Genomic DNA, 57,671 nt, shown 5'->3' on the forward strand with positions numbered 1-57,671 from the left:
ATGGCTGCACCACTATTTGATGGTGACAGTGAAATTAAAATCGCTGGCGAGCTAGTTTCTAAGCCTTACATTGATATTACACTAGGTGTGATGAAGCAGTTTGGTGTGGTAGTAGAGCATGACAATTATCAAGTGTTTTATGTGAAGGGTCAGCAGGGCTATATCTCACCAAGCAGTATTATGGTTGAAGGGGATGCTTCTTCTGCTTCTTACTTTGTGGCAGCAGCAGCAATCGCTGGAGGCGAAATTGAAATAAATGGAGTTGGTAAAGCAAGTGTGCAAGGTGATATCGGGTTTGCACAAGTAATGGAACAAGTGGGTGCCCAAATTGATTGGTTCGATGAAAAACTGATTGTGAGAAAGGGTGAATTACAGGGTGTTGATATCGACGCCAATGCTATTCCTGATGCAGCGATGACGTTAGCTACCGTAGCCTTATTTGCTAAAGGTAAAACAGCGATCCGCAATATTTATAATTGGCGTGTGAAAGAAACGGATCGTCTATACGCTATGGCGACAGAGCTTCGTAAAGTTGGCGCAGAAGTTGTTGAAGGTGAAGACTTTATTGAGATCACACCGCCAACAGAGTTCAAACACGCTGAGATAGACACTTATAACGATCATCGAATTGCAATGTGCTTCTCTATGGTTGCTGTTGGTGGTCAATCAGTTACGATTAATGATCCTGGTTGCACAGCGAAAACTTTTCCTACTTATTTTGATGTGCTCACCTCAATCTCGCAGCACTAGTCACATTTAAGAGCGTGTTTTTCACACGCTCTCATACCTAATTAAGATACAAATTCAACAATAGAACAAAAAGTTACATGTTGATAAGGATCTATTCATTAAACTTGCGTATAATGGGTGCCGATTTATATAAGGTGTGCATTTCAGGAGGTTTTAATGCAGGCTGCAATGCCCGTAATCACCGTAGACGGCCCGAGCGGATCTGGCAAAGGGACTGTTTGTCGTTTGTTGGCTGAGAAATTAAATTGGGATGTTCTAGACAGCGGAGCAATATATCGCGTGCTGTCTATTGCAGTGTTACATCATCAAATCGCATTGGACAATGAAGAAGCGTTGGTCCCGTTAGCAGCGAACCTTGATGTACAATTTATGATTGATAGTACGTCTAAAAAATCTAAAATCGTGCTGGAAGGCGAAGATGTAACGAATACAATCCGCAATGAAGAAGTGGGGGCAACCGCTTCAAAAATAGCTATGCTTCCACGCGTTAGAGAAGCACTTTTACGCAGACAGCGTGCATTTAGAACTGAGAATGGCCTAATTGCGGATGGCCGTGACATGGGTACAGTTGTTTTCCCATCAGCAGAACTAAAAATTTATCTCACTGCAAGTGCTGAAGAACGTGCTAAGAGACGCTTTAATGAGTTGAAGGATAAGGGGCTTGATGTTACACTTGAGGGCCTTTTAGAAGATATCAAAGCACGTGATGACCGTGATATGAATAGGAAAGTGGCGCCACTAGTGCCTGCTGACGATGCTATTCATATAGATACCACGACTTTAGATGCCGACCAAGTATATCAGCAAGTGCTTAAACTTGTAGATGAAGCAGTATTGTCAGGCAAACTTCCGAAAGTTAGCTAATTTATCATAGCACTGGCAAGGCCGCTGGTGTTTTTTTAACTACCCCATGCAGCATGGTCGCTTATTGGTACATTTATATATGAGACGTATTTAGTATGTCAGAAAATTTTGCGCAGTTATTTGAAGAAAGCCTAAAGGGTTTTGAAGCAGAGCAAGGCTCTATCGTTAAAGGTACAGTTATTTCAATCGAGAACAACATCGTTCTTGTTGACGCTGGCCTTAAGTCTGAAAGTGCAATCCCTGCAGAGCAATTCAAAAATGCTGCTGGTGAACTAGAAGTTGCTGTTGGCGACGAAGTAGACGTAGCACTAGACGCAATCGAAGACGGTTTCGGTGAAACTATCCTTTCTCGTGAGAAAGCGAAGCGTCACGAAGCTTGGATCCGTCTTGAGAAAGCATGTGAAGACCAAGAGACTGTTATCGGTATTATCAACGGTAAAGTTAAAGGTGGTTTCACTGTTGAAGTTGATTCAATCCGTGCTTTCCTACCTGGTTCACTTGTTGATGTTCGTCCTGTACGTGACACTGCTCACCTTGAAGGTAAAGAGCTTGAGTTCAAAGTAATCAAGCTTGACCAGAAGCGTAACAACGTTGTTGTTTCTCGTCGTGCAGTTATCGAATCTGAGAACTCACAAGAGCGTGAAGAGCTTCTTGCTAACCTTGTTGAAGGTCAAGAAGTTAAAGGTATCGTTAAAAACCTTACTGACTACGGTGCATTCGTAGATCTAGGTGGTGTTGACGGTCTACTTCACATCACTGACATGGCTTGGAAGCGCGTTAAGCACCCAAGTGAAATCGTAAATGTTGGTGACGAAATCGCTGTTAAAGTACTTAAGTTCGACAAAGAGAAGACTCGTGTTTCTCTAGGTCTTAAGCAACTTGGCGAAGATCCTTGGGCAGCAATCGCTGGTCGTTACCCAGAAGGTGCTAAGCTTACTGGTCGCGTAACTAACCTAACTGACTACGGTTGTTTCGTTGAGATCGAAGAAGGCGTTGAAGGTCTAGTACACGTTTCTGAAATGGACTGGACTAACAAGAACATCCACCCTTCAAAAGTTGTTTCACTAGGTGACACTGTTGAAGTTATGGTTCTTGAAATCGACGAAGAGCGTCGTCGTATTTCTCTAGGTCTTAAGCAGTGTAAAGCTAACCCTTGGCAGGAATTTGCTCGTCTACAGAACAAAGGCGACCAAGTTACTGGTAAGATCAAGTCAATCACTGATTTCGGTATCTTCATCGGTCTTGACGGCGGCATCGACGGTCTTGTACACCTTTCAGACATCTCTTGGAACACTCCAGGCGAAGAAGCTGTACGCGAGTACAAGAAAGGCGACGAGATCACTGCAATCGTTCTTCAGGTTGACCCAGAGCGTGAGCGTATCTCACTAGGCGTTAAGCAAATCGAAGCTGATCCTTTCAATAACTACCTAGACGCAAACAAAAAAGGTGCTATTGTTAAAGGTAAAGTGACTGAAGTTGACGCGAAAGGCGCAACTGTAGAGCTTGCTGAAGGTGTTGAAGGTTACATCCGTGTAGCTGACATCGCTCAAGAGCGCGTTGAAGATGCAACTTCTGTTGTTTCTGAAGGTGACGAAGTAGAAGCTAAATTTGTAGGTGTTGACCGTAAGAACCGTGCGATCAGCCTATCTGTTAAAGCTATCTTCGAAGCTGAAGAGAAAGAAGCTCTAGAGAAGCTTAAGAAAGAAGAGCCAGCGTTCGAAAACGCAATGGCAGCTGCTTTCAAAAATGCTCAAAAAGACTAATTCTTAAGTCTAATCAAGAAGGGCACTTTAGCCCTTCTTTTTTTATTTAAAGGAAACGTTATGACAAAGTCTGAATTAATAGAAAAACTTGCTGAACAGCATGCACATGTTCCTGTAAAAGACGTAGAAAATGCAGTAAAAGAAGTTTTAGAACAAATGGCGGGTTCACTATCTGGCTCTGATAGAATCGAAATCCGTGGCTTTGGCAGTTTCTCTCTGCACTATCGCTCTCCTAGAACTGGTCGCAACCCTAAAACAGGCGAAACAGTAGAGTTAGATGGCAAATATGTACCACATTTCAAGCCTGGAAAAGAATTAAGAGATCGCGTTAACGCTAGTCTCGAAGGGTAATTGGAGATACCTAACTTGGTTCGAGTTGTTAAAAAGGGACTACTTTTGGTGTTGCTTTTAGTGGCGTTTGTAGTAGGCACACAGAATCCGAATGTTGTTGAAGTAAACTTTATCGTTGCAAGTGCCGAAATGCCGTTAGCGACACTGATAAGCTTATGTCTGTTCTCAGGTATAATCTTAGGTGTTTTGTTTAACTTAAGTTCACTCGTAAGGTTAAAACAAAAGAATCGTCAATTACATAAAACGAATAATTTATTGTTGAATAAAGATCAAAGCCAGCCATGATCGAGCTTTTGTTCTTGCTGCTTCCTGTTGCCGCTGCTTATGGCTATGTAATGGGAAAGAACAGTGCTAAGAATTTGGCACATGAGCAAAATAGAAAAATCACATCCGAATATAGTAAAGGCCTGAAATTCTTACTTGATAGAGAAGAAGATCAGGGTCTTGAACACCTAATACAGCTGCTAGAAGTGTCAGCTGACTCTGTAGAGCACTATTTGACGCTCGCTACCTTATTTAGAAAGCGCGGTGAACTTGATAGGGCAATCAAAATTCACGAGTTACTTATAGAGCAGCCTAATTTAGATATAGAATTAGTGAAATCCTGTCGGCTGGAATTAGCAAAAGATTATATAATGGCAGGATTATTAGATGGGGCTGAATCCAATTTAGTCGTTTTAGTAAAAGCGGGTTTCGAAGATGCTTTAGAGCCCATGATCCAGCTTTATTCGCAAACGAGAGACTGGCAAAAAGGTGTCAATATGTACGAAGCATATTCTGACCTATTTTCCGATAAGGCCAGTTGTGCAGCAATTGCGAACTTTTATTGTGAAGTTGCTATTGAATCAAAGGATATCAAATTTTTTGAACAAGCGACAAAGCTCAACCATCAAGCTATCAGACCTTTATATGAGTTAGGTCTTGATGCTCACGGTCGCCAAGATAATGTAAAAGCAATTTACTATTGGCGCAAACTGACCTCCGAATTTCCTCAAATCGCACCTCTTATTATAAATGACCTCCAATCCTGTTATGAGAGCTTGAATATCTCAGAAGAGTTTTATGGCTTGATAGGTGAATTACTCCCAAATGCTGGCGTAACAATAAAAATAAAGCATTGTCAGGGGCTGGTAGAGTCTGGGAAAGTAACAGAAGCGATTGTATTTTTAACTGACAGCTTAAAAAGGGAGCCGTCAATAAGAGGGTTCAGTTATTTACTGCAACTTTTGAGTGCCAAAAATGTAAGAATTCAAGATGTATTAGAAGAGATAGATAACCTCGTTACATCTTACATATCCACTAAGCCTGATTATCAGTGCAACAAATGTGGCTTTACCAGCCATAAACTATACTGGCTATGCCCATCGTGTAAAACGTGGGAGTCGGTTGTGCCTAGTCGTGGCTTAGATGGTTATTAATATTGTATGTGATTCTTTTAAAAGAAAATTAAGGTAATTATGTCAAATATTGAACAAAAAAAAGTGCTAATTGCATTAGATTATGACAACGAGAGTGCGGCTTTAGCATTTGTGTCTCAGCTTTCACCAGATGAGTGTCGTTTAAAAGTCGGTAAAGAGATGTTTACTTACTTTGGCCCTCAGTTTGTTAAAAAGCTAGTAGATCTAGGATTTGACGTATTCCTTGACCTGAAATTTCATGATATTCCAAATACGGTTGCAAAAGCAGTCACTGCTGCTGCGGAGTTAGGCGTATGGATGGTCAATGTGCACGCCAGTGGTGGCACAGAAATGATGTCAAAAGCCAAAGAAGCGTTAAGTAAATATGGTGATAAAGCGCCGTTGCTTATTGCTGTTACTGTTTTGACAAGTATGGACCAAGCTCAGCTTAGTAAGTTGGGCATTGATAAAACACCACAGGAGCAGGTGCTTTACTTGGCAAAACTGGCTAAAGAGTCTGGTTTAGATGGCGTAGTGTGCTCAGCGCAAGAAGCTGAGACATTAAAAGCACAGCTTGGTAGCGAATTTAAGCTTATTACTCCGGGGATCAGACCTGCTGGTAGTGATGCAGGTGACCAAAAGCGTATCATGACCCCAGCTAAAGCTATCGAAGCTGGCAGTGACTATTTAGTGATTGGCAGGCCGATCACGAAAGCTGAAGATCCTGCAAAAGCTCTGAGAGATATAAACGCCAGTATTTCTTAATTGAATACTCGTCAGGTCTGTCTTGGACCTGACGAGTCTCTATTTCCCGTCATCAATGCTCACCGCTATACTCGTCAAATATTTTATAAATCTAGATTGATGTTTGATGCGTACAAATGTGCTTAATAACCATTTGTAAGGCAGGGTTAAACAAGCGATATGAGTAAAGCTCTATACTGGTTTACCGACGATTTGAGGCTTCAAGATAATCTGGCACTCAATTCCACACTTTATGCATCTAGCAGTATCATGTTTATTTATGTTATGGATGAGTCTCTATTTTCGGCAACAAATTTTGATCATGTACATCTAGGTGAAAAGCGGCTTAAATTTATTCAACAGTCGTTGATTGATTTGTCTGATCAACTACAGCAACTTGGTTACGAGTTATATGTGCTCAAGGGGCACAGTAGAGAAGTCATAAATCATGTGATTACCCAAATGGGGATTGAAGTTGTCGGGAGTCATCTAGGCTGTGGCTATGATGAGCGGACGGCCTTCGAGCATATAAAATCAGACAATGGAAAGGTTCGATTTATACATCAGCACAATAACCTGTTGTTCGGTCCACAGCAGCTTGAAGACAAAGATTTAAGTGGCTCCTTTTCAAAATTTAGAAAAAAAGCAGACAAACTCTTGGTCTCTTCGTGCGTTGAAGATACATTCTCAGAGACTTTACCATTGCCATTCGTTATGGATAGTACTGTGACAGATAAATATATGTTCAAAGTAGATGGGTCAACGGCTAGTAATGAGAATCTGATTCAAGGTGGTGAGAAAGCGGCACTCGATTATTTAGAAGAATACTTTTCTACTCAAAGCGCATCGTCATACAAAATGACACGCAATGCATTAGATGGAAAGTATAACTCTACGCAATTTAGCCCTTATTTGTCCGTTGGTAACATCTCACCAAGACAGATCATTAATAGGCTCGATATGTATGAGCAGCAGCACGGTGCAAATGACTCTACTTATTGGATCCGCTTTGAATTGATGTGGAGGGATTTTTTTCATCATAAAGCAATTAAAAAAGGGAGCAGTTTATTTAAGTTTGCAGGAGAAAAAGGAGCTCGTCCCTTGACAACTTATTACCCGCAGAGATTCAAACGTTGGTGCAATGGCACGACTCAGTTCCCACTTGTCAATGCATGTATGAGGGAATTGAACGAAACAGGGTTTATGTCGAATCGTGGCAGACAGATTGTTGCAAGTTGCTTGGTCAATGAACTCCAAGTTGATTGGCGCTATGGTGCAGCATATTTTCAACAACAGTTGATCGATTATGATGTCGCCTCGAATTGGGGAAATTGGCAATATATCGCTGGTGTCGGTGATGACCCAAGGGGAGGAAGACATTTCAATATTGAAAAGCAGGCGCAGATGTATGACCCGGATGGCACATTTCAAGAAAAGTGGTCTAGTCGTTCCTGCTTATTCAGTGAAGACGTTGATATGGTCGATTGGCCTGTAATGAGTGCAAAGCATGGCCATTAGCGTTGTCTGGTTAAAAAGGGATTTGCGTCTACAAGACCATGCAGCACTGTATAAGACGGCAAAGACAAATAAGCAAGTGCTTTTATTGTATTGCTTTGAACCGATCATGATAAAAGATGAACACACTTCTCGTCGCCACCTTAGATTTATATCCCAATCCCTAGAGGATATTTCAAAGCGAATTGATTCTGACAGTCTCTATTGTGCCTATGGGAGTATCATTGATGTGCTTGAGCAGATCAACCAAGAGGTTGGCATAGATGCATTGTACTCCCATCAAGAAATAGGGCTTGGCTTCACTTTTGAAAGAGATAAGCTTGTCGCAGCGTGGTGCAAAAATCTTGGTATAAAATGGGAAGAGTTCCCACAAGGCGCTGTGATCAGAGGACTCAAAGCAAGAACTAACTGGGATAAAAGCTGGCAGACCGTGATGCGTGAAGACACACGCAATATTGATTGCGCCGAGGTTCAGTGGTTTTCAATTGGCGCACACTTTTCCATGCACGTAGATATTAAGCGGTTTCAGTATGAAGCTGAGGCTGTGCATTTTCAGCAAGGTGGTGAGACGCTGGCTTGGCAGGTTATTGAGTCATTTTTTAATGAGAGGGGAAAAGAGTATGCGTTTTCTTTATCAAGCCCAGAAAAATCTCAGCAACATTGCTCACGGTTATCTGCACATCTCGCTTGGGGAAACGTCAGTTTGCGCCAGGTATATCAAACAGTTTTGGCCAATTGGAAAAAACCACATTGGCGGCGTTCACTTGTTGCTTTTACGTCAAGGTTGCATTGGCATTGTCACTTTATGCAAAAGTTTGAAAGTGAATGTGATATGGAGTTCAGGTGCGTCAACCGTGCTTATGAGGGGATGCCAAGGGTAAAGGGAAATGAAGGCGCTGTTCGTCTAAAAGCATGGCAAGAAGGGAACACGGGTGTGCCCATGGTTGATGCGTGTATGCGCAGTTTGATTAAAACTGGGTATCTGAACTTTAGAATGCGCGCTATGTTGGTGAGTTTTTTATGTCACCACTTGGAGCTTGACTGGCGTGAAGGGGTTACCCACCTTGCTAAATTGTTCTTAGATTTTGAACCTGGGATCCACTACAGTCAGTTTCAGATGCAAGCAGGGGTAACAGGGATAAATACGATCCGTATTTATAATCCGGTTAAGCAAGGAGAAGATAAAGATCCTGAAGGTGTATTTGTGAAAAAGTGGGTACCTGAATTAGAAAATATACCAGCACCCCTTGTGCATGCACCATGGGATTTAACAGACATGGAGCAAATGATGTATGGCATTGAACTTGGTGTCGATTATCCAAATCCTATCGTTGATTTAAAAGAAAGCTACACTCACGCTCAAGCACTTATGTGGCATTGGAAAAAGCGAGAGGATGTTGCCATTGAAGCCAAACGTGTTTTGGCAATACATGTAAGGTAAGCGCAGTGCATAAAAAAGTAAATCTACCCAGCAAAGTATGTGCTACATGCAAGCGCCCATTCACTTGGCGAAAAAAGTGGGAAAGGGATTGGGCTAATGTCAAATATTGTTCTAAGCGCTGTGCTTCAAACCGTCACAAAGAGAGTCAATAAAATATGTCTCAAACCTATCAAACACTTCGCTTAATTCTGGGTGATCAGCTTAATGCAGGCCATAGTTGGTACAGTACCAAAGATGAAGGCATCTTGTACGTGATTGCTGAACTGAATCAAGAAACCAGTTATGTAAAGCACCATGTTCAAAAAGTATGTGCATTTTTTGCTGCGATGAAAGCATTTGCAGTTGCACTGCAAAAAGCGGGGCATAAAGTGAGTCATTTAACGCTGGATGATACCCACCAATTTGCAACATTGCCTGAACTACTCAATAGCTTGATAGCAAAATATGACATAGCAAAATTTGAATATCAATTACCAGATGAGTATCGGCTTCGAGAGCAACTTAGTGCTTTTTGTGCACAAATAGACATCGAGAGCGGTGCCTATGAATCTGAACATTTTTATTTATCAGATAGCGAGCTTTCCAGTTATTTTAGTGCCGGTAAGAAGCATAGATTAGAAGCGTTTTATCGAAAGATGCGAGTGAGATTTAATATTTTGATGGATGGCTCGACTCCCTTTGGTGGAGAGTGGAACTTTGACAGCAATAACAGAAACAAACTCAAACAAAAAGATCTTTCGGAGATACCTGAACCGCTGGTTTTTGCAAATGATGTAAGTGATATATGGGAAAGGTTGCAAAGGCATCAGGTAAGCACTTTTGGCACATATGAAGCCAACAGCCTCTGGCCGATAACCAGAGCGCAAGCCAAAGAGTTATTGTGTTCGTTTTGCGAGACTCAGTTACCCAAGTTTGGTTTTTTTCAAGACGCGATGACTTGTAAAGCAGATGATATGTATACAAAAAAACAATGGAGTTTGTATCATTCAAGACTGTCTTTTGCACTCAATAGTAAAATTATCAGCCCTCAGTTTGTGGTAGATACGGTTGTTGCCTATTTTATGCAGCATCAGCAGGAAATAGATATTGCGCAAGTAGAGGGCTTTGTCAGGCAAATAATTGGTTGGAGAGAGTTTGTTCGTGGGATCTACTGGGTAAACATGCCGCAATACGCTGAACTCAATGAGTTAGATGCAAAACGAGATTTACCTGACTGGTTTTGGAATGGCAAGACGCATATGAATTGTCAAAAGCATGCAGTAAAGCAATCTCTTGATTATGCATATGCTCATCATATTCAGCGTTTAATGGTAACAGGGAACTTTTGCCTGATTGCTGGTATTGACCCAAGGCAGGTGGATGATTGGTATTTAGGTGTTTATATCGACGCCATTGAATGGGTTGAAATGCCAAACACTCGAGGTATGAGTCAATTTGCAGATGGTGGCATAGTTGGCTCAAAAGCCTATGCCGCCAGCGGGAACTACGTGAACAAAATGAGTGATTACTGCTCAGACTGCCAATATGACATCAAGTCCGTTGCTGGTCACAATGCATGCCCATTAAACTCTCTATACTGGCATTTTATGGACACGCATGAAGGCAAGTTTTCTTCTAACCCTCGTAATCGAATGGTGTATGCCAATTGGCGTAAAAAAGCCCCTGAGCAAAGGGCGTTAATCATGGAGCAAGCGGCATACTACCTTGATAACCTTAATAAACTGTAATTATTGGTGTTCAAAGTAAATGCGATAAGTACTGGACCAAATAGGGTAGTCAACATCAGTGGTGTAGCAAATAAAATCATCAGCAGCTATACCACTGACAGTGAGTAGATACCTAAGCTTAGTTTTTTGTTCTTCCAAAAGTTGACTGTGAGCAAAGTCATTTTCAAGAGGTGTTATTTTGAGTTCAGGAAACTCCGGAAAACGCTCAGTCCATAGGTCACTTGCCTTTAATTTGCCTTCTTCAACTTTTTGATTACTGTGATAGCAACCGATATTGACGGTACTACATTTGTCTATTCGCTTTTCAAGTAAAACAAGCATAGTGAGTTTTTTTACTGGGTTTTTAATCGATAGGCTGGTTGAGCTGCATGGACTGTTTCGATCCAAGGGGTTGACGACTTCATCTGGGTTATTAAACACAAAAGTGACATCGCTATTTTGGCTTGGCAAAGGGTCGAACACCAATCCAGAATTACTGGGTGAATAGGTACTAAATGCATTTAAAAAACCAGGACTTGAAAGTTCTTTTGAAACACCCAGTGTGAACTCATTGGGCTTGAGGGCACTACTTGCTGTGATTTCGACTGGGCCACTGAAATGCTCAGGGTGAGGGTGAGTATAAAACTGCACGAATGGCACTGCGCCCACAAGTCTGTTTATACCTGACTTACTGATAAGTGCGACTTCTTGTAAATAGCTTGGATCGTTCTGATTTTCACGCAAAATATAGATGCAAAAAACCTCTTCAACACTGAATTTTAATAAAGCTTTAGCTGCGTGATAGAGCTGGGCTTTATGCTCTGATCCTTCTGTTAGTACTTCACTATTTTTAGGTTCTTGTAACAAGCGTTTGAGGTCTGCATGGCTCTTAGCGTTGCTTTCTATACACTGAGAAAATAGGTCTACGACTTGATTAACTTGGCTCATCAATACTGAGGGAAGTAGGGGAGAGAGCTTTTCAGAGAGAAGCTGCAAAGCTTGTGTTCCGGGTAGTTCAACCAAAACTTGTAAGCCATTATTAGCCTTGCAAGCCGCAAAAAAACGTTGGCTGTTCGAACGGTTATAATCTAAATACTTTGCGAAACCGCCAATTGTGTGTGCATGCTCAGGCAAAGTATGACTGACAGCTAAAAATGTTTTTTGGATCCGCTCACCTAAGCGGGTTAATTCTGTTCGGTTATGCTGATTAAGTCCCATGCTCTCTTTTGAGGTAATTTTTGCTATCAGATTACATGGGACTTAGTCGCTTTAAAAGTAAAATTTACATTTTACTATCAGTTTGTTAATTGCAAGGTTGGATCCGTGTCCAAGGTCCCCAGTCATCAGAGTTTGCTGGGTTTTCACCTTGTACCCACCAATTTGCTTCATAAATGACATTGTCATGAGCAACGCGATCACCTTTAAAGTACACTTTCTCAGCCGACCAGCTAGGTAATCCATTACAGCCGCCAGAAACCTCTCCTACAGAAACAACTTTACTTGATGTTGCTGATTGTCCTTGGCTATTTTGTGCTGTAAGCGTAATAGTGTATTGCCCTTTTACTGCATAGGTGTGCGTTGGAGAGGTTGCTGAGCTTGTTTTACCATCACCAAAATTCCAAGCGTAGGTCACGGCACCTGTACTTTGGTTTTGCAATGAAACTGTTAAATTGTTTTTAGTAACGGTAAAGCTTGCAACTGGCACTGGATCAGATGAGCCGTCGCAATCACTGCCTTTACGCCAAACATTGCTGTATAAATCTGGTTGCGCACCTTGAGACCACCAAATTGCCTCATATACAACACCATTGAATGTCACTTTGTCGCCAGGTGAATAACTTTTCGTTGCTAACCAGTTTTCTCCACAGCTAGGCGGGGTTCCGACACGGACTACCTGAGAAGTACTATTGGTTTGCCCTTTTGTGTCAGTGACAGTTAACGTGACATTATATTCTCCATTCGAGTTATAATCATGACTTGGGTTTTCGGCGCTTGAGGAGGCGTTACCTTGACCAAAGTTCCAATCAAATTGGGTAATACCTTTGTCATCAGTTGAAGTACTGGTGAAGTTAACCATTGTACCATTGACGCTATATCTAAAATCAGCGACGGGTGGTTTGTCATTCGGAATATCAATAATGCCCGTTTTTTGCTTGATCCAATCTAAATAGCTGGTGGTACGAGTAAAGGCAGTTGCGCCCTGACAGGCAATTCCCCAACTCACAGTACCTATACTATAAAAATCATTTCCAACACGCACAGCATAGGGACCGCCGCTATCGCCATTACATGCTGAACGACCACCTTCACCTCCGCCACATATGACAGAGCCAGGAATAGAAAAATTAAGTAAAGAGCTACAACTGTTGTTGCTAATGACTGGCAGATCAGCTTCACGCAAAACATCGCTAGGTCTGCCTCGGTTTGAGGTTAAACCCCAACCAGATACTGTGACATAAGCGCCAACATTTGCATATTGTGACTCAATTGCTGCGGTTGGTAGCTTAGCGGGTGTGTATTGGTTTGGAGCAGGTGAGGCGAGCTTTAATAATGCAATATCATAACCTGAACGGATCCCATTAGCACCACGCCACCTTTCATGATTTATAATCTGAGATACTCTGATTGTTTGTCCGTCACCACGGCTAATAGAGTGGGCACCAACCCGCACTGTTAAACTTGATGTAGACGCGCTGTCTAAGCAGTGAGCAGCTGTTAATACCCAGTCGGGGCTGATCAGGGTTCCGCCACAGCCTTGGCGACCATTCATCAATAAAGCTACTTGATACGGTCTTGAATGTGCTGGAGTTTCAATCCCTCCAACGACATTCGGTTGAACATCAGTCGGTGGTGTAGCATATGCATTTGCTGCGGCGACTGTGAGTGCAGATAGTAATAAATTAACCTTTTTCATGATGTATCTTTTCCTTCATATGCTCGAAATTGAGCTTTTATATGAATAATCTGAGATACACCTCGCTTTCAAGTGGTGTGTGAAAAATAAACAGTGGTAAGACCACGATTTTTTTAGCAATAAACTTTAACTTAAGTAACACTAACAGTTATTTGGGTGTAACAATAATCTTACAATGGAGCTGCTTGGAAAAGTTAAATAAAAAAGCGAGCGTGTGTGCTCGCTTTAGACCCAGGGGAAGGAAGGGTTAGAAATTGTATCTAGCTGACAGCTTCCAGTTTCTTGGTTCGCCCCAGCTTACGCGCCCTTGGCTAGTTGAAATTGCATCGTAGTATTCTTTATCAAATAAATTATCAATGTTTAAAGATACGCTGATGTTGTCAGTCACATCATAACGTGCCATTAAATTGAATAACGCGATGGATCCATGTGTACGAACTTCGTCAACCTCAGTAGGAGAAAGCTCTTCCCATCTATTTAAGCCATAATCCAGATTCCCTGAAGGGCGAGTACTGTCTACCCAGTAGCTGTCTTTCCAGTTTACGCCTAAACCAATTGTTAAGTTTTCAATTAAATCAGTTGGTTGGTATGTAGTATAAATATTTATTAGTTGCTCTGGGACTTCGCTGTTAAGCTGTGAACCGTGTTCATCTTCCGACCTTGCATACGAATAACCAGCATATACATTAAAACCTGGATGGACTTCACCACTAAGTTCAAATTCAATACCACTGGTTTGTGTTTCATCGATCAGCATAGTAACAGTGTTACCATTTGGCGTTTGCTGCTGAGCATAAGCCGGATCAGCTTTGGCAACGTTATTTCTGTTACTTTCGAATACGGCAACTGAGAAGTTTAGTAGGCCAATTTCAGCCTTTAAACCTGCTTCTATACTTTCACCTACAATTGGTGCTTGCAAGTTGTCATCTTTATCGTAAGCATTCTGAGGTTCAAATGCATCTGTATAACTTGCATATAAGCTAAATTCATCATTAATATCGTAGATCAGGCCTGCGTAAGGTGTGACTTCATTACGCACTTCGTAACTGCCTTTTTCGTTATAGGCAAATAACTTAGTTTTACGGTTAGTTCTGTGCTCAACAACTTCCCAATTAGTTTGTCTAAAACCAATGATAGATTTTAAATTATCAGTCAGCGATAAACGAGTAGCGACGTAGAAACCACTACTATCATGATCAGTTGTACTATTCGCCGTGTTTAAATTTTCGTATGAATAGCGCTGGATATCACCCGTCCAAGTGTAATAATTGATATTATCAATTGATATTTCACGTTGACCATCTTTTTTGTTGTATCCGACACGTTCTCTATCAAACATATTAAAGCCAACGATTAAATCATGCTCTTGGCCTAAGAACTCAAAGCCGCCTTGTAAGTTGATGTCAAATGTTTTTTGAGTGTCTTTAGAGTGACTAATTACATGATTGTAACCATGTCCAACTTCGGGGTTAACTGAGCCATCTTTAGCATAAAAGTCATTTGTCCATACGAAGAACAGATTACCGCCTTCCATTTCGATGGTGTTATAAGTTGCAATCGTATTTAATTGCCAGCCATTGTCAAAACCGTGGTTTAAGCTTGCAAATACGGTGTTTTCTTCAAGAGGCCATGAGCTGTAGTTTGCTGCTAGCCCCGTTGAGCCCCTTTCTAGATTCATTAATGAACCGTCGATGAAGTAATAGGGTGTTGCATGTGAGTTCATAGCCCCTAAAGACTCAGTATCTGCAAATTCATATCCGATACGGAATAAAGTTGATTCTGTGACATCGGCCTCAGCTGTCATATAAACAGACGTTTTCTCTTGGCTGTATCTGTCGATGAATGAATCTCTATCATAATGTGCAGCCGCAACGCGTCCACGGATACTGCCGTCACTGCTTAAAGGCGTGGAAACATCTAGTTCAACGCGGTTATTGTTCCAGCGTCCGGTTGTAACACCCACATGACCATCAAGTTCTTTACTAATAGCACGTTTACGAACAAGGTTAACTGTGGCTGTAGGTGACCCAACACCAGTCATTAAGCCATTTGCACCACGTAAAATTTCAACACGCTCATATGCAATAGCATCACCATTAACGTCAGAGCGACGACCGCCGGGGAATTGCTGAACGCCGTCAACTTGAACTAAGTTGATTCTTTCACCACGAGCGACGAAAAATGGTCTATCGTGGCTTCGAGAAGTACTCGCATATACACCTGTGGTGTGCTGCAAGATGTCTTTAATGTTAACTGACTTCCAATCTTCTAATTGTTGTTGTGTGATCACTGAAACCGACTGCGGTGTTTCTTTCAGTGACAAAATCATTTTAGTTGCTGATTTTGTCGCGGCATCAGAATAATTACCAGCGGTTGAAGCCGTTACGTAAATACGCTCAATTTCGTTCGCTGTTTGAGCGCCGTCAGGAGCCGATTCTGCGAATACTTGTGTGCCTGTTAGAGCGGCTGTTAATGCAAGAGTGACAGGTGCTAAACGAAGTGTTTTAGAAGATTGAAAAGTAGAGTTGTCCATAAAATCCTATCCAAAGAACAAATATATGTCATGAACCAATTTGATATAAACGTTATAGAGTCAAAGGTAATGGCGTTATTTCGTCTGTACCAAATATGGTGTTAAATGATAACGGTTTGCATTATCGTTACAATTATTTTTAAGTCAAGCTGAATCGGATGTTATGGCATGATTATTTGTCATATATTAAGTTTTTAATATAACGAGAGATTTTGATATAAATTTTGCCACTTCATTTATGTCTTAAATAAATGCCGTTTTGATTATAAAAGCCGGCAAGAAAAAATTTGGTTGTTAGAATAAGGTGGTATTGATAATAAAGTCTCATAAAAGTAGTAAAATAATTCATCATCCCTTGGTTGTTTTTTAATCTGTGTTTGTTAGTCTAGTAAGTCTTAGTATGGATGTACCTAGTTTGTTACCTGTGAATAAATATAAGAAGATAGGTTATGGGAGATTTATTTCTAAAGAGGCGAGAGAATTGGTTGGTATGGATAACTTGGGGAGCAGTGGGGTGCCTTATTTGCCACTATTTACTAAGTTATGTCAGTAATGCTTGGTTTTCACTTACTTCGCCGGCTTTTTTACTTATGGTTTTGACCGCTTGGATGAACTTTAATAAACGCTTTGATTTTTTTGCGGCTTTGAAAATATTCATGGTGGTGGCGTCTATTTCTGTTATTCCACTGTTAGCGAAAAAAGTAAGTAGCTGGGAAAAAGTGATTCATATTGCTGTTGATTCTGGTGCTTTATTTTTATGTATTGTATTAGTCAGTGTTATTTGCGCGCTGTTGGCAAGGCGGCCAAAACAATATTACTGATAAAAGATTTGAAAACTATTGCACTAATTTCAAAAAACACTTTACATATTTATGAATAGCCTTTAATATGCGCGCCAACAACGGAGAGATGGCTGAGTGGTTGAAAGCACCGGTCTTGAAAACCGGCATACGTTAATAGCGTATCTAGGGTTCAAATCCCTATCTCTCCGCCACCTCATTCCCAAAACCGCCTAACGGCGGTTTTTTTCGTTAGGAGAGTTCAATGGCTCAAGATGTTGTTAAACATTGTTCATTATGGATTGTCTTTAGCTTCTTTTATTTAAGTGGCCTACAAATGGCTGTAATTATGTCAATTGATGGTCAACCTCAACCGACCATTTGGAAAACCTTATTCTATACCTTCTTGTATAATGCGCTTATAGGGCACCTTATAACTAAATATGAAAAGCTATGGCCATTTTTAGCTTCAATCGTTATATCTATATTTGGCGTTGTTGGTTTTGGTGTCTATTTTGACGATAAATTAGCTGGCTATAGTAATGAGTTAATCATTGGTTTAGTTTTATCTCTGCCTTTTGCTACCTTCTTGGTAAAACAATTAAAATTAAAAAGTTTAGAGAATAATGCCTAAGGCATTATAAATAGGGCGTGTATTTGCTTAGCGCCCTATAAGTTACCTCTTGTCTGTGCTACACTGCGCGTCCTTTTAAAATGATAAATAAAGTGAATTTATATGTCAGATTTATTCAACACAGACGCTGGTAAAGCGAGCTACGGTATTGGTCTTCAAATGGGTGAGCAATTAAAAGCTAATCCTTTCGAAGGTCTTGACTTAAACGCAGTTTTCGAAGGTATGAAAGACGCTTACACTGGTGGTGAGTTCCGCGTTGAGATCCCTGAGATCCAAGCAGCTTTCGAAAAAATCAACAGCGAAATTCAAGCACGTCGTGAAGAAGAAGCGAAAGTTCTTGCTGCTGAAGGTACTGCGTTCTTAGAAGAAAACGCTAAGCGTGCAGAAGTAACAGTAACTGAGTCTGGTTTACAGTACGAAGTTGTTGCTACTGGCGAGGGTGACAAGCCTTCAGCTGATTCAACAGTACGTGTTCATTACCATGGTACACTAATCAACGGTACAGTATTCGATAGTTCATATGACCGTGGTCAGCCTGCTGAATTCCCAGTAAATGGCGTGATTAAAGGTTGGACAGAAGCACTTCAGCTTATGAATGCTGGTACTAAGTTGCGTCTATATATCCCACACGACCTAGCATACGGTGAGCGTGGTGCAGGTGCATCTATCGCACCTTACTCAACACTAATCTTTGATGTTGAGCTTTTAGAGATCCTATAATCTAGGTTTTCTTTAAAGTTGCATGCTCGGTACGTGCTGAGCATGCATATTTCTATTGATCGAAAAACTCATAGAGCTCTGAAAGGGTCGTCTTTCTTTCGTTATTTTCAACCAAAAATTCCATGCCATAATAGGTATATTCTTGGTTTTTCTCTTCTTTTCTAACAACTCGCGCTGAAATTTTCATCGGAGCTTGATTCATATACTCTTTATAGTTTTTTCTTGGTAAGTACATGATCAGTGTCAAATTCGTATCAATATCGAGTTCTTGATTTAATTGCTTGCTTAATGTTACACCACAACCAACGCAGCTCAGCTCACGGGTAATTGTTGAATAGTCTTTATCCTCACAAATAATCTTAATTTTAATTTTTGCTTCAAGTCTGTCAGAACGTCTTTTTTCATGGCGCTTTCTGATCGCGTCTTTATCTTCATCAAAGTGAAAGCCATCCATCAAATTGTTTACTAGCTCTGAAGTTTGATAAAGATCCGCACCAATCATAGAGACCATTTGTGCTTTTTCGGCATTTTGTTGAAGGGAAGAAAACAGGTGCTGTAGCTTGAGTTGCATTTCATGCATTTGATGACTCTGCTGCTCAGAGCGGTGGGCTATTTGATCATTTGCCGAGATAATGCTGTCGATAGTATTGGTCATTGCTCTTAAGGCTTGACCGCTTTCGTCTGAGCGCTGTTTACTGACATCAACTTGATGGATGATATCTGTCATTAAACGTGTAACATCAACGACTTTATGCGTGAGCTGGGAAATTACGCCTCTGATTTCATCTGTTGAATTAGCCGTTCTTTGCGCCAAGCTTCTAACTTCGTCGGCCACCACCGCAAAACCTCGACCTTGTTCGCCAGCGCGCGCTGCTTCAATAGCTGCATTAAGTGCGATCAATGCGGTTTGGTCCGCAACAGTTGAGATTGCATCTGTGACAGACTCAATTTGTTCGCTAGCTGATTTAAGTTCTTCAACGCCAGCTGATGCAAGCGTTACTACTTCAACCGTTCTTACCATTTCGTTTAGGTTACTTTCAACGGCTTGTATACCTGTATCAGCCTCTGTTTTGGCTTGTTCTAATACAACTTGGCTTTGCTCTATGGCTTGTCCAGACTCCACCAATAAATCCATAAATGACTCAATGACTCGCATCACTTCCGAATAACTCGCATTTTCATTTTTAGCAACGGTGCTTATTTCAGTTGCAATGGCTGCAACTTGGTGTGCGGAGTGGCCAACCTGTCTTGACTGTCTGCGCACGGTAGAGATAGTCGAGGATAAGGAGAGCGTCATATGGTTAAAGCTCTCAGAAAGTTGGTTCAATTCATCGTCGGAACGGATCACAAAGTAATCTTGTTTGGTTTTAAAGTCGCCGACTGAAATATTCTGTGCTCTACCCAATAAGGATTTGACTCGATTACGTAATTTACTACTAAACATGACACTGATCACGCCTGCAATGATAATGGTTAATACGGAACTTAAAGCGAGTACAACAAACATGTTTGAAAGTGCACTTTGTGTATCATCAATGCCTTGTTTAGTGACGTGCTCAACGTGTTGGTTCATTTCGTGAAGCTCGTTAAAAATTGTTTCGGTCAATGGTTTAATGGTATTGCTGAGGTGGTTTGTCGCAAAATTAGACTCGTTACTGGCTTGCTTTTCAAATGCTAAAATTGTAATTGGCGCAAGCTTTTCTCGCTCTTCACTATAAGCTTCCCAGTACTCGAGCTGCTGATCAGTGAAGAGCTCTTCATAATCATCAAGAATTGAAACAAAGGCGTCACTGTTTTTAAACCATGCTTGGTCAAACCCATCAATGTTTTTTTGCTCGCGCGTTAACAAAAATGCACGCAGTTCAGAAATGGCTGTCGCAAAGCTTACTTCTGAGTCAACAAGCAGCTTAAATAACTCAATTCTGTCTTCATCTAACTCTTGTTCACTCTCTATTTCTATCATCTGGGCGAGTAGTTGCACCATAGACTCCGCAAGCGGGATGGCGTCTGTGACTAACAGTTTCACTGCTGGCTCATTATCCAGTGTATTCGCTATGTTAGAAATGATCTGTTGCTCTTGTTTTAGCTTTCTTAAATTTGCGTTGATTATTGAGAGCTTACTGTCACTGAACCCAGTTTGCTTGGCAAATTCACTCAGGCTTGAAAAGTCATGATCTATATCCCTCCACGCATCATCGCGCTTGGTAATCGTAGTGTTACGTGCCTGTACATTGCTGCCAGTAATGATCTGTTCTTCAAGCGCAATGAGTGAATCTAAAATGTGCATTTTCAAATCTGAATTGACGTTTACAAGTGGAATGGAAACTGACGAGACTTGCGTAAAGTTACTGGCGAGCGTGCCTGTACTCAAATAGACAAAGAAGTTACTGAATATACCTAAAGAAGTAATGATGCCAAACGCGAAAAGCATTTGCGCGGCAATGCCCGGAACGAAACGAGAAATTTTCATATTGTGTCGTGAGCTCTGATTGTTAGTAGCTTAGGTGACGGTTTGTACCTAATTAATTGGTTTTAATAAACTTTTATTAATAGCTACTAATTTTTTGATTTATTGAAAAATATAGACAATCCTTCGGTAAGGTCAAAGTTTATACCTAAATATTTACAATTAAAGATAACTTACTGTGGGGGCAAGTAATGGATTGTAACAAGGGGATTATGTTGTCGTTTGCGTTGGCAATTAGCGCAAATGTGTTGGCGGTTGACTCGCCTGCGTTCGGTAATTTGTCTACGCCCGATGTAGATGACATAGAATATTTTGATGACGAAGAGCCAAGTGAGAGAGAAATTGAGCTTGGTAAAATGCTGTTTTTTGAACACAGGTTATCAAAAAATCAAAATCAATCGTGCGCAACATGCCATAACCCTGAACTTGGTTTTAGTGATGGGTTGGCAAAGGGGATTGGCAGTGGCGGTGATATATTAGGCCGTAACGCGCCACATTTATATAACCTCGCATGGTCTGCCATTTTCTTTTGGGATGGACGAGCGAAAACGTTGGAAGAGCAGGCATTAGGGCCTATCGTCTCTGATGTTGAAATGCAAATGACGCCAAAAGAAGCTGTTGGTCGGCTTAAGAAAATTCCTTTTTATGACAAAGAGTTTAAAGAGGTGTATGGCAGCGTAACGTTTGAAAATATCGGCAGGGCGATTGCGGCATTTGAAAAAACCATCATTAGTGATAATTCAGCGTTTGACCAATACCTTGCAGGAGAAAAGCAAGCAATGTCACACTCTGCGATTAGAGGGTTGCAATTATTTGTCGGTAAGGCGCGTTGTGTGAAGTGTCATGATGGCGCAAATTTCACAGATGATAGTTTTCATAATATCGGTATAGAAGACAATGATGAAGGCCGCTTTCTTATCGACCCAAACAGCAAATTAAAAGGCGCATTTAAAACCCCGGGCCTCAGAAATATCATTATGAGTGCGCCTTACATGCATGATGGCTCACTGGCCAGCTTAGAAGAAGTGGTTGAGCACTACGACAAAGGTGCTGTGAACGTAAAAGACGTAAGCCCATTGATAGTCCCTCTAAATCTAAACCCACAAGAAAAAGCAGATTTAATCGCATTTATGGCTGCATTGACAGATCCTGTTGTGATCCAGCGACCTAAATTGCCTAACTAAGGAGTAAAAATGAAACAGTATTTATTAATTGGCATGAGCTTGTGCTCCATATTTTCGGCACAGGGAGCTGTTTTAACTGGCGAGTTAGAGTTTGTGAAAAAGCCGTCTTTTGTTGGTGTTGTATATGCTAAAGGAGGAAAGGGGCCAAGCGCTGCTGAGCTCGACCAATCGAACAAAATTTTTGATAAAAAAGCGGTTGTGATTGGTAAAAATGGCGAAATCACATTTAAAAACTCTGATGAATTTCAGCACAATATTTTTGCAAATGACCCAAATTCAGGCGTTAAGTTTGATGTCGGTTTAATGAATCAAGGTCAAACTACCAAGGTGGCTGCTAACTGGAGTGAAAACACATTGACCCGGATCGGGTGTAAAATTCATCCCAAAATGCGCAGTTATATCGCAAATGTCAATTCAGATGCATATCAAGTTTTACCCTTTACGAAAAAGCAAAAAGTTTACCCTATTGAATTAGATGTTGGGACGCACACTGAGTTTGTATTGCAAATCCCTAAGTACGACCCTGTCGAGCTTAAATTAGCCAAAGGGCAGCAAACAAGTGTGGATGTTATGTATAAGGGGAAAAAGCGTGCGACGTTGAAGCTTGCTTTAAACTAGGGAAAAAACATGATTAATAAACTTAAAATCTTGTGTCTCTGTGTAGGTTTTATAGCAAATTCTGTGGCAGCAAACCCGTTTAATGTTTATCCATTTAAAGTACCTGATAAATATAAAGCTGCATTAAAAGATTACAGGACGCAATGGCAAAGAGTGACAGGGTTTGAGCATTCTGGTTTGCATTGGCAACAGTTTATCGTGGTGTTTTTAAATAAAGATATCAAGGTATACGAAAATAATTATTTGGAGTATCTGCGCTATTATCAGGATTACGATGAAGACGACGAAGACGACGAAGATGAGGAGGAAGTCGCTGAGCCAAACTTTAAATCATATCAGCTAGGTACCATTGTTTTAAAAGAAAACTTTTCTTCACAGTCTGGTGCTCCTCACGATGCACTTACCATTACCATGATGATAAAAAGAGAAAAAGGCTATTCAAAGGGGTTTGGAGATTGGGAATATGTTCAGTTTGATAAAGAAGGAACGCTGATACTTGCGGGGAAGGGGAGCGAGCCGGTAATTAAGCAAATGTGCTCTAATTGTCATGCAAGTATTGAAGAGCGAGATTTTATTTTCGCAAATTTCTACTCAAGAAAAAAGTAATACAGGCCGATTAGTACAGCCTGTATTGATATAAATATATTGTTTATAAATCTAGTAACTCGAGGGCCCTGTGTGCAGATGCAATTGCACCTTCTTGCCAGCCACTCAAGTAAGTTGTGTGGTCACCGGCAAACACATATGGGCCATCGCAATGAGAAAACGCTTCAATGGGAAGGCGCGAAGACCAGCCGCCTTTAGAGTAAGGCGTGTTTTTCCAAGAACGCGATACGGGCGCATAGACATGATCTGAAGTGTCAGGATGGACAATTGACATTTGAGAGATAGTATCACTGATCCGTTGATATCCTGATAGCTCTGCAAATCTATCGCCTGCTGGACCTCCAAAAATATAGCCGCCAACTAAAATGCCCTGATCACTACCAAACTTTGCCGATGGGTACCAAATTTGAGCGTTGTCAGTATCTAACCAGCTTATCCCACCGAAAATCTGCTCGTTCGTTTCCCAAAAGCGCTTTGACTGAAACGCGATTTTACCGGCAGCAGAATATTGTGCTTGTTGTATTTCTTGTGAAATTTCATTAGAAAAGTCATGCTCAATATCTTGTAGTACTGTTAGTGGCAGGGTAACGATTACCTTTTCAGCTGTGATTGTTTTTATTCGCCCATGTTTATTTTCATAAGTGACTTCAGCGCCATCTGCTGAACGTTTGATTGCCAGTACTTTACTGTTATAGCGAATGTTACCCGGTAATCGACTAGTGAACCCCTTCACAATTTTATCCATGCCGCCTTTTGGTTGTAGCATGACAGACTGCTGGTGGAGTGATTGTTCAAAGTGAATACGGTTTTTCCATTTATCAATATATTGAAGTAGTTCTTCAAAATGAGTCGGTTCAATGCCCTGCTCTGGTGTGAATGTTCCACTATCTTGTGTTCCCCCTGCGCGGATAGACGACGTGAAGTTGAAATTGTCATCCAGTTCACCAAAGCTTTTGAGCATTTCTAACATATGTTGATTTTGGCTATGTGGAATGAGGTGAGAGGTGAGGTTTTGATCGATTGCTTTGGCCAAAGTTGATGCTATTAAACCTCGCTGACTTGCGTACACTTCTCGGGACTTTAAAGTGTGTGATGGACTGAAAGAAAAGTGAGTATTTCTATTGTCGTTAATTAAAGGCTCTAACGGGATAGAAAACTCGTGGCAATAAGATAGCACTCGCTTATGTTGTGCAGAGATACGAGCAGGGCCAACATTAAAGTATAAATTTCTATCGGCAGAAAAATCACAAATTGATGTACGGTCGAACTCTTCAATCACAGAGCCGTGGCGAATGGTTTCATTTCGACCTCCAGGCCTTGAACGAGCTTCTAGTATTTTGTATTTAATTCCTTGCTTTGCTAACTCATACGCGGCACAGAGCCCAGAAATACCAGCGCCAAGTATTAATATCTCCTCCTCTTGTTCCCTATGATTTTTCATAGAGTTACGCCATGCTTGAATATCTACAGGGGCGATTGATTGATCTGCCAATATACTGGGTGATACTGAGCCTAATAGTGTGGCAGCAGTCATTTTTTGTATGAAATCTCGTCTATCTTTATGCATTGGTTCGCGTCCTTGAATTGATTGATTTGTATCCAAAACATTAACAGATTAAGTTTTGTTGACAATTAGAATGATTTTTTTTCATTTCGGGAACGGTGAAGATAATTAGGGGAATACCTATTTTAGTTGCTCATATAGGTATTATTCGCCAGATGACGATATTAGGTCTAGAGTTGTAAAAATGCGAATTATAATTGAGTGTAAGCATGGGTATATCAACACGCCAAAAACAGTTAGTACAGCAGAGTTTTGCTAAGGTAGAACCGATAGCAGAGCAAGCTGCCGAAATATTCTATACAACACTATTTGAATACGATCCGTCACTCAAAGCATTATTTAAAAATAGCATTAAAAGCCAGGGACAAAAACTAATGGCTACGCTTAAAGTTGCGGTAAACTCCTTGGATGACTTAGATGCATTAGTACCTGTGCTTCATAAATTAGCAGAGCGCCATGTAGGCTATGGCGTAAGAGCAGAACATTTTACATATGTGGGGAATGCGTTGTTATACACCCTAAAAAAAGGGCTAGGTAATGAGTGGAACTCCGAATTACGTCAAGCTTGGATTGATGTATTCAGACTGGTTGCTACCGTGATGAAAGACCACGCATTTAGTACTAAACATTAAAATAAAAGGCGTATTTTTACTCACTTTATTAGGCGATTTATTTTGTTTTAATTGCTTTAAATAAAATAAAATTATTTTTCATAAATTTTTTTATCAGTATAAATATTCAATGTTATATGGCCCGCATTCATGTTATTTAAATTAAGGATACATTTTTACAACATGGAGAAAGGTTATGTTTAAACGAACTTGTATGGCGGTAATAACCGCTGCTGTTTTTGGAACGATCACTATGAGTGCGGGTGCTGCAGAGTCTTGCCCAAGGGTTGAAGGATTTTATTCTACTTGGGATTACCCTGCTGGTGGTGATTTGGATGTTAAAGATTTAGCGACAGACCAGCTTACGCATATTATTGTTGCTTTTGCTTACCCTCGCCCTGATGGCACGATGGATACGACACAGGCTGATAGATATATCGATGATATTGTCGAGCATGCTCATGCTAACAATACGGGTGTCATGTTATCTGTAGGTGGTGCTGGCGTTGATTTTCTATCTATGGATGCCGCTGCACGCAGTAACCTTGTGGATAACTTAGTTGCATATGCCGAGTTACATAAACTAGATGGTATTGATGTCGACTGGGAAGACTGGAGTACCTATAATCAGCCAAACCCGGTTGAGAGTGGATATCTTCTGGAGCTTGTTAAAGAGTTGAGAGAAAAGCTGCCATCGCACCTAGAAGTATCAGTTGATGTGCAAGCGGGTGGATGGTCAGGTATTAATTTCCATAAAGATTTGGACGACCATGCAGATATCATCCGTTTTATGGCGTATGACTATACAGGGGCATGGGGCGGCTCACCTAAAAACCACCATGCAGCTTGGGAATATATCCATGGCGGATTAGTGCACCCAGCAGAGTGGAGCCAAAGCATGATCACCAAGTATGATGTGGCTAAAACCAGCTTGGGTGTGCCGTTTTACAATAAATCATTCCCCTTGGTTAGTGGCCCTGTCAAAACGCTAACAGCACGAGAAGTCGTTGATACGATAGTCAAAGGTGAGGGCGTAGATTATAACCAAGGTTACTACGAACTTGATAACTACGTACACTTTTGGGAAACGCCTGAGTTATTAAAAACAAAAACTGATTTTGTTTCTGCAAATGGTTACCCAGGCATCTTTATTTGGGAGTTACACCAAGACTCAAGAGATGATGAATATAAGTTGTTAGATGTGATTGCTAAGGAGCTACCTAAGTGTCAGCCTTGTGCAGAGCAGTGGCAGCCGTACCCAAGTGTTTATAGCACAGGGGATGTAGTCAGCTTTGAAGGTAAAAACTGGCGTGTGAACGGTGGACCTTTACATGGTGTTGCGCCAGAAACCTTGGGTCATGCACATCGCTACACTGAACTTGGTGCATGTAAGAGCTATGTATTGAATAAATAAAAACGAGTGAAACCGTTTTGTTCATTGAGCCTATTAGCTGTGTGCTAAATGATGTATATCAGCTTAAAAAATAGGCTATTAATCAGGTTCAGAGTGACGGTGTTATTTGCAGTGCTGACACTTTGGGCTTGTCTTGGATCCTTATCAATCTTGATACCCAACTACGTCATTCTGAGCTTGCCTCAGAATCTATGTGTGCAAGTTAACATTCTAAAGTCAGATGATAACTAGACATAAAAAAAGCTCTGTGAAAACAGAGCTTTTTAAATTCAAACTAATTTGTATTAGTAAGTTGCACTGCCTTTAGTACGTGGGAATGCGATAACGTCACGTACGTTACCCATACCTGTTACGTAAGCAACTAGGCGCTCGAAACCTAGGCCGAAGCCCGAGTGTGGGACTGTACCGTATTTACGAAGGTCTCTATACCAGCTGTAATCTTCTTTATCTAAGCCCATTTCTTCAAGGCGAGCATCAAGTACGTCTAAACGCTCTTCACGCTGTGAACCACCGATGATTTCACCGATGCCAGGTGCAACAACATCCATTGCTGCAACTGTTTTACCGTCTTCGTTTTGACGCATGTAGAATGCTTTAATATCACGCGGGTAGTTTTTAATCACGACTGGCGCGTTGAAGTGCTCTTCAGCAAGGTAACGTTCGTGCTCTGACTGAAGGTCTACACCCCACTCAACGTCAAATTCAAACTTTTTACCAGACGCTTTCAAGATTTCGATGGCATCTGTGTAATCAACTTGAGCAAAGTCTTTATCTACAAAGCTCTCAAGACGAGAAATCGCCTCTTTGTTGATACGTTGAGCGAAGAACTCCATGTCGTCACGGCGCTCTTCTAATACGGCTTTAAACACATATTTAAGCATGCTTTCAGCAAGGTTTGCCACATCGTCTAAATCAGCAAATGCAACTTCAGGCTCAACCATCCAAAATTCTGCTAGGTGGCGAGACGTGTTTGAGTTTTCAGCACGGAATGTAGGGCCGAAGGTGTAGATTTTAGACATTGCACTTGCGTACGTCTCACCGTTTAACTGACCAGACACTGTTAGGAATGCTTCTTTACCGAAGAAATCTTCGTTGTAATCAACATCGCCTTTGTCAGTGCGAGGTAGGTTGTTCATGTCTAACGTAGATACGCGGAACATTTCACCTGCGCCTTCACAGTCACTCGCTGTGATGATTGGCGTGCTGATCCACATATAACCTTGCTCATGGAAGAATCTGTGGATTGCTTGTGATAAGCAGTTACGAACACGTGTCACCGCACCCATAACGTTAGTGCGCGGACGTAAATGTGCGTGCTCACGTAGATATTCAATAGAGTGGCGCTTTGCTGCCATTGGGTACGTATCTGGATTTTCTACCCAGCCTAATACCTCAACAGAGTTTGCTTGTAATTCAAAGCTCTGGCCTTTACCTTGAGATTCTACAAGTACACCTGTTACTGCAACAGAACAACCAGCAGTAAGACGAGTTACTTCTTCATAATTATTAAGCGAATTAGGTACTACTGCTTGAATAGGGTCGAAACAAGAACCGTCGTGGACGGCAAGGAATGAAATACCCGCTTTTGAATCGCGTCGTGTACGGATCCAGCCTTTGATTGTAACTTGGCTGTCTACCGCAACGGTGCCTGCTAGTAGCTCCGTTATCGCTATGTGGCTCATCTTTACTCCAAAATGATTTGTAAAAAGGGCTATATTGCCCAGCTAGTTTTTGTCTATATATGCTCATCAGGGCAAATTTCAATGCACTGAGCGCAAATTCTGCGGTGACTCGTTTTTTTAACGCAATTTGCTTGTTATGTTTGGAGTCACGTGATCGGTATCTTACCCCCGTTGGCTACATAAAAAAACTACCAAATGACCCAATTTTAAAAAAATTTGACTACAATGGCCAAAATTTGGCTGATCACTGTATTTGTGGCGGTATAGAGCACTGTGCGAAGGTCGATTTTTATGGCATTATAGCTTGGTTATTAATAAAAAAAGTCGGAATGAATTTTCATTAAATGAAACAAGCTTTTATTTTAAGAGGATTACCAGGATCTGGTAAAACACACTACGCGCAAACATTAGCCGACGAGCTGGTGGCTGGTGATCAATCACAATATACAATTTGCTCTACAGATGACTATTTTACAGACGAGCAGGGCAATTATGAGTTTAATAAGGCGAAGCTGCCGCAATATCACAACTTAAACATTGCGCGTTTTGTTAATGCGCTCGCTGAAGGTATCCCTTTGGTCATTTTAGACAATACGAATGTTAAAAAGTGGGAATTTATCGCATATGTGAGCGCAGCACATGCGATGGGCTATCAAGTAAAAGAAGTGATTGTTGGTGAAGTAAAAGATAAGTCACTACAACACTTGTATGCAAAACGCAACCGGCATGGTGTAGCGCTGAAAACCATCAGTAAAATGGCACATATGTTCGAATGGTAAAAAGCCGACTTTTAAGTCGGCTTTTTTATGTTTTACATCGCTTCGTATTCTTCTTGCCAGAAGAACTTTTCTTCACCAAATGCTGGCTTCAAGTCGTCTAGCCAATGCGCGTTTTCGTTAAACTCTGCAAAGAATGGACGCTGTACCCACTCAGGGTTACGTGCTTGAATAAAGCGTAGAACGAATACTTTTTCGCCATTGATTTCTGTTACACCAGAGATCTCGACTTTACCAGGGCCTGCACTCATTGATGGACCACGCACAGTACGGCTCACACCAGATACTTGCTTATAGGCATCTCGGAAAATTTCCCATGTTTTGTGCAGTGGTAATTCAAAGTAACGCTTTGCACCTGTATCACGCTCGATGAACATGTAATAAGGGATCATGCCCATTTGCGTTTGCTCTTTCCACATCTCAGCCCACATATTTGGATCTGTATTTAAGTGGTTAAGCAAAGGCGCTTGAGTTCTGATCTGTGCACCTGTTTTGCGAATAAGCTTAATTGCTTCTTTTGCAACATCAGTGCGAAGTTCTTGCTTATGGTTGACGTGTGCCATAAATGAAACATGTTTACCAGCGTCAACAAGTTCTTTAATCAGTGCTAATAAATCTTCTGCATCTGGGTCAGTGACGTATCTGAATGGCCAGAAAGTTAAAGACTTAGTACCGATACGAATAGTACGTATGTGGTCAAATCTTGGCTCTTTTAGTGCCTCAAGGTACTTACGTAGCTTAACAGTACGCATTACCATAGGATCGCCACCCGTCATCAGTAGATCTGTAACTTCAGTGTGCTCTTCTAGGTATCTGTGTAGCAACTCTTCATCGTTATTGTTGAAACGTGTCGCTTTACCAACGAACTGTGCCCAACGGAAACAGAAAGTACAATAAGAGTGGCAGTACTGACCTTGTGCAGGGAAGAATAAAACTGTTTCTTTGTACTTGTGTTGAACACCTTCAACGTTTTCGCCTTCAAAAGACGGTACGTTTTTGTCCATTTGGCCCGCCGGATGCGGGTTAAGCTTTTGTCTTAGCTTAGTTGCCAGTTCAAATACTTCTTCTGGCGTATGTTCACGCTTTAATAAAGCAGCCATTTCATCATATGACTCGTCATCAAGCATACCGCGCTGTGGGAATGTCAGCTGGAATACTGGGTCATTTGGAACCTTATCCCAATCAATCAATTCGTCGATAACGTAATTATTTACACGGAATGGGAATACGTTCGCAACGACTTTCATTTGAAAGCGCAGGTGCTCAGGCAGCTTATCAAGCTGTTCGATCTTATCAATTTGACGGTGTTGATACACAGTAAAGCGAGGTGGCTGATAGGCCTCTGCCGGCTGCAATTGGACGGATTGTTGCATACTTACTACTTCTCGGCTTGCTAGATTTTAAAAAAGAGGCGTATTGTAGCAAAAAGCTGAAGTAAATTCAGGTACAAATCGCTAAAGGTCCTGAAAAAATGATAGTTTTCATCGTATGTGGTTGGATTATATACAGACTTGTGTGAGAAATAATCACTGCGGGATAAAAGATGTCAGCTCATATGTGTGAATAAGCTGACATCCTATGGTTCTAGTAAGCTTTTTGCTCAATCGCTTGATAGATACCGTCGATTAACTGAGCAATGTCTTCATTAGAAGTAATGTAAGGAGGCATAATGTATATGAGTTTGCCAAATGGGCGGATCCATAATCCTTTTTCGATAAAGAACTTTTGAATTTTTGCTACGTCGACCACATCAAGTAGTTCAACTACCCCAATGGCACCGAGTGTTCTGACTCCTTTGACTGCTTCGAGTGACTCACAGCGATGTAAGTCTTGCATTGCGATATTAAGACGGGTGACATTACCATGCCAATCCGTTTCTTCTAGTAATTCAATGCTCGCAACTGCCGTTGCGCAAGCTAGTGGGTTACCCATAAAGGTTGGGCCGTGCATCAGTACTTTTGCTTCACCTTGGCTTATCCCCAGCGCGACCTTGTCTGTGGTCAAGGTGGCTGATAACGTCATACATCCGCCTGTTAATGCTTTGCCGATACACAAAATATCAGGTGCGATGTCAGCATGTTCGCAAGCGAACATTTTACCGGTACGACCGAAGCCAGTGGCAATTTCGTCGAGTATTAACAGCACATTGTACTTGTCGCAAAGCTCGCGGAGCTTTTTAAGATATTCGACATTGTAAAAGTTCATGCCGCCCGCGTTTTGCACAATTGGCTCAATGATGAAGGCAGCAAGCTCATTGTGGTGCTGTTTAAATGTATTTTCTAAGGCGACTAGTTCAGCGTCGTTTTGCTCTTCGCCAAACTTGGACTGTGGTGCATCAACAAAAATATGCTCAGGTAAAAAGCCTTGATACATGCTGTGCATCGAGTTGACAGGATCACAGACACTCATGGCAGCAAAGGTATCACCATGGTAGCCTTTTTTGGCAGTCATTAATTTGTTTTTAGAGTGATGGCCTTGGCTCAGCCAATATTGCAAAGCCATTTTAATGGCCACCTCAACACTCACAGAGCCACTGTCTGCCAAAAATACCCTTTGCAGGGGCTCAGGTGTGATCTCAACGAGCTTTTTACATAAGTTGACTGCAGGCGCATGAGTAATGCCGCCGAACATCACATGACTCATTTGGCTGGCTTGATCTGTCATTGCTTTAACAAGTTTTGGGTGATTGTAACCATGCAGGGCGCTCCACCAAGAGGCCATACCATCTATCAGAGACTCACCCGTTTCTAGAAATATGCGGTTTTTATCTGTATGTGTCACTGGATAAACAGGCAGCGGATCGATCATTGACGTATAGGGATGCCAGATGTGGGCTTTGTCAAAATTCAGATCGATTGGTTGATTTTCGTTCATTTGTAAACCTTGTTTGCTCATCACTCGTTGACAATACTAAAGCAAGAAGTAGACTAAGCCAATCACCGTCAAATTATCTGGCGAAAAAAACCAGAAAAAGAAGAGATTAAGTTATGGAATATGGCATCGTTCGTCACGATTGGAAACACGCAGAAGTAAAAGCATTGTTTGAAATGCCTTTTAACGACTTACTATTTTATGCTGCGAGCGTACATCGCAAAAACTTCAAACAAAATGAAGTCCAAATCTCTACTCTTCTGTCGATTAAAACAGGCGCATGTCCAGAAGATTGTAAATACTGTCCGCAGTCAGGTCACTATAAAACAGACCTAGAAAGAGAACGACTGATGGAAGTTGAAAAGGTTGTTAACCAAGCAAAATTGGCAAAAGAAAAGGGCGCAACGCGTTTTTGTATGGGTGCTGCTTGGTCAGATCCAAAAGACAGAGACATGCCATACATTGAAAAAATGGTTAAAGAAGTTAGCGCACTTGGTCTAGAAACATGCATGACACTAGGTAAGCTAGATAATCAAAAAGCACATGCTTTAAAAGACGCCGGTCTTGATTATTACAATCATAACCTAGATACCTCACCTGAATATTACGAGCAGATCATCACAACACGTACTTACGCAGACCGACTAAATACCATTGACCACGTACGCGATGCAGGCATGAAGGTTTGTTCTGGCGGTATCGTGGGTATGGGTGAGCAGGCTGCAGACCGTTATGGTCTATTAATGCAGTTAGCAAACTTACCAAAGCAACCAGAAAGTGTGCCAATTAACATGTTGGTTAAAGTAGCGGGTACGCCGCTTGAAGATGTGGATGATTTAGATCATTTTGAGTTCATCCGTACTATTGCTGTGGCACGTATCATGATGCCAGAGAGCTATGTACGTTTATCAGCAGGTCGTACTGCGATGAATGAGCAAATGCAGTCAATGTGTTTCTTTGCTGGTGCAAACTCGATTTTCTATGGTGATAAGCTATTAACTACGGAAAACCCTGAAGCAGATGCAGATATGAACCTACTTAAAAAGCTAGGTATGAAGCCTGAGACGCGTGAAGACTACTCAGATGAAGCGTATGAAGCGTCTCTTAACTCTGCAATTGCAGACAAAGCAACGTCAGAGTTATTCTACGAAGCAAAATAAATGGCGTTTGAATTTATAGATCAAGCGCTAGAAGACAAAGCACGTGACGCGCTGCAGCGTCGCCGTACCTGCATAGATAAAGTGTCTGCTCGTCATATCCAAGTTGATGGGCAGCAATACTTAAACTTTGCCAGTAATGATTATTTAGCGCTTGGAGATCAAGCTATTTCTGGTGACTTCGTTGCTGGCAGTAAAAGCTCAGCTTTGGTCACTGGATATCAGCGCACCCACCGATTGTTAGAGGCCAAATTGTGTGAGCTGCTCGGCTACGAGCGAGCCATGCTATTTGCCAGTGGCTTTGGCGCTAATTTTAGTGTGCTCAGCACTTTATTTCATGATAATAAAGCTGGTCAAGACAGCGCTATGTTTCAAGACAAGCTCAATCATGCCAGCCTCATCGATGGTGGGCTGAACAGCAGCGCCAAGTTAGTCAGGTTTAATCACAACGACATGGGTCATTTGCGTGCGCGTTTGGAAAAAACACGTGTCCAAAACAAGCTTATTGTCAGTGAAGGTATTTTCTCAATGGATGGCGATGGTGCGCCGTTGCATGAGCTGAAGTCTTTGGCTGATACCCACAGCGCTTGGTTGATGATTGATGATGCCCATAGTTTCGGGGTATGCGGTGAAAACGGTTTAGGCTCTGTTGAGTCCGGTGTGAGGCCTGATATTTTAGTGATCACATTTGGTAAGGCCATGGGATGTCAAGGCGCCGCTGTGCTCTCAAGTAAACGAGTGATTGATTACATGGTACAGTTTAACCGTGAATATACCTACTCAACGGCCATGTCGCCCGCTTTAGCTGAGATTGCCTCGACGCAGTTATCAAGGTTATGTGACAGCGGTAGTGCTCGTGAGGCACTCCATCGCCATATTACGCACTTTAAAGCGCTTTGTAGTGATGCGGGTATTCCAGTGCAGGCATCAAATAGTGCGATTCAGCCGATTGTATTGGGCGATGCGCAAAGCACGTTAAATGCGCAGCAAAGCCTTGCACAAAAAGGTATTTGGCTGACTGCAATTAGGCCGCCAACGGTGCCACACAATACGGCGAGATTACGTGTAACACTGACCGCAGCGCACCAGCAAGCTGACATCGAATACTTGGTTGAATGCCTCAAGGAGGTAATATGAGTGCGATGTTAAAACTGAATATTGCAGATAAGTTTTCACGCGCGTCTGCTCAATACATTAAGCACGCTAATGTACAACAGCGCTCAGCCGAAATCCTGTTTGCCGGTTTAAACCGTCGCTACAACACCATGTTGGACTTGGGGGCGGGGCCAATGCAACATCATGGCGTATTGTCTCAAAAGTGCGATACGTTAGTGGCATTGGATTTGAGCGAAGGCATGCTAAAACAAGGTCCAGAGTCTGCCATGAAAGTGTGTGCGGATATGGATGCACTGCCTTTACAAGCTCAGTCTGTTGAGTGTGTGTTTAGTAATTTTGCGATGCAGTGGAGCAGTGATTTACCAACATTATTTAAGCGTTTGAATACCGTGTTAAAGGTTGGTGGCAGTGCGCATTTATCCATTGTTATTGATGGCTCTTTACGTGAAATTGCTAAAGCTTGGCAGGGCGTAGATGGTCATTGCCATGTAAACCAATTCACACGATTTGAAGACATACAGCAGATTGCAAGGCAAGCAGGGTTTTCGATCAGGTCGATGAGTAAACGTTGTTTGGTTGATATTTACAACACCCCACGCGAGGCCCTTAAGTCGGTAAAAAGCATAGGTGCAAACCAGTTAAATAATACAGATACGCGCCGTGGTTTAGTGGGTAAAGAAAGTTATCAGGCCTTGTTAAAAGCCTATCCACTCGTCGATGGCTTTGCCCATGTTAGTTACGAAGTGGCATTTTTGGAGTTAACAAAATAATGAGTCAGTTTTTTATTACCGGTACGGATACTGAAGTTGGCAAAACCTATGTCACAAGCTTGCTGCTGAAGTATCTTGTCTCAAAAAAGAAAAAGGCCCTTGGTTTTAAACCCATTGCTGCCGGTGCAGAAGAGGCGTTTGGCGAGCTGGTCAACGAAGATGCTTTAACTTTAATGGAAGCGGCCAATGTGCACGGCACATATGAGCAAATTAACCCGTTTTGCTTTGCGCCGCCAATAGCACCGCATATTGCCGCAAGTCGCGTTGATGTACATATTTCAAAGCAGGATTTGACCAACAAACTGGCTGATGTGTCTACGCTAGGTGCTGAGTTTACCATGGTGGAAGGCGCAGGTGGTTGGGCACTACCAATCAATGATACAGACTTTTTATCCACTTGGGTTGCAGAGCAAAACCTACCCGTTATCCTTGTGGTTGGTATGAAGTTAGGTTGCCTAAACCATGCTTTTTTAACGGCCCAAGCCATTGAGGCGTCAGGGGCAAAATGTGTTGGCTGGATTGCCAATCAAATTGACCCAAATATGGCAGAGTATGACGCGAACCTAGAGACGTTAAAGCAACGCCTTGATTTTCCGCTTTTGGCTGTCACGCCTTATTCTGAAGAAAAAGCCAAGATGCAAGTGCACTCAGCGCTAAATAGCTTACTTGGTGTGTAATACTTACATTAAAAAATAACCTTCATATTTTTTATCTATATTTATGAAGGTTATTTATTAAAACCCTCCAAAACATAAAATATAAGTTATGACTTGTTGATTTAAAATCATCTATTTAATTATTTTAAAAAGTAATTTTTACATTCAATCATAAATAAATGTTTTGTTACTTATTAAACTAATAGATTATAAGTTTCCTCGTTATATTTATATCTTAACTGCGTTTCTAGCATTATCAGTAAAAGAAAGGAAAATGCTATGAAATATAAGTTTGCTCCAATTAGTTTAGCGATTTTGCTCTCCTGCCAAGTCAATGCAAGTGCAACAGATCGCCTTTATGAACACCGTTGGTTAGACCCAAATGGAGATCCCTACTTATCTCTACAGTGGAATTTACTCAATGATGGTAGCCTTGATAATACAGTTGCAGGGCATGACTTGAACTTGTGGCAATCGCATCTTTGGGGGCACAAAGGCCAAGGCGTGCAGATATCGCTGATTGACACAGGTGTTGACGAGCTTCATTCGGATTTGATCGACAACTTAATTTTTGACCCCAGTATTGATTCAACAGAACCCTGGGCATCAGCACATGGCACATACATGGCTGGCTTGATCGCAGCTGTGCAAAACGATGTTGGGATCAGAGGCGTCGCCCCTGAAGCAGACGTCATTGTACACAATAGATTGGGCTCATACATGAGCCGTCATGAGCAGTGGGCTTATCATCGTGGCATTGGGCTGCAAAATGGCAAAACCTCGATTGCGCAAAACTCTCGTGTTTTTAATACCAGTTTTGGGGTGACCCCTGTGCATAGCACGCCGTATAACTATGCGTATACAACCACGGATCCTGATACTGGCGAAGCCATTCAGATGGTGAACTTTAGGCTCAGAGATGAGGTGATGGAGCGCATCACATTATCAACAGAGCAAGACAAACGCACCGCACTTTTTGTTCAGGCTGCGGGCAATGGCTACTACCAAACATTAATAAATGCATATGGCCCTAATGGCATAGATACACCGGGATATCATCATGCAATAAATAATGGCGGTCTCCCATTTCACAATGCAAATAGCGGCCATTTAACCAGTTTTTGGAAAATTAATGTCAGTGGCGTGAGTGCTGATGGCAGATTAACCAATAGCTCTACAGTGGGCAGTAATATCTTTGTTACAGCGCCGGCGGGGGCAGATCGCAACACACCAGGTATGGTGACCACGACATTAAGCTGTGATTGGCACCAGAAATATCAAGGCCAACAACAGGCATGTACAGGTCCGCAAGATTATTATTTCAGCGTAAATGGTACATCGTCTGCGGCAGCAAATGTAACAGGTGCAGTGGCGTTGCTCATGTCGGCAGCCGAGCAGCAAGGTCACAACCTGACTGCACGAGATATCAGGCACTTATTGGCCAATACGGCAACCAAAGTAAACCGAGATATGGAAGACATTAAGTTGTCTAATGTGGTGGCATTGGAAGGCTGGTCTAGCAATGCCGCGGGTGTTGAGTTTTCCCCTTATTATGGCTTTGGTCTAGTCGATGTTGATAAAGCTGCAGAGCTTATTCGCCGTTATGCTGTTGAAAATTTACCAGCAGATTTTGTAAAAACGCAATGGTTTGGCGAGCACGACACCTTTAGCAAGCCTATTTTAGAAGATATTACACACACAACCACCTCAGAAATTGAAGTGACTGAAGATATGTTTATTGAGGGCGTGCAAGTACGTTTAAGTGCTGAACATGGCCGTATTACTGATTTAAAAGTAGAGCTAGAATCACCAAGTGGCACGCGCAGTATATTGATGTCGCCAAACAATAATCTGGTTGGACAAAACACAGATTATATCGCGCCATCTGAAAAGAGCCTGTTTGGTTATGATGATCATAAACTTCTCAGTTATAAATTCTGGGATGAAAGATCTGTTGGCACATGGAAGCTACATATTACGGATATGAATAATCAACAGCGCACGATTGTTACCGACCCGTTTGGCCAACCACGCAGTCGCTACACCATTGAGAATAATACCAAACCGGGCACATTCACCAATTGGTCAATCCGTGTACTTGGCCATACAGACAAAGTCACTAAGAAAAAGAACTTAAACTAATCTTCAAAGCTACTTTGTTGAGTCACTCCCAAAGGCCGATTTAAAGGCCTTTTTTCGTTTGTTACAATAAAAACAATGATATTCATATCGAGTGGTTTATGAAGGTTTTAGTTACAGGCTCTGCCGGACGTGTTGGTCGAGCCATTTATATTCACCTAGCACGCAGCCATCACGTGGTGGGGTTAGACAGCACACCTTGTTCAACCGCTGATTTTATCGGCGATATTCGAGACGAAGCGCTTCTATATCGGGCCCTTAAAGGGGTTGATGTGGTTGTGCATACGGCGGCACTCCATGCGCCACACATAGGTCATGTAAGTGACGAGTTGTTTCATGAAGTGAATGTTGTAGCAACCACAAAATTAGCTGAGCTTGCCGTTGCCAATGGCGTAAAGCAGTTTGTGTTTACCAGTACCACGGCGTTATACGGACATGCTAGCACGCCAAATGGTCGAGCAGGGTGGGTAACAGAGCAGACCAAACCTTTACCTAAAACCATCTATCATCGTACTAAAATTGCTGCAGAGCAACAGCTCGAAGCGATAAGCAATGGGCGTGATTTTCCCGTAACTGTATTGCAAATGTCGAGATGCTTTCCTGAGCCAGTTGAGCAAATGGCGCTATATAGGTTAAATAGAGGAATTGACTATCGCGATGTGGCCAGCGCTCACCGCTGCGCCATTGAAAAGAGGTTATCTGGCTTTAATCGCTTTATTATTTCTGGTAAAACACCGTTTGATCCCAGCTGCTGTGAGCAATTATTTAACGATTGTGAGGCCGTTTTACGTGCACGATCACCAAAATTAGTGGCGGTGTTTGAACAGCGAGGTTGGTCTTTACCACAAACCTTAGACAGAGTTTATGACGCATCTAAGGCGCAAAGTGAATTGAGTTGGCTCCCAAAATACGGGTTTGAAAGTGTGATTGACTTGTATGATGACGGTTTTGCAGAAGTCCTACCCAGTAAAAATCAAAGCTCAGGTTAATCTTTTGGTGATAAAAAAAGCGAGTGACCTGCACTCGCTTATGATAACTTGTGATTAACCCTCTTTGCTTGATGCGCTGGTGGCGGACTTTGGCTGCATTTTTTGAAATAGCCAACCCACACCTACCAAGCACAAACCTAAGCCAATGAATGACAAGGCTCTGAGCAGCCCCTCAAGATTAGACATATCGACCATAAAGGCTTTTAAAATCACCATAGCTAGACCAATAAAGCCAATATTGATTAAGTGCTTATGGTTTAAATGCTGCGCGACAAAAATGGTTGTGGTTGAGATCAATAACCAGACAATCGAATAGGTGTAAAGCTCCGCTTCTTTCACCCCTAAATGCCAATTGATGAAGCCCTCATTGAACAAGGTGCGTATTTCACCGTTGATAAACATAAAGCCAAATATGGCCATTGCCACATAAATAAAACGGTTAAACTGCGCTTTGACGAGTTTAAAGTGCATAAATCCATACAGGCATAATACAGGTGCAAGCCATTGGAGCCACAACCAGTTTATAACATAGCCACCGACGTTTTGGCTGAATACAAATGGGCTTTCAAACACGGAGAACTGCACATGTATTAGCGTACTTGCACCGAGTAAAATGCTGCCACCAATCATATACAGCTTTTGCAGATTGCGCGTTAGCTGGCTGCGCCAATAATATACGCCCGCCAGAATTAACCAGTTTAGGGATAACACCACGCCTTCTTGATAGCTTAAATTATCAAAATTAGGATAATCTCCGACTAATAAATAACTGGTTTCGGTGGTGACAAGTAGCGCACATAAGTGAATAAATACACCCATAAACCACGTATTAAGCGTTCTTGATGGGTTATATTTTGCAGCAAACCCGACTAAAGCAATCGCAATTGGGTAGACGATGAGTGTCCAATGAATACCTAAAATGGCTTCATGTTTGTAATCAGCAACCCAAGGGGCCACAGACAATCGCGTAACCACAACCAATAAAGCTGCTTTGTACAGCCAGTCAGGGATCTCAACCTTGTATTTCCAGCTTAAATAGCTCATGGATGCGACTTGCGCCGTAATAGCCAAGGTCAGCGTGCTTGCAGATAACAACATGGTCAAACACAAAGTCAGCATGGTATTTGCTAACACTAAATATGTCACGCGCTGTAACGGTACTGATGATTTGGCAGCCGCAAGCGCTGCGCCAGCGGCGATGAGCAGGAGTTCAAACGCCCAAACAGGGTAGAGGATGGCGTCACTGTCCACAGGCAGTGAAATATAGCTAAGACCAAACAAACTCAGTGGCACTAACACAAGTAGCAGTAAATAAGCATGGCGTGCTGCATCGCGTTTGATCATCAAGACGCTAAAGGCCATACCTAACAAGGCTGCGATCTGAATAAACAAATACTTGCCAGTAAATGGATAGAGGATGTCACTAAAATCGATTTTTTGATGTATGTTGCCAAACATAAACAAAGCAAAACCCAGCGCCAAATATGGCCATGTATCTAGGGCACTATGCCTGTAAGCTGAAGCAAAAGCGATGGCAGCGACAATGAAAGCAGCTATCAGCATGTGACTGAAAACGGGAGAAAACATCAGGTAAATGGCGAACAAAAACAGGGTGATAAGGGTTGCGACTTGCTCTCTTCTTGCCATCAATAATGACTTAATGGGCAGCGGATTATGCATGGTTAAATTAAGCCGCCAACCAAGTAGGTTTGAGAGCACATAAAAATATAGCGTTGCAACCGTGTACAGGGTAATAGCAGCAAAGTCACCTTTATCACCTAATGCAATGGCACCGATAAACCACACACAATGGCCAACAAAACTTTGCCACCAGAGCCACTTTTGTTTGACGTAATCCGCAACCCATACAGCAGATAAAGACACAAAGGCGACATACAACAACAATGCCCCAATATTATTAGACCCAGTGGAGACAAGCGCCGGTACAGCATACGCACCGATGATCCCAATGCCCGCAAGCACAGGCCCAAAGCGTAGCGCCAAATAGGTTGCGCACAAGGCTATAACTGCTAAAAAGACAAAGGCGAGGTTGGCAGGCAAAAAGTGATAGTGATTAAACGACACCAAAACCATAGCAAAGCAGGTGATCACACCGCCACTGGCAAGCGCCGCAGAGATATAGGGCGTATTCACATTGAGCTTAGCTTTATAGCGGTTAACCAGCTCAGCACCTACGACTAACGCACAGCCGAACAAAGCGCCTAAAACAACACGCACAGCCGGTGGCATAAGACCGGCCTCAATCGAATATTTGGCGAGGAAAATCCCACCAATAGATAAAATAAGTGCACCCAACCAGAAAATACCATTGCCTTTGAGTAGCGTTTCTAAGTTGAACTCGGGCAGTGTAAATTGCTTTTGAAGCGTTTGCTTTGGCGGGATTTTTACGTCCGGCTTAGCTGGGTTAGATAAGTGTGCTGGCTCTACATTATCAGCCTGCACGGTATCAGGTTTTGTTGATTCAATTTGTACTGTAGGCTTATCAGTGGAGCGGGATGCTGGGGCAGACTCACTCAACGCTTGCTTGAGCTTATCAATCTTCGCTGTTTGAAAGTCGATGATTTTTTGAAGATGTATAACCTTTTTCGCGAGTTTATCTATACGGGCGCGATCTTTAAAAGCAATCACAACCCCCACAAATAAAAACAGATTAAATGCAAAGGAAAACAACTCAGTATCCATACCTTTTCCTTAAAATACTAGAGGTAAGATGAGTTTGCTTTAAAAACAGATAATTATCAAGTTAAGTGCAAAATACACATTGCGGAGCAATGTTACTTTTGCGCAAGGTGAAGTGAGCAATTTTAGCTGGTGCCGAGTGATACTTTTGCGCAAGGTGAAGTGAGCAGTTTTAGCTGGTGCCGAGTGTTACTTTTGTGCAAGGTGAAGTGAGCAGTTTTAGCTGGTGCCGAGTGATACTTTTGCGCAAGGTGAAGTGAGCAATTTTAGCTGGTGCCAACCGCTTATCGCCAACTTCAAGTTCAGCATGGATCCCGGAGCAAGTCCGGGACGACGAGTTTTATATTTGTATAAAAGTCTCCTGCTGAACGACCAGATTAAGGCGTAGCTACAGTCGTCACCCTGAACTGGTTTCAGGGTCCAGTTTTTAGGGGCATAAATCTTAAAAGGCGTAAGTCGAACTTTATTCTTAAAAAGGGTTAATGACAACGAACGAAATGAGTGCATTTCCTTTTCGTAAGGGTGACGAGTTACCGAAACGAAGTTTCGCAGTGCGAGGAAGTGAACGCATGGATGCGTTAAGGAACCAAGCTACAGGGATGTATTACAACATCGACTTTACTCCATTTACCAGCTACAGGCAACGGAGTTCCTTCCCATAGCATTAACCAATCCCCTATAAAGCGGGCAGTGTTGAACTCAGCTACTTTCGAACATAGTTGGGAAAAATATTGATAAAACGTTTTTGTATGGTGAGTATCAAGTCGAAATACACAGCATAGAATTACTCCAGACTTGGTTAGATAAACCTTGGGCTATTGTGCATGTTGTATATGATACAACGCCCAATGACGCAGATGATTCGGCTTATTCTGACGGTTATATCGTGATGCGTTTGGCGGACAATGCGTTAGAGCAGCTAACGGGCTTGAGCGAAGGTATTATTTATCGTCAAACCAGCAGTGTTTCTCAGCAGGGTAAAACACAGTTAAAGCTGGTGGATGGCGACAAAAACGGTGACACAAATACTGCTTGGTATGATTTGGGGGATTTGCAATCAAACGTGGTGTTTTGAAGCAAACGATAGGGCACTTTGCCAATTTTACACTGCAAGTAGTGATACTTGGCAGGCGCCATTTTTATTGTCGCCAAATCTGCCAAGTGGTCAGCTGTTACGTACTAAATTTGTCAGTCTAGATTACAACTCTGAGGGCGTTTTAGGTGTATTAACCAATGGTTGGGATACTCATACTGCGGTAGGCCAATATTACCCGCAAAGCGATACATGGCAATGGCAGGAGGGAGTGGGTTTTTACAATATACACAATACTGGTGATATGCAGTTGGACAATGCTAGCAATTGGGTTGTCAAACTTGGCGATAACCTAAACACAGTGCCACTTCAGACAGAACATGCAGTAATGTTAGAGGACACAGATACGCGCCTTGCGCCCATGTTGTTTGACTCAGGGGTTGGCATATACATAGGCTCAAACATATACAAAACACAAAGAGGGCAGATTTATATCTTAAGTCCAAAAGGCTAATCATGAAATTAAATGCAAAAGTAAGCAGCTGTTTCGGCTGCTACTTTTATTGTGTTGGTCATCCTAGCTTATTTGTTGCGCTAGCGCTTGGTTTACCTAATAAAAGGCCACTTGACGTTAACTGAATGTACGTGTTTATTTTTTAATATGGGCACAAAACAAATACGAGAAAACCTTTTAACTGTGTATCTTACCGTTGCCACAAAATGTTATGCTAAAGCTATAAGTTTATCCATATAATCAAATGGTTGAATAGTGAGAAATGTGATGCTCACCAAACAAAACACCTCCATATTGTGCCCGACAAATGATTTGGAGGCACATAGTATTATCGAGCTAGCAAAGCTACATGGCTTTGCTATTTTCGAAGGCCCCAGCTTTTGGGGGGCCACGCTTGCAGATGCATTAGCTGAACTCGATTTAAATACGTGTAAGCCTAACTTGTTGGCCATAGAGCTCCCCGATTTAGATGGTGAAGCGCAGCAATATTTGGGCCATACAGGCATTGTGCTGCACACCTTAGACCATCATCAGTATCCACAAAGTGATGCGCGGCATACCCTGTCTGCCATTGAGCAGTTTGCCGCTTTATTTTCATTGCCCTTATCGGATTATGAGCAATTGGTTGCGGCGAATGATAAAGGGTTTATCCCCGGATTGTTGGCAGCAGGAGCGAGTTACCAACAAATGCGACAAATTCGTGATGATGAAGCACGTGTAAGAGGCGTTGCGCAAGAAAGAGCGCAGGCTTTTACGTGGCTTAACACAGCTTTGAGCTCGGTAATATCCACTGATGACGTCGTGTATTTAGCGTGTCCAGCAGATTACGTCAGAGTGATGAGTGAAGTTGCACAGTTTCCGACACAAGCCGCTTATGAACAAGCGCTCAGTTCTGGTACTGAGCTCAAATTACGCCAGGTTGTGATTCAATATCAAAAACACAACACAACGACGCAAATAGAGGTGCTGGCAAATAAAAACAGAAACGCATTCAGTGAATTAGTCGCCAATTGGCCTTATTCATCGCTGCAAAGCTGGTTCGGCGGCCAAGCCCCAAACTATTTTTTTGGCGCCTCAGCAAAAAAAGACGCAATGGCGTGCTCGCATCAGTTTGATGAACTTTACGATCAAATAAAACACATTTTTAAATAAGAATTATCAAGCGCATGGAAGTAAACTCAATTTTAAATCATAACGAGTACTTTGTAGACTTAGAAGACGTCGCAGTGGTGACGCGTTATAACCCTCTACCAAAAAATCATTCAATCTTGCAACATATTGAAACTCAGTCACAGTTGCAAAATGCACTCTGTCAGAAACCTTTGTTCTGGGCACAGATGAGTGTACATGATGCCGGTTTTACCATTGAAGAAGCTGTTTATTTTTGTCGTGATAAACGTAAAGTTGCTCAACTAACGCAGTTTGTAGAGCAATACCCTCAATATACCGTTGAAAACGTAGAAGTTTCTGGCCAGATATTTCAAGCATTACTTATGCCCAAAGGCACGGTCACAAAGCAATCTGCCAGTGAATTTTTTAATGTGTTTTTTGAATTTTCTAGGCCGCTACATAAATATCGCGCCACTTTTTATTACCCCTTTGATTTGGAAGGGGATACGGTTTTAAAGCACAAGCTTGATACAAAGCTCAGCGATAAGAACAAGCGTAAAGTATCGCTGAGCCGAGGTGATTTAAATATATCAGCGCCTCGGTATACATTTCATAGTATTGGGACAGATCAAGATAAATGGAGTCAGCAAGACAATACTGAGGTTCAAACATTTCTTTATTATAACCCTGAAGCGCAAGCGTGTTTTTTTGGTGAAAAGCCAGAGTCAAATAATAGCGTTAATACGTTTGAAGAGTATCGACTTAAACTTGATAACTGTTTTTTGGGCATTGATACGCCAGAAAAAAAACAAGCTAGATTGCAACGCCAACAAAGTAGAGCAAAGCAAAATGCGATGTACGAGCATGACGACGTCGCACCTGAACAGGTACAAGCTTTGACACAGAATGATCACTCGCCATGTGCGCGAATATCCGAGCTCGCATTGGTGCGTCATCCGATCTCCCGTGGCAGCTTTTTAATGGCAATTAACGCAGAATATTCACCGCCTCAAGACGTTTTCAAACATGCTGTGTCAGTTTTGCGCACAATACAGAAACAACAAAAGCAAAGTTTATATAAAGGCGCGATTGAGGATGATATATGGTGGTGGTGTATTTTGCTGGCGCCTTATGATGAGTCGTTAAAAACGAGCTTAAAACAAATGCAGCTCGGTCGTTGGCTAAACTTTAGTAATAAAGCGCGTATCTTATACCCGACGTTTGTTGAGCAAAAAGAAGAAGAAAAAATAGATTGCTTAGTGTTATTTTTAAACAATGTCGAGCATTTAACCTATGATTGCTCAAAACCAAAAGGGCTGACCAGCTTAAATCAACAGCAGGATAATCGACAACCTATTTCACGTTACGTGATGCGCCTTTTGTCTTTGTTTTTTACTCAGCAAAATACCCCAAAAGAGCAAGATAATATCATTAAAAAGCTAGACCCACTGAGTCATAATCAGCACGACTCTCGTTTGTATTTAAATGCGACGTATGGGTTATGTGGTGGTTACCCACAATCTCAGCTTGGCGAAGATGTATTGGCACAAATCACGAGTTTAGCAACCATGGTCGATGTGCAAAAGAATCGCTTTGACTTTTATCCGACGGGCTATGCGTACAATAAAGAGTTTGTCACAAACTTAATAGACTCACAGGCATATCGACGCTGGAAAGGCATAGGTTCTGAAACCGGTTTTAATGAGAGTGCGACAGTGACAGTGGGTTTTGGGGCTTATGCGTCAGATCATATCTTTCCGCATTGGCATACGATTTATCGACACTTTTTTAATTATGCTCTTTTGACGCGTGAAGCTTTGACGTGCTTTAAGCGAGCAATGAATCAGGCAACAGATAAATTAGCAGGCGAAAATACCAGTACCAAGCCTGAAAACAATTATCGTGAGATACGCCGTAACTTCATTTTATTTATGAATCGTTATTGGTTTAAACATTTAAGCCATGAACAGCAAGGTTTGGAAATCTTTTCAAAACTCTATACGGCAAAATCACTTGATGTGCATTTTAATCTTGTCAAAGAGCAAGTCTCTTTTGCTGATGATTATATGGAGAGTTGGCGTAACATATATTTTGTCAATAAAGCAGACCATACAGGTCAAGTGGCGACGTTGTTGGCGCTACTCGCTATTGCATCTGCATGGCCAAGTGACTTGCCTGTATTTAGTTCGGATATTTTTAGCCGCTTTTTACTGGTTGTTCTGATAGGATTTTTTATCCTGCTTGGTGTGAAAACTAAATTGTTTTCAGCAATTTATGGCGTGCTTGACTTTGCAAGTTTACCAAGGGCGTTGTATCAGTATGCATATCATAAAATATCTTCTATGCCTTTTATTAGACACTTTTTTAGCAAGGGCGAAAAAGAACTAGTTCAGCATTATGAAGCGCATTGGGATGACAAGCTATCGCAAGCCGTTGAGCAAGCATCTTTAATCCAAGACATGCCGACTTTAGCGTCAAAGCCGTCACTTAAATATGCGTTGATCAGAGTTCAAGCTATTTATACGAATGTGTATCAAAATATGACTTCTCGCCATGCACTTTTGAGCCTTGCATCAAAACTCAGTGAGTTAGAAGCCCTCTCTCTTGAGTACGCAGAGGGCATTTACCGCGTTGACGATAACTCGGTGCACGAGCTGGTTGAGCGTATTGAGCGGGCGCTGCAACAAGAGTATAAAGGCACCCAATTTGTTGTTAATTACATTGAGGGTGTGACTAATGACAACTTTATTGAGTCAAAGCAGGCTTTGTTCAAAGCGGGACAGAGTAGGGCTGAGCAGTTAAGTATTGAAATGCGCACTGACTCAAATGAGCCAGTTAACCTTGATAGCACGCACGGGTATTGCCTACAGCAAGCCTTTTATGAGGCTGAACTAAATGACTATGCCAAAGTTGCTAAGCTCACTAACCCCAAGTTTATTAAGCGCCACTATGCACAAAGCGTTGATCAAATCAGTAATGGTCAGGGTTTTGTAAATCTAGATAGCAAACTGGCTTACCTTTACTTTTCTGGCAATCAGTTGTCTAAAATTAAGCAAGAATTTGTACAAACAGCGGATGACCTATTGCACTTTGAAAAGCATATTCGTCAACTCAAAGGCGAGCTGTTAAATAAGTTGTTGTCTTATTTAGAGAGCAATGAAGACGCTGTATTTACAGACATGATTAAGGAGCATAAGGGCGATAAGGCTATTTTACGGATCAAGCTTAAAACCTTATTGTGGGGCAGTGAACAAGCGTTGTTTGTACTTCCGGCTTCTCAAGGCTTTAAAGTGTTGGCTAAATTAATGGCGTGGACTAAAGACTGGTCTATTAGTAAAAAAAGCACAGAAGCCAATGGCTCGCCGGTGACAACTACGTACCCGATAACTCAGGTATTTTCTTTGGTATTTTGTCATCACGATGCACCAGCAAGCTTAATACAGCAACATGCAATCAACCTAACTAAAAGCGTTAATTATGATGGTAAAAATAATGGCTATAGAGTCGTTGTGTTAGAGCAAGGTGATTTGGCGTGTTTAGAGGCGCATGACAATATTATTTGTTATTCCGGTGAACAGGCGGCGTATATGAATAGTATCGTTCCAGCAAGTTTGAATACGATGGACCTATGCAAATTAGGGAGTGACTTGCGTCATTTTGTTGCTAAAGACACGATTGAAAACCTTGCTTCTAATCATGAAAGTATGGCTGCTTTACTCGTGGCTGAGCAGCAATTTGCATTTACTGCTGGTATCGACAGCACTCAGTTGCATGCATTTATGTCTTTGGTCAGTAAGGTGTTGATGGGAGATGAATGCGCTTTTGAATCAAGTTTGTCTCAGCGCCAAAGTATGTGGTTATTGCTCGTGGAGTTTTGGGATTACATTAGACTTGAATATCAGCATGAAACATTAAGCTCACCATCAACAACACAGGCGCATAGCGTGAGCCATTAACGTCTGAGTTATTTAACCGTGTTGTTGAATAACAGCACGGTCATTCTGTGACTGCGAGGTGCTCTGATAAGATTTACTACATGCTTACGCCAAAGCGCAACAACAGGCGCAGTTACCCTAACAGGTTAAGTGCCTAGCTATTTTTTTTATTCCACCCGATAAACATAAAGGTACTTATAATCATCACACAGACCCAAAGGTACTTTGCTAAATCATGCTGGTTTTCTTTTTTATGCATATAAGATTCAAACCGATATAGAACAGTCCCGTTATTTTCCATGTAGGTAATTTGGTTCCCACTTTGTGTAATTTTTAGGTTCAATCTGTCGCCAACTCGAATGTAATCTTTGAGTTTTGTACAAGTATTTGAAGGGATAACTTCGTGTAGCGAGATCCAGAGTTTACGAGGTGCACCTTGAAGTAATAGGTTGATAGTACCTGCTGAACCATAACGGGAGCTTCCCTTTTTAGGGTTACAGCAGGTAAGTTCTGTGACGGTGCTTGATATACTATGATACTTTTGTTGAAGAACAGATTTTCTCTCAAAACTATCAAGCGAAAAGATAAACTTGAATAAAGCGAACGTAAATAAACTGGCTGCAAGGATGAGCTTGGCTCGCCTCACGATAATGTGAGCGTTACCATTGATCTTGTCTTCTAATGATGGTCTTGCCAAAAATGCTTCCAGATTTATTATGTAAAAGGCAGAAAATACGAAACACGCTATTTTTGCATTTATTAATATAAATGTGAAGTTGCAATAAGATAAGGGAATAAAACAATTTGGTACGACCGAGTGGATTCGAACCACCGACCCCTACCATGTCAAGGTAGTGCTCTAACCAACTGAGCTACGGTCGTACTATAGATGTGTGTTACTTAACAAGGTTAAGTTGGTACGACCGAGTGGATTCGAACCACCGACCCCCACCATGTCAAGGTGGTGCTCTAACCAACTGAGCTACGGTCGTACTATAGAGATTGACTTAATTTAGCTAAAGTTGGTACGACCGAGTGGATTCGAACCACCGACCCCTACCATGTCAAGGTAGTGCTCTAACCAACTGAGCTACGGTCGTATCATATAAGTATTTTACACTTAACTAAATTAAGTTGGTACGACCGAGTGGATTCGAACCACCGACCCCCACCATGTCAAGGTGGTGCTCTAACCAACTGAGCTACGGTCGTACAGTGTGCCGTGTTTCTTGGCAACGGCGGCTAATATATAGTGCTCTGCGAAATGGATCAAGTATCTTTGCTAAATTTTTGTTTGTCTGCGGTTTTTTCGATCACAACGGACTAACTTTGCACACTTTGTAGAAGTTTTGCCACCAAAAAACGTGCTCCTTTGCTGATTGCTTTAACTCCACTAATAAAGGTGTGATGATGTTAGGGTAGTCTTGTTGGCCAAATTTATGTGAGAAAGTTTCAAAGTGGGGCTCCACATCATGTAAACGTTTAACCAGTTGTGATTGATACGCTTGAATATCTTGAATGTAGAACTTTTGAAATACATTGTTGAGTACTTGAGCGCGCTTTTTGTTTTTCCCAGCAGGACAGACTTTATGCTCTAAATCTAACGAGTTGAGCCACGTTGTGGTTGTCTGATTCCAAGCAATTTGGGATCGGGTACTGGTGATGAGGCTTTGCACATAATTATTGTTATTTAGTTTCTCAAGGGCGTCTGTCAGCATCTCGCCATCGGCTTTGTTTGGTTCACTTAAGCTATCTATTAAGCTGCTTAGCGTATTTAGCGCTTCCAAGGCATGAATTTCCCCTTGGCTAGTCTCACGCTGAACTTCACTGAAGGTCAGTGTATAAAACTGATTCAATTCTTTTTCATGGGAAAATACGTAAGCCAGCATGGGGTAGAGCTGCGCAAGCTTCTCCTGCCTTGCAAGGTTTAAGGCTTGCTGCACATCTTGTGATGTTCTATCGTCATCAATACATGCTTGCGCATAACGTATAAAGTTAAGGTTATATTTAAATTGTTCGCTGGGCTTAGCGAGCTTGCCTAATTGATTATTATGATTGGCAATATGTGTAGAAACACGGCAATGCCCGAGTTTGGCAAGATCTATGACGGAGATGGAGTAGCTGGCTTTTGGTTTGTTGATGGCTGAGTGTGGCAGCACACTCAGCGATCCGATAGATAACCCGTCGGTATTGAACACCTTGCCAAGGCGTTCTGTATACGTTTGGTTTGTGTCACTGGGTGCTGGTGTGCACCCAAACAAAACCGTGCTAAGTGCTAAGAGCAGCAGTTTGCATTTCAACGAGTTTTCTCCTCACAAAATATATCAGTAGCACAGCAGCCACTGTGAGACCAACAATGATACCAACCCAAAAGCCAGTCGGTCCCATGGCTGGTACTATTAGGTCTGTTTTTGCTAATACGTATCCAAGCGTAAAGCCGATTACCCAGTATGAGATAAACGTTACTCCAGTAATAGGCTTTGTGTATCTTAGGCCACGTAAAACGCCATTTGCAGACACTTGCAGTGCATCAGGTAACTGATAAACACAGGCGAGTATAATTATACTCGATGCGAGCATGGCGACTTCTTTTTCTTGTGTATAAAGCCAACTGATGTCATGTCTGATCAGATAGGTACCTAAAGCAACAATGGCTGCAACACCAACGGCCAATATAAAGCTGGTGTAGGTTGCGTTGACCAAACGTTCAATGTTGTTTTGTCCGCTGATATTGCCAATCCTAATACCGATAGCCATAGATAAACTAAGCGGCAACATAAACAAGATCATGGTTACACTCGCAGCAACCTGATGCCCAGATACGGCAACAGCACCTAAATCAGCAATAAATAATGGGATACACGCAAATAACGTCACTTCAAAAAAAGTAGCAAATGAGATAGGCAACCCGAGTTTGGCTATCTGCAAAATGGTTTCTTTGTGCGGCTTCATAAAATCACTGATCAGCCATTTGCCTTTTAACTCTTTGCTTTTCAGGCTATAGCAAATTTGTGCAATGGCCATAGTCCAAATAACAATGCTGGTGGCAACACCACATCCGGCACCACCTAAGGCAGGCATGCCTAACTTGCCATAAATAAAGATGTAGTTGGCGATAACATTTATCCCCAAACCGAGTAAGCCGATATAAAAAGCTACTTTAGTATTGCCCATACCCTCGGTGACATTTCGGTACACTGAGAAGACTAAAAACGCGACGAGACCATATTTAACATAATCGATATAATCTTGTGCCATTTGGGCAATTTCAGGGCTTGCGCCGGTACTGGCAAATAAATAGGGAGTGAAATAACTGGCAATAAACCCTAATGAGGACAGCATCAATGCCAAGTATAAACCTTGTTGAAAATATCGTTTTATACTGTCTTGATCATTGGCGCCGACGCTATGGGCAACCATACTGGTAAGCGCTAATAAAATAGCCTGTAAAGAAAACATCAAGGGGTTGAGTGCGCCAGTTGCAATTGAGAGCGCAGCCAAGTCGTTTGGACTCACTTGTCCTGCCATCATGGTATCGACAACAGACATCATCACGAGAGTCACTTGGGCTAATAGAACGGGTGTGGCAAGTCTAATTAACTTTTTGGCTTCCCAGAGTTCAAACTTCATCTTAAAACTCAGTATTTCTAAAAAAAGGCATTCTATTGAAGTTTGTCATTTTTATCTACGAAATAAGTGTGTAAATATGTTTCGACGGAGCAGGGCATCAGGTAGAATGGCGGCATAATTTTTACCTCGGAAAAAACATGTTTACTGGAATTGTTCAAACTCAAGCGTCTGTGGTTAGCGCATCATTAAATGATGGCGTTATGCGTTTAGTCTTATCTGTTGGCAACGAGCATTTACAGCAACTTACCATTGGTGCCAGTATCGCAGTGAATGGCTGCTGTCTAACCGTCGTGCAATTTGAGGCTAGTCAGTCTGATGTGGTTGGTCAAGTCAGCTTTGACGTCATTGATGAGTCATTAAAGTTAACCAACTTAGGCTTACTTAAATGTGGTGATAAAGTAAATTTTGAACGCTCAGTCACTTTTGGCACAGAGCTAGGTGGGCATATAGTCTCTGGGCATATCCATGATATGGCGATTGTAGATAGCGTGATTAAAACAGCGGACAATGTAAAAATAAAATTGCTGTTAGATGCTAACTGGTCAAAATATGTTTTTTATAAAGGTTTTATATCTGTTAATGGCGCGAGCTTAACTGTCGGCGAAGTGGACGAGCAAGGCTTTTGGTTACATTTAATTCCTGAAACGCTTGCGATCACTAATATCGGCAAGATTCAATCAGGTGATAAGCTCAACATTGAGGTCGATCAGCAAACCTACACCATCGTCAACACGGTTGAGCATTATTTGCGTAAAAACACCTTAAGCCCAATGGGCTAAAAAATTTGCTCGTCGTCACTGTCAATTCGTAATTCCAATTTGTTGATTGCTTCGTCTATGTGCATGTTCAAATGAATTGGATTGCAACATGCGGCGCAATCTTCATAAAAATCTTGGTCGCCCTCACTGATATCTAAATCAACAAAAATATGATGACCACAGTGGGGGCAGCTGATCCTTTGGTTATACAGCTGCTTCATAATATGGCTCCAACAACCGCCTTGAATTCCACTATTAACTATAGCAGTTTTTGCAATTATTACCGCGCGATGACAGCTATTTTAAGATGAGCTCAATTTGCTGTTTTGATTGGGTGAGGTAGTCACCAGCAAAGACATTTGCATGGCAAAGTAAGCTATATAATTGATAAATCGGCTTTCTCTGTTGGTAGCCTTTGTCTATTGGATACGCTTCCTCATATCCTGCATAAAACGCATCAGGCAGTTGTGCAAATAGCTCACTATTTGCAATATCTACCTCTCTATCGCCGTAGTAACAGGCTGGACAATAAACGCTTGGCTTATCGTTTGAAAAAGCAATGTTACCGCGCCAGAAAAACCCATGTAACAATGAGGGTTGAACAGGGTGATTTACTAGCGGCTTAATGTATTCGACAAAATAATCTATCTCTATGAGCTCTATGCCTTTTTCATGCAGTAATTGTAATTGCCATGCGATCCGCTCTTCGGCAAAAAACACGGACCACTTTTTATGCCACTGGTTAGGTTGGACCAAGCCTAAAATATAGTTATCTTGCTCAAAGCCAAACATTTCCTGTTCGTGCCTGCTGTGCATTTTGGCAAGCGTTTGACCGCATAAATACCAGTCCTCTTTATCTGGTTGAGAGGGCAGCCACTCATAAACGCTGAAGCAATACTCAAGGCTTGACCCTATGGTGATGGGATCGGCGACCAAAAAGTCACTGTCTCTGGTGAGTAATGCATGATTATCGGCTTCACACTCATAGCGTTCTAACGCACTGATATGGTCCACTTTTACTAAAAAGCGGTGCCTGTCGTTTTCAATTTGGTAGTTTTTCGACTTGTGGTTGCTGGGTAGCTGTGTTTTGCGAGTAAATTCAAAATTGTCGTGAATCGCTTCACTAATGTACTGGTTTACTAGGTTCCACATAGTCAGCCCGGTGGGGTGTGAGCACTTTATCTAACTATGATCGATTTTGGCTATAACACAAATACTTGAGTGCAAATTTAAATCGAATAGAATAGCCACAGTTTTGAAATGTTTTGGATGTTCACATTGAATAAAAGTGTTATCACAAACCTGATTGCGGCTGCATTGGTCGCGTTTGGTTATGCTTTAGATCACGATTTAGTTTTTACTATGGGCTTGTTTGCCCTCTCTGGTGCTGTAACCAATTGGCTTGCGGTTCATATGCTATTTGAAAAAGTACCCGGGCTGTATGGTTCTGGTGTTATAACAATAAAATTTAAAGAGTTTAAAATTGCCATTAAAGAGCTCATATTAGACGAGTTTTTCAATCAAGATAAGCTCAAAAGCTTCGCCGAAAAAAATCAAATCGACATAGACTTAAACCCAGTCATTGAGCATGCAGACTTATCGATTGCTTTTAATAAGTTGGTGCAAGTTATCGAAGGCTCACAGTTTGGTGCAATGCTAGCCATGGTGGGTGGCAAAGAGGCCATCGAGCCAATGCGCGATACTTTTACTGAAAAAATGAAAGAAGCGTTGCGTGAAATGAGTGAGCAGCCAGAGTTCAAAGATAAAATTTCGGGGGTGTTAACCAATGGGCAGTCTTTAGACTCGATCCGAATTGCCATTGAACATGCCGTTGATGAAAGGCTAAATGAGTTAACGCCGGTCATGGTGAAAAACATTGTTCAAAACATGATCCACACACATCTGGGCTGGTTGGTTGTGTGGGGAGGTGTATTTGGTGGTGCTTTTGGTTTATTAGCAAGCGTTTTATAACGCAGTCAATGTGGTGTGCATTACTTGTTTTTAATGCACACCTCTTACTCTCATTATTTAGAGCCTGATAAAACAACGGGCATTGTAGGTTCTACTTTTGCAATGTCTTTAATCGAAGTTTTGGTTTCTAAGTCAATTTTCATAAACTTGGCATTGCGAGTAAGGCTATAAGTTTGCGCGAATTCATCTAAACTCATGTCATTACATTCTAGTTTACTGGTGATACGTGTTTTAGCGGTTTGTTGTCCGCGCATTGCTGCCAACATCACATGTGGGCGGTCCGATGCGAATGCCATGCAAAGTTCGGTTGCATGACTGTCGTCAGCGGCAACAAATTCAACAGCATGTGCGTTTGACATAGATACTAGCGCAGTGAGTGCAGCAGTTAAAAATACTTTCATCGTTGTTCTCCAAGCAGGTCGTTAAGTGCGATTCCTCTAGAGTATTGGCCTGAACGGCATAAAATGCTGTAAGGGAAGATTGTACGAATGTAAGGAATTATGTATTTGTATTATTGCAACTGTAAGTCCATCTAACTTAAATGAAAAAACACCTCATATTTGTTTCATAACCGCCGAAAAAATTACAAATAAAATTTGGTTAACAGTTCAATATCGATATGTTTTAACGCTTTTAGCGACTTTTCCTATTTTTATTAAAACCTATTTCAAAAGTATGTATAAGTGTGTCCAAGTGTGTATGTTATTTGCTTATAAAACAGAAAGGGCGTGCCTGTTTGTTATACAATATTGCAATTTCTCACGTAATTTATCGTAATTTATGGCATTTTGAGGTTTTTACATCGAAATTTTTGTGAAATTTCGCTACAGTCTCTTTGATAACTACAGTCACAAAAACTACAGAGACGAAAATATGAATATGTTCAAACCCTCTGTGATCGTGCTTGCTCTAAGCACCGCTCTTTTAGGATGCCAGCAAGACACTGGTCCTCAAAAAGATAAAGTCACAATCGAGAAAAATCCATATCCAAGCACTTACCAGCCTCATTCAACGACAAGTACATTAATTACTAATGCGACAGTGTTAACGGGCACAGGTGAAAGAATCAACGACGCTGATGTTTACATTGTTGATGGTAAAATTAGCCAAGTAGGCAAAGACTTATCAGTGAATGCTGATACAACAATTGACGCAGCTGGCAAATGGGTAACACCTGGTATTATCGATAACCATTCACACTTGGGTGCTTATCCAAACCCAGGTGTTGAGTCTCACCAAGATGGTAATGAAATGATCCACCCTAATACTGCACAAGTATGGGTTGAGCATTCGGTATGGCCACAAGACCCTGGTTTTAACCGTGCACGTGAAGGCGGTATTACGTCATTACAAATTTTACCAGGCTCTGCAAACTTGTTTGGTGGACGAGCGGTAACGCTTAAAAACGTACCATCAGAAACTATGCAAGGCATGAAGTTTCCTGAAGCCCCATACGGTCTGAAAATGGCGTGTGGTGAAAACCCTAAACGTGTATACGGTGGTCAAGGTGTTGCACCAAAAACACGTATGGGTAACATGGCAGGCTACCGTGAAGCTTGGATTGAAGCGACAGAATATAAGCGTGCTTGGGAACAGTACGATGCAGAATACACTGCGGGCTTAAACCCAGATGCACCACATCGTGATATTAAGCTAGATACGCTACGCGGCGTACTTGACGGTGAAATCTTAATTCATAACCACTGTTACAAAGCTGAAGAAATGGCCATGATGATTGACCTTTCTAACGAGTTTGGTTATCACGCAGGTACCTTCCACCACGGTATTGAAGCATACAAAATTGCAGACTTACTAGGCGAGAATGGTAACTGTGCTGCACTTTGGCCAGATTGGTGGGGCTTTAAGATGGAAGCATATGACATGTCACTTGAAAATGTCGCCATTGTAGATGCAGCCAAAAACTCTTGTGCAGTTATTCACTCTGACTCTGATACAACCATTCAGCGCTTGAATCATGAAGCTGCAAAAGTGATGTATTCAGCAAATGAAGTTGGTTTTGATATCAAAGAAGAGCATGCAATTAAGTGGATCACTTACAACGCAGCAAAATCACTGGGCATTGAAGATTTGACAGGTTCAATTGCAACTGGCAAACAAGCGGATGTTGTTATTTGGGACCAAAGTCCATTTAGCGTGTATTCAAAAGCTGAAACAGTATTTATTGATGGTGCAAAAGTGTATGACCGCCATGATAGTAAGTACCAAGCAGTTAGTGATTTTATGTTAGGTCAGCGCTAGGGGAGCCACAATGAACAAGTTTAAATTATCTATTCTAACTGGTGCATTACTGAGCTCATCAGCGGTATTTGCGCAAGTAACAGCGATTACAAATGCGACTGTACACACGCAAACAAAGCAGGGTGTACTAGAAAACGCAACTGTACTGATTGAAAATGGCAAAATTACAGCCCTAAATCCGAAGTCATTTAACGCTGATGTGACTGTTGACGCACAAGGCAAAGTGTTGACACCTGGCCTTATAGGTACAATGAATCACCTAGGTTTAGTTGAAGTCGGTGCGGTTTCTCGCTCAGTTGATGCGTACGACAAATCAGGTCTTGAGTTTGATCCAAGCACGGCGTTTAATCCGCGCTCTAGCTTGATCCCTTACGCAAGAAAAGGCGGCGTGACGCAAAACTTGAGCATTCCATCATTGCCTTGGGGTGAAAGTGGTGTGTTTATGGGTCTTGGCTTTGTTGCTGATCTATCAGGTGAGTTTGGTAGTGTTACAGACCGTAAAACTGCGCTTATCGTCGACTTAGGAGCAGCAAGTGGTGATGGCTCTCGTGCAGCAGCTGTTCAAGCGTTTGCTAAAAAGTTATCTGAGCAAAAGAAAAAGCTAACAGCGAAAAAAGACAAAAAAGCAGATAAAGATCCTTCATCTGAAGAAAAGCTATTGATTGACGTATTAAATGGCAAGCTGCCAGTCGTCGCGTCAGCATCACGTGCTTCACAACTACTTGAACTAATCAAGCTAAAAGAAGAGTTCGGGCTAAACCTTGTCATTTACGGTGCAGACGATGCTGTATTGGTAAAAGAAGAGTTGGCGAAAGCAAAAGTACCGGTGATCGTGAGCTCGGTGTCTAACTTACCAACTGGTTTTGATGCACTACATGCACATTTAGGTAATGCGGGTACACTTGAAAAAGCAGGTGTTAAAGTCATTTTAAATGTTGCAGGTGATGGTAGCCATAATGTTTATCAGATGCGCTTCAATGCAGGTATTGCTGTAGCAAATGGCATGTCACATGACGGTGCTTTAAAAGCG

The 57,671-nt window shown here is 41.8% G+C and carries 49 protein-coding genes and 5 tRNA genes (2 of these 54 running past the window's edge); 35 read left to right on the forward strand and 19 right to left on the reverse strand.

Going from position 1 to position 57,671, the window contains the following annotated elements:
- The 11 genes from aroA to L1077_RS08405 all read left to right on the forward strand — a co-directional run.
- On the forward strand, positions 1 to 750 hold the 3' portion of the coding sequence (gene aroA, locus L1077_RS08355) for a 3-phosphoshikimate 1-carboxyvinyltransferase (protein WP_237136419.1). The gene continues 531 nt to the left of window position 1, outside the view; the window shows 750 of its 1,281 coding nt (coding positions 532-1,281); the start codon falls outside the window, past its left edge; it ends in the stop codon at positions 748 to 750.
- A 156-nt stretch (positions 751 to 906) separates the two neighbouring features.
- A complete protein-coding gene (gene cmk, locus L1077_RS08360; RefSeq protein WP_237136420.1) occupies positions 907 to 1,614 on the forward strand; it encodes a (d)CMP kinase in 708 nt (235 codons plus the stop codon).
- A gap of 95 nt (positions 1,615 to 1,709) precedes the next feature.
- Entirely contained in the window at positions 1,710 to 3,377 is a 1,668-nt protein-coding gene (gene rpsA, locus L1077_RS08365) for a 30S ribosomal protein S1 (protein ID WP_237136421.1), read from the forward strand.
- Positions 3,378 to 3,437: 60 nt separating this feature from the next.
- Positions 3,438 to 3,728: an integration host factor subunit beta gene (ihfB, locus tag L1077_RS08370; RefSeq protein WP_023401704.1), complete on the forward strand. Its 291-nt coding sequence runs from the start codon at positions 3,438 to 3,440 to the stop codon at positions 3,726 to 3,728.
- 60 nt (positions 3,729 to 3,788) lie between these two features.
- On the forward strand, positions 3,789 to 4,013 hold the full coding sequence (locus L1077_RS08375; RefSeq protein WP_343222132.1) for a LapA family protein: 225 nt from the start codon (positions 3,789 to 3,791) through the stop codon (positions 4,011 to 4,013).
- Positions 4,010 to 5,146, forward strand: a complete 1,137-nt coding sequence (locus tag L1077_RS08380; RefSeq protein WP_237136422.1) for a lipopolysaccharide assembly protein LapB — start codon at positions 4,010 to 4,012, stop codon at positions 5,144 to 5,146. The genes L1077_RS08375 and L1077_RS08380 overlap by 4 nt, the downstream gene beginning before the upstream one ends.
- Before the next feature lie 39 nt (positions 5,147 to 5,185).
- A complete protein-coding gene (pyrF, locus tag L1077_RS08385) occupies positions 5,186 to 5,890 on the forward strand; it encodes an orotidine-5'-phosphate decarboxylase (protein WP_237136423.1) in 705 nt (234 codons plus the stop codon).
- 159 nt (positions 5,891 to 6,049) lie between these two features.
- Positions 6,050 to 7,387: a DASH family cryptochrome gene (locus L1077_RS08390; RefSeq protein ID WP_237136424.1), complete on the forward strand. Its 1,338-nt coding sequence runs from the start codon at positions 6,050 to 6,052 to the stop codon at positions 7,385 to 7,387.
- Positions 7,377 to 8,825 (forward strand): cryptochrome/deoxyribodipyrimidine photo-lyase family protein, encoded by a 1,449-nt coding sequence (locus tag L1077_RS08395; protein ID WP_237136425.1) that lies wholly within the window; start codon positions 7,377 to 7,379, stop codon positions 8,823 to 8,825. The genes L1077_RS08390 and L1077_RS08395 overlap by 11 nt, the downstream gene beginning before the upstream one ends.
- A gap of 5 nt (positions 8,826 to 8,830) precedes the next feature.
- A complete protein-coding gene (locus L1077_RS08400) occupies positions 8,831 to 8,977 on the forward strand; it encodes a DUF2256 domain-containing protein (RefSeq protein WP_237136426.1) in 147 nt (48 codons plus the stop codon).
- A 3-nt stretch (positions 8,978 to 8,980) separates the two neighbouring features.
- Positions 8,981 to 10,552, forward strand: coding sequence for a cryptochrome/photolyase family protein (locus tag L1077_RS08405; protein WP_237136427.1), 1,572 nt, complete (start codon positions 8,981 to 8,983; stop codon positions 10,550 to 10,552).
- Here the strand turns inward: L1077_RS08405 and L1077_RS08410 are convergent, their stop codons facing one another.
- The 3 genes from L1077_RS08410 to L1077_RS08420 all read right to left on the reverse strand — a co-directional run bounded on the left by L1077_RS08410 (position 10,553) and on the right by L1077_RS08420 (position 15,978).
- Complete coding sequence (locus tag L1077_RS08410) at positions 10,553 to 11,749, reverse strand: hypothetical protein (RefSeq protein ID WP_237136428.1); 1,197 nt, start codon at positions 11,747 to 11,749, stop codon at positions 10,553 to 10,555.
- An 85-nt stretch (positions 11,750 to 11,834) separates the two neighbouring features.
- Positions 11,835 to 13,445: a trypsin-like serine protease gene (locus L1077_RS08415; protein WP_237136429.1), complete on the reverse strand. Its 1,611-nt coding sequence runs from the start codon at positions 13,443 to 13,445 to the stop codon at positions 11,835 to 11,837.
- A 247-nt stretch (positions 13,446 to 13,692) separates the two neighbouring features.
- Positions 13,693 to 15,978, reverse strand: coding sequence for a TonB-dependent siderophore receptor (locus L1077_RS08420; RefSeq protein ID WP_237136430.1), 2,286 nt, complete (start codon positions 15,976 to 15,978; stop codon positions 13,693 to 13,695).
- Positions 15,979 to 16,427: 449 nt separating this feature from the next.
- On the opposite strand from L1077_RS08420, the gene L1077_RS08425 reads away from it, so the two are divergent.
- From L1077_RS08425 to L1077_RS08440, 4 genes are all read left to right on the forward strand, one after another.
- On the forward strand, positions 16,428 to 16,799 hold the full coding sequence (locus L1077_RS08425) for a hypothetical protein (RefSeq protein ID WP_237136431.1): 372 nt from the start codon (positions 16,428 to 16,430) through the stop codon (positions 16,797 to 16,799).
- Positions 16,800 to 16,881: 82 nt separating this feature from the next.
- Positions 16,882 to 16,972, forward strand: a tRNA-Ser gene (locus L1077_RS08430).
- 50 nt (positions 16,973 to 17,022) lie between these two features.
- Positions 17,023 to 17,391, forward strand: a complete 369-nt coding sequence (locus tag L1077_RS08435; RefSeq protein ID WP_237136432.1) for a hypothetical protein — start codon at positions 17,023 to 17,025, stop codon at positions 17,389 to 17,391.
- A gap of 102 nt (positions 17,392 to 17,493) precedes the next feature.
- Entirely contained in the window at positions 17,494 to 18,111 is a 618-nt protein-coding gene (locus L1077_RS08440) for an FKBP-type peptidyl-prolyl cis-trans isomerase (RefSeq protein ID WP_063359850.1), read from the forward strand.
- 52 nt (positions 18,112 to 18,163) lie between these two features.
- Here the strand turns inward: L1077_RS08440 and L1077_RS08445 are convergent, their stop codons facing one another.
- The gene (locus L1077_RS08445) at positions 18,164 to 20,581 is read right to left on the reverse strand and encodes a methyl-accepting chemotaxis protein (protein WP_237136433.1); all 2,418 of its coding nucleotides are present in this window, start codon (positions 20,579 to 20,581) and stop codon (positions 18,164 to 18,166) included.
- A gap of 188 nt (positions 20,582 to 20,769) precedes the next feature.
- Between L1077_RS08445 and L1077_RS08450 the strand changes: the two genes are divergently transcribed.
- The 3 genes from L1077_RS08450 to L1077_RS08460 are packed head-to-tail and all read left to right on the forward strand — an operon-like array spanning position 20,770 to position 22,986.
- Positions 20,770 to 21,762 (forward strand): cytochrome-c peroxidase, encoded by a 993-nt coding sequence (locus tag L1077_RS08450; protein WP_237136434.1) that lies wholly within the window; start codon positions 20,770 to 20,772, stop codon positions 21,760 to 21,762.
- A 9-nt stretch (positions 21,763 to 21,771) separates the two neighbouring features.
- Positions 21,772 to 22,380, forward strand: a complete 609-nt coding sequence (locus L1077_RS08455; RefSeq protein WP_237136435.1) for a hypothetical protein — start codon at positions 21,772 to 21,774, stop codon at positions 22,378 to 22,380.
- 9 nt (positions 22,381 to 22,389) lie between these two features.
- On the forward strand, positions 22,390 to 22,986 hold the full coding sequence (locus L1077_RS08460; RefSeq protein ID WP_237136436.1) for a cytochrome P460 family protein: 597 nt from the start codon (positions 22,390 to 22,392) through the stop codon (positions 22,984 to 22,986).
- Positions 22,987 to 23,029: 43 nt separating this feature from the next.
- Here the strand turns inward: L1077_RS08460 and L1077_RS08465 are convergent, their stop codons facing one another.
- On the reverse strand, positions 23,030 to 24,553 hold the full coding sequence (locus tag L1077_RS08465) for a flavin monoamine oxidase family protein (RefSeq protein ID WP_237136437.1): 1,524 nt from the start codon (positions 24,551 to 24,553) through the stop codon (positions 23,030 to 23,032).
- A 206-nt stretch (positions 24,554 to 24,759) separates the two neighbouring features.
- Between L1077_RS08465 and L1077_RS08470 the strand changes: the two genes are divergently transcribed.
- A complete protein-coding gene (locus L1077_RS08470) occupies positions 24,760 to 25,182 on the forward strand; it encodes a globin family protein (protein ID WP_237136438.1) in 423 nt (140 codons plus the stop codon).
- A gap of 175 nt (positions 25,183 to 25,357) precedes the next feature.
- Positions 25,358 to 26,575 (forward strand): glycoside hydrolase family 18 protein, encoded by a 1,218-nt coding sequence (locus tag L1077_RS08475; RefSeq protein WP_237136439.1) that lies wholly within the window; start codon positions 25,358 to 25,360, stop codon positions 26,573 to 26,575.
- 284 nt (positions 26,576 to 26,859) lie between these two features.
- Here L1077_RS08475 and asnS read toward each other — a convergent pair whose 3' ends face one another.
- A complete protein-coding gene (gene asnS / locus L1077_RS08480; RefSeq protein WP_063359842.1) occupies positions 26,860 to 28,257 on the reverse strand; it encodes an asparagine--tRNA ligase in 1,398 nt (465 codons plus the stop codon).
- Between the two features lie 344 nt (positions 28,258 to 28,601).
- Between asnS and L1077_RS08485 the strand changes: the two genes are divergently transcribed.
- Positions 28,602 to 29,036, forward strand: coding sequence for an ATP-binding protein (locus tag L1077_RS08485; RefSeq protein ID WP_237136440.1), 435 nt, complete (start codon positions 28,602 to 28,604; stop codon positions 29,034 to 29,036).
- 32 nt (positions 29,037 to 29,068) lie between these two features.
- On the opposite strand, the gene L1077_RS08490 is transcribed toward L1077_RS08485, so the two are convergent.
- Positions 29,069 to 30,406 carry a KamA family radical SAM protein gene (locus L1077_RS08490; RefSeq protein WP_063359839.1) on the reverse strand — a complete coding sequence of 446 codons (1,338 nt, stop codon included), beginning with the start codon at positions 30,404 to 30,406 and terminating at the stop codon, positions 29,069 to 29,071.
- Positions 30,407 to 30,617: 211 nt separating this feature from the next.
- Positions 30,618 to 31,907: an adenosylmethionine--8-amino-7-oxononanoate transaminase gene (gene bioA, locus L1077_RS08495; protein WP_237136441.1), complete on the reverse strand. Its 1,290-nt coding sequence runs from the start codon at positions 31,905 to 31,907 to the stop codon at positions 30,618 to 30,620.
- A 113-nt stretch (positions 31,908 to 32,020) separates the two neighbouring features.
- Between bioA and bioB the strand changes: the two genes are divergently transcribed.
- From bioB to L1077_RS08525, 6 genes are all read left to right on the forward strand, one after another.
- Positions 32,021 to 33,064, forward strand: coding sequence for a biotin synthase BioB (gene bioB, locus L1077_RS08500; protein WP_039608952.1), 1,044 nt, complete (start codon positions 32,021 to 32,023; stop codon positions 33,062 to 33,064).
- Entirely contained in the window at positions 33,065 to 34,198 is a 1,134-nt protein-coding gene (locus L1077_RS08505; protein WP_237136442.1) for an aminotransferase class I/II-fold pyridoxal phosphate-dependent enzyme, read from the forward strand.
- On the forward strand, positions 34,195 to 34,947 hold the full coding sequence (locus L1077_RS08510) for a methyltransferase domain-containing protein (RefSeq protein WP_237136443.1): 753 nt from the start codon (positions 34,195 to 34,197) through the stop codon (positions 34,945 to 34,947). The genes L1077_RS08505 and L1077_RS08510 overlap by 4 nt, the downstream gene beginning before the upstream one ends.
- A complete protein-coding gene (gene bioD / locus L1077_RS08515) occupies positions 34,947 to 35,624 on the forward strand; it encodes a dethiobiotin synthase (protein WP_023401731.1) in 678 nt (225 codons plus the stop codon). The genes L1077_RS08510 and bioD overlap by 1 nt, the downstream gene beginning before the upstream one ends.
- A gap of 258 nt (positions 35,625 to 35,882) precedes the next feature.
- The gene (locus tag L1077_RS08520) at positions 35,883 to 37,745 is read left to right on the forward strand and encodes a S8 family serine peptidase (RefSeq protein ID WP_237136444.1); all 1,863 of its coding nucleotides are present in this window, start codon (positions 35,883 to 35,885) and stop codon (positions 37,743 to 37,745) included.
- Positions 37,746 to 37,843: 98 nt separating this feature from the next.
- Positions 37,844 to 38,731 (forward strand): NAD-dependent epimerase/dehydratase family protein, encoded by an 888-nt coding sequence (locus L1077_RS08525; protein ID WP_237136445.1) that lies wholly within the window; start codon positions 37,844 to 37,846, stop codon positions 38,729 to 38,731.
- A 54-nt stretch (positions 38,732 to 38,785) separates the two neighbouring features.
- Here the strand turns inward: L1077_RS08525 and L1077_RS08530 are convergent, their stop codons facing one another.
- Positions 38,786 to 41,434 (reverse strand): DUF2339 domain-containing protein, encoded by a 2,649-nt coding sequence (locus L1077_RS08530; protein WP_237136446.1) that lies wholly within the window; start codon positions 41,432 to 41,434, stop codon positions 38,786 to 38,788.
- A gap of 742 nt (positions 41,435 to 42,176) precedes the next feature.
- On the opposite strand from L1077_RS08530, the gene L1077_RS08535 reads away from it, so the two are divergent.
- From L1077_RS08535 to L1077_RS08550, 4 genes are all read left to right on the forward strand, one after another.
- Entirely contained in the window at positions 42,177 to 42,506 is a 330-nt protein-coding gene (locus tag L1077_RS08535) for a hypothetical protein (RefSeq protein WP_237136447.1), read from the forward strand.
- Complete coding sequence (locus L1077_RS08540) at positions 42,433 to 42,978, forward strand: hypothetical protein (RefSeq protein ID WP_237136448.1); 546 nt, start codon at positions 42,433 to 42,435, stop codon at positions 42,976 to 42,978. Before L1077_RS08535 ends, L1077_RS08540 begins: the two co-directional genes overlap by 74 nt.
- A gap of 264 nt (positions 42,979 to 43,242) precedes the next feature.
- On the forward strand, positions 43,243 to 44,130 hold the full coding sequence (locus L1077_RS08545; RefSeq protein ID WP_237136449.1) for a hypothetical protein: 888 nt from the start codon (positions 43,243 to 43,245) through the stop codon (positions 44,128 to 44,130).
- A gap of 14 nt (positions 44,131 to 44,144) precedes the next feature.
- Positions 44,145 to 48,044, forward strand: coding sequence for a hypothetical protein (locus tag L1077_RS08550; RefSeq protein WP_237136450.1), 3,900 nt, complete (start codon positions 44,145 to 44,147; stop codon positions 48,042 to 48,044).
- A 133-nt stretch (positions 48,045 to 48,177) separates the two neighbouring features.
- Here L1077_RS08550 and L1077_RS08555 read toward each other — a convergent pair whose 3' ends face one another.
- From L1077_RS08555 to L1077_RS08585, 7 genes are all read right to left on the reverse strand, one after another.
- Complete coding sequence (locus tag L1077_RS08555; protein ID WP_237136451.1) at positions 48,178 to 48,720, reverse strand: hypothetical protein; 543 nt, start codon at positions 48,718 to 48,720, stop codon at positions 48,178 to 48,180.
- Between the two features lie 108 nt (positions 48,721 to 48,828).
- Positions 48,829 to 48,905 (reverse strand) — tRNA-Val (locus L1077_RS08560).
- Between the two features lie 33 nt (positions 48,906 to 48,938).
- Positions 48,939 to 49,015, reverse strand: a tRNA-Val gene (locus L1077_RS08565).
- Positions 49,016 to 49,046: 31 nt separating this feature from the next.
- Positions 49,047 to 49,123, reverse strand: a tRNA-Val gene (locus tag L1077_RS08570).
- A gap of 35 nt (positions 49,124 to 49,158) precedes the next feature.
- Positions 49,159 to 49,235, reverse strand: a tRNA-Val gene (locus tag L1077_RS08575).
- A 101-nt stretch (positions 49,236 to 49,336) separates the two neighbouring features.
- Positions 49,337 to 50,323 (reverse strand): DUF3080 family protein, encoded by a 987-nt coding sequence (locus L1077_RS08580; RefSeq protein WP_237136452.1) that lies wholly within the window; start codon positions 50,321 to 50,323, stop codon positions 49,337 to 49,339.
- The gene (locus L1077_RS08585) at positions 50,292 to 51,653 is read right to left on the reverse strand and encodes an MATE family efflux transporter (protein ID WP_237136453.1); all 1,362 of its coding nucleotides are present in this window, start codon (positions 51,651 to 51,653) and stop codon (positions 50,292 to 50,294) included. Before L1077_RS08585 ends, L1077_RS08580 begins: the two co-directional genes overlap by 32 nt.
- A gap of 137 nt (positions 51,654 to 51,790) precedes the next feature.
- Between L1077_RS08585 and L1077_RS08590 the strand changes: the two genes are divergently transcribed.
- The gene (locus L1077_RS08590) at positions 51,791 to 52,432 is read left to right on the forward strand and encodes a riboflavin synthase subunit alpha (RefSeq protein ID WP_237136454.1); all 642 of its coding nucleotides are present in this window, start codon (positions 51,791 to 51,793) and stop codon (positions 52,430 to 52,432) included.
- Here the strand turns inward: L1077_RS08590 and L1077_RS08595 are convergent.
- Together L1077_RS08595 and L1077_RS08600 are read right to left on the reverse strand one after the other, a co-directional pair.
- Positions 52,429 to 52,632, reverse strand: a complete 204-nt coding sequence (locus tag L1077_RS08595; protein ID WP_023399951.1) for a CPXCG motif-containing cysteine-rich protein — start codon at positions 52,630 to 52,632, stop codon at positions 52,429 to 52,431. The genes L1077_RS08590 and L1077_RS08595 overlap by 4 nt on opposite strands.
- Before the next feature lie 76 nt (positions 52,633 to 52,708).
- On the reverse strand, positions 52,709 to 53,563 hold the full coding sequence (locus tag L1077_RS08600) for a fructosamine kinase family protein (RefSeq protein WP_237136455.1): 855 nt from the start codon (positions 53,561 to 53,563) through the stop codon (positions 52,709 to 52,711).
- Positions 53,564 to 53,689: 126 nt separating this feature from the next.
- Here L1077_RS08600 and L1077_RS08605 point away from each other — a divergent pair, with 126 nt between their 5' ends.
- Positions 53,690 to 54,382, forward strand: coding sequence for a DUF445 domain-containing protein (locus L1077_RS08605; RefSeq protein WP_237136456.1), 693 nt, complete (start codon positions 53,690 to 53,692; stop codon positions 54,380 to 54,382).
- Positions 54,383 to 54,435: 53 nt separating this feature from the next.
- On the opposite strand, the gene L1077_RS08610 is transcribed toward L1077_RS08605, so the two are convergent.
- A complete protein-coding gene (locus L1077_RS08610; protein WP_237136457.1) occupies positions 54,436 to 54,783 on the reverse strand; it encodes a DUF3718 domain-containing protein in 348 nt (115 codons plus the stop codon).
- A gap of 472 nt (positions 54,784 to 55,255) precedes the next feature.
- Here L1077_RS08610 and L1077_RS08615 point away from each other — a divergent pair, with 472 nt between their 5' ends.
- Both L1077_RS08615 and L1077_RS08620 read left to right on the forward strand, forming a co-directional pair.
- A complete protein-coding gene (locus tag L1077_RS08615; RefSeq protein WP_237136458.1) occupies positions 55,256 to 56,641 on the forward strand; it encodes an amidohydrolase in 1,386 nt (461 codons plus the stop codon).
- Positions 56,642 to 56,651: 10 nt separating this feature from the next.
- A protein-coding gene (locus tag L1077_RS08620; protein ID WP_237136459.1) for an amidohydrolase family protein crosses the window boundary here: on the forward strand, positions 56,652 to 57,671 show its 5' portion. It continues 222 nt past the right edge of the window; the window shows 1,020 of its 1,242 coding nt (coding positions 1-1,020); the start codon lies at positions 56,652 to 56,654; the stop codon falls past the right edge of the window.

The organism is Pseudoalteromonas luteoviolacea, assembly GCF_021654285.1.
GTDB lineage: Bacteria > Pseudomonadota > Gammaproteobacteria > Enterobacterales > Alteromonadaceae > Pseudoalteromonas > Pseudoalteromonas luteoviolacea_J.

Coding starts and splice junctions, on each gene's coding strand:
- cmk (WP_237136420.1), top strand. CDS start 907: ATGCAGGCTGCAATGCCCGTAATCACCGTAGACGGCCCGAGCGGATCT.
- rpsA (WP_237136421.1), top strand. CDS start 1,710: ATGTCAGAAAATTTTGCGCAGTTATTTGAAGAAAGCCTAAAGGGTTTT.
- ihfB (WP_023401704.1), top strand. CDS start 3,438: ATGACAAAGTCTGAATTAATAGAAAAACTTGCTGAACAGCATGCACAT.
- L1077_RS08380 (WP_237136422.1), top strand. CDS start 4,010: ATGATCGAGCTTTTGTTCTTGCTGCTTCCTGTTGCCGCTGCTTATGGC.
- pyrF (WP_237136423.1), top strand. CDS start 5,186: ATGTCAAATATTGAACAAAAAAAAGTGCTAATTGCATTAGATTATGAC.
- L1077_RS08390 (WP_237136424.1), top strand. CDS start 6,050: ATGAGTAAAGCTCTATACTGGTTTACCGACGATTTGAGGCTTCAAGAT.
- L1077_RS08395 (WP_237136425.1), top strand. CDS start 7,377: ATGGCCATTAGCGTTGTCTGGTTAAAAAGGGATTTGCGTCTACAAGAC.
- L1077_RS08405 (WP_237136427.1), top strand. CDS start 8,981: ATGTCTCAAACCTATCAAACACTTCGCTTAATTCTGGGTGATCAGCTT.
- L1077_RS08410 (WP_237136428.1), bottom strand. CDS start 11,749: ATGGGACTTAATCAGCATAACCGAACAGAATTAACCCGCTTAGGTGAG.
- L1077_RS08415 (WP_237136429.1), bottom strand. CDS start 13,445: ATGAAAAAGGTTAATTTATTACTATCTGCACTCACAGTCGCCGCAGCA.
- L1077_RS08420 (WP_237136430.1), bottom strand. CDS start 15,978: ATGGACAACTCTACTTTTCAATCTTCTAAAACACTTCGTTTAGCACCT.
- L1077_RS08425 (WP_237136431.1), top strand. CDS start 16,428: ATGGGAGATTTATTTCTAAAGAGGCGAGAGAATTGGTTGGTATGGATA.
- L1077_RS08435 (WP_237136432.1), top strand. CDS start 17,023: ATGGCTCAAGATGTTGTTAAACATTGTTCATTATGGATTGTCTTTAGC.
- L1077_RS08440 (WP_063359850.1), top strand. CDS start 17,494: ATGTCAGATTTATTCAACACAGACGCTGGTAAAGCGAGCTACGGTATT.
- L1077_RS08445 (WP_237136433.1), bottom strand. CDS start 20,581: ATGAAAATTTCTCGTTTCGTTCCGGGCATTGCCGCGCAAATGCTTTTC.
- L1077_RS08450 (WP_237136434.1), top strand. CDS start 20,770: ATGGATTGTAACAAGGGGATTATGTTGTCGTTTGCGTTGGCAATTAGC.
- L1077_RS08455 (WP_237136435.1), top strand. CDS start 21,772: ATGAAACAGTATTTATTAATTGGCATGAGCTTGTGCTCCATATTTTCG.
- L1077_RS08460 (WP_237136436.1), top strand. CDS start 22,390: ATGATTAATAAACTTAAAATCTTGTGTCTCTGTGTAGGTTTTATAGCA.
- L1077_RS08465 (WP_237136437.1), bottom strand. CDS start 24,553: ATGCATAAAGATAGACGAGATTTCATACAAAAAATGACTGCTGCCACA.
- L1077_RS08470 (WP_237136438.1), top strand. CDS start 24,760: ATGGGTATATCAACACGCCAAAAACAGTTAGTACAGCAGAGTTTTGCT.
- L1077_RS08475 (WP_237136439.1), top strand. CDS start 25,358: ATGTTTAAACGAACTTGTATGGCGGTAATAACCGCTGCTGTTTTTGGA.
- asnS (WP_063359842.1), bottom strand. CDS start 28,257: ATGAGCCACATAGCGATAACGGAGCTACTAGCAGGCACCGTTGCGGTA.
- L1077_RS08485 (WP_237136440.1), top strand. CDS start 28,602: ATGAAACAAGCTTTTATTTTAAGAGGATTACCAGGATCTGGTAAAACA.
- L1077_RS08490 (WP_063359839.1), bottom strand. CDS start 30,406: ATGCAACAATCCGTCCAATTGCAGCCGGCAGAGGCCTATCAGCCACCT.
- bioA (WP_237136441.1), bottom strand. CDS start 31,907: ATGAACGAAAATCAACCAATCGATCTGAATTTTGACAAAGCCCACATC.
- bioB (WP_039608952.1), top strand. CDS start 32,021: ATGGAATATGGCATCGTTCGTCACGATTGGAAACACGCAGAAGTAAAA.
- L1077_RS08505 (WP_237136442.1), top strand. CDS start 33,065: ATGGCGTTTGAATTTATAGATCAAGCGCTAGAAGACAAAGCACGTGAC.
- L1077_RS08510 (WP_237136443.1), top strand. CDS start 34,195: ATGAGTGCGATGTTAAAACTGAATATTGCAGATAAGTTTTCACGCGCG.
- bioD (WP_023401731.1), top strand. CDS start 34,947: ATGAGTCAGTTTTTTATTACCGGTACGGATACTGAAGTTGGCAAAACC.
- L1077_RS08520 (WP_237136444.1), top strand. CDS start 35,883: ATGAAATATAAGTTTGCTCCAATTAGTTTAGCGATTTTGCTCTCCTGC.
- L1077_RS08525 (WP_237136445.1), top strand. CDS start 37,844: ATGAAGGTTTTAGTTACAGGCTCTGCCGGACGTGTTGGTCGAGCCATT.
- L1077_RS08530 (WP_237136446.1), bottom strand. CDS start 41,434: ATGGATACTGAGTTGTTTTCCTTTGCATTTAATCTGTTTTTATTTGTG.
- L1077_RS08540 (WP_237136448.1), top strand. CDS start 42,433: ATGGCGACAAAAACGGTGACACAAATACTGCTTGGTATGATTTGGGGG.
- L1077_RS08550 (WP_237136450.1), top strand. CDS start 44,145: ATGGAAGTAAACTCAATTTTAAATCATAACGAGTACTTTGTAGACTTA.
- L1077_RS08585 (WP_237136453.1), bottom strand. CDS start 51,653: ATGAAGTTTGAACTCTGGGAAGCCAAAAAGTTAATTAGACTTGCCACA.
- L1077_RS08590 (WP_237136454.1), top strand. CDS start 51,791: ATGTTTACTGGAATTGTTCAAACTCAAGCGTCTGTGGTTAGCGCATCA.
- L1077_RS08595 (WP_023399951.1), bottom strand. CDS start 52,632: ATGAAGCAGCTGTATAACCAAAGGATCAGCTGCCCCCACTGTGGTCAT.
- L1077_RS08600 (WP_237136455.1), bottom strand. CDS start 53,563: ATGTGGAACCTAGTAAACCAGTACATTAGTGAAGCGATTCACGACAAT.
- L1077_RS08610 (WP_237136457.1), bottom strand. CDS start 54,783: ATGAAAGTATTTTTAACTGCTGCACTCACTGCGCTAGTATCTATGTCA.
- L1077_RS08615 (WP_237136458.1), top strand. CDS start 55,256: ATGAATATGTTCAAACCCTCTGTGATCGTGCTTGCTCTAAGCACCGCT.